At 57.9% G+C, this 57,671-nt stretch carries 50 protein-coding genes (2 of these 50 cut by a window edge); 40 read left to right on the top strand and 10 right to left on the bottom strand.

The genetic code is table 11. From position 1 onward, the window contains the following. A protein-coding gene (locus SPL01S_RS02735; protein WP_063197444.1) for a Tle-like phospholipase domain-containing protein crosses the window boundary here: on the top strand, positions 1–930 show its 3' portion. The gene continues 33 nt to the left of window position 1, outside the view; the window shows 930 of its 963 coding nt (coding positions 34–963); its start codon lies off the left edge, out of view; the stop codon is at positions 928–930. Beyond that, on the top strand, positions 923–1,678 hold the full coding sequence (locus tag SPL01S_RS02730) for an ankyrin repeat domain-containing protein (RefSeq protein ID WP_063197442.1): 756 nt from the start codon (positions 923–925) through the stop codon (positions 1,676–1,678). Before SPL01S_RS02735 ends, SPL01S_RS02730 begins: the two co-directional genes overlap by 8 nt. A gap of 60 nt (positions 1,679–1,738) precedes the next feature. Here SPL01S_RS02730 and srmB read toward each other — a convergent pair whose 3' ends face one another. Further along, positions 1,739–3,064, bottom strand: coding sequence for an ATP-dependent RNA helicase SrmB (srmB, locus tag SPL01S_RS02725; RefSeq protein ID WP_006327386.1), 1,326 nt, complete (start codon positions 3,062–3,064; stop codon positions 1,739–1,741). A gap of 99 nt (positions 3,065–3,163) precedes the next feature. Between srmB and trmN the strand changes: the two genes are divergently transcribed. Next, on the top strand, positions 3,164–3,946 hold the full coding sequence (gene trmN, locus SPL01S_RS02720) for a tRNA(1)(Val) (adenine(37)-N(6))-methyltransferase TrmN (RefSeq protein WP_063197440.1): 783 nt from the start codon (positions 3,164–3,166) through the stop codon (positions 3,944–3,946). Positions 3,947–3,974: 28 nt separating this feature from the next. Here trmN and nadB read toward each other — a convergent pair whose 3' ends face one another. Then, positions 3,975–5,576 (bottom strand): L-aspartate oxidase, encoded by a 1,602-nt coding sequence (gene nadB / locus SPL01S_RS02715; protein ID WP_174270193.1) that lies wholly within the window; start codon positions 5,574–5,576, stop codon positions 3,975–3,977. 214 nt (positions 5,577–5,790) lie between these two features. Here nadB and rpoE point away from each other — a divergent pair, with 214 nt between their 5' ends. Genes rpoE through rseC form a run of 4 tightly spaced genes read left to right on the top strand, consistent with a single transcriptional unit; the run spans position 5,791 to position 8,482 of the window. Next, positions 5,791–6,366: an RNA polymerase sigma factor RpoE gene (gene rpoE / locus SPL01S_RS02710; RefSeq protein ID WP_004929136.1), complete on the top strand. Its 576-nt coding sequence runs from the start codon at positions 5,791–5,793 to the stop codon at positions 6,364–6,366. Between the two features lie 30 nt (positions 6,367–6,396). Then, positions 6,397–7,050, top strand: a complete 654-nt coding sequence (rseA, locus tag SPL01S_RS02705) for an anti-sigma-E factor RseA (protein WP_004953606.1) — start codon at positions 6,397–6,399, stop codon at positions 7,048–7,050. Beyond that, positions 7,050–8,009, top strand: a complete 960-nt coding sequence (rseB, locus tag SPL01S_RS02700; protein ID WP_013814182.1) for a sigma-E factor regulatory protein RseB — start codon at positions 7,050–7,052, stop codon at positions 8,007–8,009. Before rseA ends, rseB begins: the two co-directional genes overlap by 1 nt. Beyond that, positions 8,006–8,482: a SoxR-reducing system protein RseC gene (gene rseC, locus SPL01S_RS02695; RefSeq protein WP_006327382.1), complete on the top strand. Its 477-nt coding sequence runs from the start codon at positions 8,006–8,008 to the stop codon at positions 8,480–8,482. Before rseB ends, rseC begins: the two co-directional genes overlap by 4 nt. Here the strand turns inward: rseC and SPL01S_RS02690 are convergent. Beyond that, entirely contained in the window at positions 8,479–9,318 is an 840-nt protein-coding gene (locus SPL01S_RS02690) for a hypothetical protein (protein ID WP_063197438.1), read from the bottom strand. The two genes, rseC and SPL01S_RS02690, sit on opposite strands and share 4 nt — an antisense overlap. Before the next feature lie 541 nt (positions 9,319–9,859). Here SPL01S_RS02690 and lepA point away from each other — a divergent pair. The 7 genes from lepA (at position 9,860) to acpS (ending at position 16,360) form a co-directional block, all read left to right on the top strand. Continuing rightward, complete coding sequence (gene lepA, locus SPL01S_RS02685) at positions 9,860–11,659, top strand: translation elongation factor 4 (protein WP_006318464.1); 1,800 nt, start codon at positions 9,860–9,862, stop codon at positions 11,657–11,659. Positions 11,660–11,691: 32 nt separating this feature from the next. Then, positions 11,692–12,669 (top strand): signal peptidase I, encoded by a 978-nt coding sequence (gene lepB, locus SPL01S_RS02680; protein ID WP_063197436.1) that lies wholly within the window; start codon positions 11,692–11,694, stop codon positions 12,667–12,669. Positions 12,670–12,851: 182 nt separating this feature from the next. Further along, positions 12,852–13,532: a ribonuclease III gene (gene rnc / locus SPL01S_RS02675; protein WP_004953587.1), complete on the top strand. Its 681-nt coding sequence runs from the start codon at positions 12,852–12,854 to the stop codon at positions 13,530–13,532. Continuing rightward, the gene (gene era / locus SPL01S_RS02670) at positions 13,529–14,437 is read left to right on the top strand and encodes a GTPase Era (RefSeq protein ID WP_004953584.1); all 909 of its coding nucleotides are present in this window, start codon (positions 13,529–13,531) and stop codon (positions 14,435–14,437) included. Before rnc ends, era begins: the two co-directional genes overlap by 4 nt. 7 nt (positions 14,438–14,444) lie before the next feature. Then, complete coding sequence (recO, locus tag SPL01S_RS02665; RefSeq protein WP_004953582.1) at positions 14,445–15,176, top strand: DNA repair protein RecO; 732 nt, start codon at positions 14,445–14,447, stop codon at positions 15,174–15,176. Positions 15,177–15,248: 72 nt separating this feature from the next. Continuing rightward, positions 15,249–15,980: a pyridoxine 5'-phosphate synthase gene (pdxJ, locus tag SPL01S_RS02660; RefSeq protein ID WP_004953580.1), complete on the top strand. Its 732-nt coding sequence runs from the start codon at positions 15,249–15,251 to the stop codon at positions 15,978–15,980. Then, positions 15,980–16,360, top strand: coding sequence for a holo-ACP synthase (acpS, locus tag SPL01S_RS02655; RefSeq protein WP_004953578.1), 381 nt, complete (start codon positions 15,980–15,982; stop codon positions 16,358–16,360). The genes pdxJ and acpS overlap by 1 nt, the downstream gene beginning before the upstream one ends. Positions 16,361–16,575: 215 nt before the next feature. On the opposite strand, the gene SPL01S_RS02650 is transcribed toward acpS, so the two are convergent. Next, positions 16,576–16,836, bottom strand: coding sequence for a YfhL family 4Fe-4S dicluster ferredoxin (locus SPL01S_RS02650; RefSeq protein WP_063197434.1), 261 nt, complete (start codon positions 16,834–16,836; stop codon positions 16,576–16,578). Positions 16,837–16,889: 53 nt separating this feature from the next. Continuing rightward, positions 16,890–17,738 (bottom strand): MurR/RpiR family transcriptional regulator, encoded by an 849-nt coding sequence (locus tag SPL01S_RS02645; RefSeq protein ID WP_063197432.1) that lies wholly within the window; start codon positions 17,736–17,738, stop codon positions 16,890–16,892. 434 nt (positions 17,739–18,172) lie between these two features. Between SPL01S_RS02645 and murQ the strand changes: the two genes are divergently transcribed. The 3 genes from murQ to yfhb are packed head-to-tail and all read left to right on the top strand — an operon-like array spanning position 18,173 to position 21,116. Continuing rightward, a complete protein-coding gene (gene murQ / locus SPL01S_RS02640; RefSeq protein WP_062868308.1) occupies positions 18,173–19,066 on the top strand; it encodes an N-acetylmuramic acid 6-phosphate etherase in 894 nt (297 codons plus the stop codon). A gap of 19 nt (positions 19,067–19,085) precedes the next feature. Then, the gene (locus tag SPL01S_RS02635; protein WP_063197430.1) at positions 19,086–20,456 is read left to right on the top strand and encodes a PTS transporter subunit EIIC; all 1,371 of its coding nucleotides are present in this window, start codon (positions 19,086–19,088) and stop codon (positions 20,454–20,456) included. A 3-nt stretch (positions 20,457–20,459) separates the two neighbouring features. Then, positions 20,460–21,116, top strand: coding sequence for a phosphatidylglycerophosphatase C (gene yfhb, locus SPL01S_RS02630; RefSeq protein WP_063197428.1), 657 nt, complete (start codon positions 20,460–20,462; stop codon positions 21,114–21,116). 84 nt (positions 21,117–21,200) lie between these two features. Here yfhb and SPL01S_RS02625 read toward each other — a convergent pair whose 3' ends face one another. Next, entirely contained in the window at positions 21,201–22,253 is a 1,053-nt protein-coding gene (locus SPL01S_RS02625) for a DUF2157 domain-containing protein (RefSeq protein ID WP_063197426.1), read from the bottom strand. Between the two features lie 183 nt (positions 22,254–22,436). Here SPL01S_RS02625 and tadA point away from each other — a divergent pair, with 183 nt between their 5' ends. Beyond that, a complete protein-coding gene (gene tadA / locus SPL01S_RS02620; RefSeq protein ID WP_063197424.1) occupies positions 22,437–22,943 on the top strand; it encodes a tRNA adenosine(34) deaminase TadA in 507 nt (168 codons plus the stop codon). On the opposite strand, the gene mltF is transcribed toward tadA, so the two are convergent. Beyond that, a complete protein-coding gene (gene mltF / locus SPL01S_RS02615; protein ID WP_063197422.1) occupies positions 22,944–24,404 on the bottom strand; it encodes a membrane-bound lytic murein transglycosylase MltF in 1,461 nt (486 codons plus the stop codon). A 275-nt stretch (positions 24,405–24,679) separates the two neighbouring features. On the opposite strand from mltF, the gene purL reads away from it, so the two are divergent. From purL to SPL01S_RS02540, 15 genes are all read left to right on the top strand, one after another. Continuing rightward, entirely contained in the window at positions 24,680–28,573 is a 3,894-nt protein-coding gene (purL, locus tag SPL01S_RS02610; protein ID WP_174523940.1) for a phosphoribosylformylglycinamidine synthase, read from the top strand. Between the two features lie 899 nt (positions 28,574–29,472). Further along, on the top strand, positions 29,473–30,909 hold the full coding sequence (locus SPL01S_RS02605) for a sensor histidine kinase (RefSeq protein ID WP_013814167.1): 1,437 nt from the start codon (positions 29,473–29,475) through the stop codon (positions 30,907–30,909). A 3-nt stretch (positions 30,910–30,912) separates the two neighbouring features. Next, positions 30,913–31,785, top strand: a complete 873-nt coding sequence (gene qseG, locus SPL01S_RS02600) for a two-component system QseEF-associated lipoprotein QseG (protein ID WP_073972013.1) — start codon at positions 30,913–30,915, stop codon at positions 31,783–31,785. Next, positions 31,782–33,119, top strand: coding sequence for a two-component system response regulator GlrR (gene glrR, locus SPL01S_RS02595; protein WP_004952130.1), 1,338 nt, complete (start codon positions 31,782–31,784; stop codon positions 33,117–33,119). The genes qseG and glrR overlap by 4 nt, the downstream gene beginning before the upstream one ends. A 129-nt stretch (positions 33,120–33,248) precedes the next feature. Beyond that, positions 33,249–34,871 carry an NAD+ synthase gene (locus SPL01S_RS02590; protein WP_004952129.1) on the top strand — a complete coding sequence of 541 codons (1,623 nt, stop codon included), beginning with the start codon at positions 33,249–33,251 and terminating at the stop codon, positions 34,869–34,871. Positions 34,872–34,884: 13 nt separating this feature from the next. Further along, on the top strand, positions 34,885–35,223 hold the full coding sequence (glnB, locus tag SPL01S_RS02585) for a nitrogen regulatory protein P-II (RefSeq protein ID WP_004847623.1): 339 nt from the start codon (positions 34,885–34,887) through the stop codon (positions 35,221–35,223). A gap of 323 nt (positions 35,224–35,546) precedes the next feature. Then, positions 35,547–36,470, top strand: a complete 924-nt coding sequence (locus SPL01S_RS02580) for a LysR substrate-binding domain-containing protein (RefSeq protein ID WP_004952128.1) — start codon at positions 35,547–35,549, stop codon at positions 36,468–36,470. A 115-nt stretch (positions 36,471–36,585) separates the two neighbouring features. Further along, positions 36,586–38,049, top strand: a complete 1,464-nt coding sequence (locus SPL01S_RS02575) for a gamma-aminobutyraldehyde dehydrogenase (RefSeq protein WP_062868302.1) — start codon at positions 36,586–36,588, stop codon at positions 38,047–38,049. Positions 38,050–38,122: 73 nt separating this feature from the next. Continuing rightward, the gene (gene ydcS / locus SPL01S_RS02570) at positions 38,123–39,277 is read left to right on the top strand and encodes a putative ABC transporter substrate-binding protein YdcS (protein WP_062791754.1); all 1,155 of its coding nucleotides are present in this window, start codon (positions 38,123–38,125) and stop codon (positions 39,275–39,277) included. A 54-nt stretch (positions 39,278–39,331) separates the two neighbouring features. Beyond that, positions 39,332–40,360 carry an ABC transporter ATP-binding protein gene (locus SPL01S_RS02565; RefSeq protein ID WP_063197416.1) on the top strand — a complete coding sequence of 343 codons (1,029 nt, stop codon included), beginning with the start codon at positions 39,332–39,334 and terminating at the stop codon, positions 40,358–40,360. 7 nt (positions 40,361–40,367) lie between these two features. Then, positions 40,368–41,306, top strand: a complete 939-nt coding sequence (locus SPL01S_RS02560; protein WP_373282276.1) for an ABC transporter permease — start codon at positions 40,368–40,370, stop codon at positions 41,304–41,306. Beyond that, positions 41,296–42,102 carry an ABC transporter permease gene (locus tag SPL01S_RS02555; RefSeq protein ID WP_006327351.1) on the top strand — a complete coding sequence of 269 codons (807 nt, stop codon included), beginning with the start codon at positions 41,296–41,298 and terminating at the stop codon, positions 42,100–42,102. Before SPL01S_RS02560 ends, SPL01S_RS02555 begins: the two co-directional genes overlap by 11 nt. 35 nt (positions 42,103–42,137) lie before the next feature. Then, a complete protein-coding gene (gene patD / locus SPL01S_RS02550) occupies positions 42,138–43,562 on the top strand; it encodes an aminobutyraldehyde dehydrogenase (protein ID WP_063197414.1) in 1,425 nt (474 codons plus the stop codon). An 87-nt stretch (positions 43,563–43,649) separates the two neighbouring features. Beyond that, a complete protein-coding gene (locus SPL01S_RS02545) occupies positions 43,650–45,560 on the top strand; it encodes an NAD(P)-binding protein (protein WP_063197412.1) in 1,911 nt (636 codons plus the stop codon). After that, complete coding sequence (locus SPL01S_RS02540) at positions 45,557–46,744, top strand: c-type cytochrome (protein ID WP_063197410.1); 1,188 nt, start codon at positions 45,557–45,559, stop codon at positions 46,742–46,744. The genes SPL01S_RS02545 and SPL01S_RS02540 overlap by 4 nt, the downstream gene beginning before the upstream one ends. Positions 46,745–46,785: 41 nt before the next feature. On the opposite strand, the gene hmpA is transcribed toward SPL01S_RS02540, so the two are convergent. Continuing rightward, positions 46,786–47,976, bottom strand: coding sequence for an NO-inducible flavohemoprotein (gene hmpA / locus SPL01S_RS02535; protein WP_063197408.1), 1,191 nt, complete (start codon positions 47,974–47,976; stop codon positions 46,786–46,788). Between the two features lie 374 nt (positions 47,977–48,350). Between hmpA and glyA the strand changes: the two genes are divergently transcribed. Then, positions 48,351–49,604: a serine hydroxymethyltransferase gene (glyA, locus tag SPL01S_RS02530; RefSeq protein WP_062868295.1), complete on the top strand. Its 1,254-nt coding sequence runs from the start codon at positions 48,351–48,353 to the stop codon at positions 49,602–49,604. A 155-nt stretch (positions 49,605–49,759) separates the two neighbouring features. Further along, positions 49,760–50,911: a 3-phenylpropionate MFS transporter gene (locus SPL01S_RS02525; RefSeq protein WP_063197406.1), complete on the top strand. Its 1,152-nt coding sequence runs from the start codon at positions 49,760–49,762 to the stop codon at positions 50,909–50,911. On the opposite strand, the gene csiE is transcribed toward SPL01S_RS02525, so the two are convergent. Beyond that, positions 50,908–52,173, bottom strand: a complete 1,266-nt coding sequence (csiE, locus tag SPL01S_RS02520) for a stationary phase inducible protein CsiE (RefSeq protein WP_063197404.1) — start codon at positions 52,171–52,173, stop codon at positions 50,908–50,910. The two genes, SPL01S_RS02525 and csiE, sit on opposite strands and share 4 nt — an antisense overlap. A gap of 178 nt (positions 52,174–52,351) precedes the next feature. On the opposite strand from csiE, the gene SPL01S_RS02515 reads away from it, so the two are divergent. Both SPL01S_RS02515 and SPL01S_RS02510 read left to right on the top strand, forming a co-directional pair. Continuing rightward, positions 52,352–52,987 (top strand): DUF1007 family protein, encoded by a 636-nt coding sequence (locus tag SPL01S_RS02515; RefSeq protein WP_373282272.1) that lies wholly within the window; start codon positions 52,352–52,354, stop codon positions 52,985–52,987. Further along, positions 52,978–54,000: a nickel/cobalt transporter gene (locus SPL01S_RS02510; protein WP_063197402.1), complete on the top strand. Its 1,023-nt coding sequence runs from the start codon at positions 52,978–52,980 to the stop codon at positions 53,998–54,000. Before SPL01S_RS02515 ends, SPL01S_RS02510 begins: the two co-directional genes overlap by 10 nt. 64 nt (positions 54,001–54,064) lie before the next feature. On the opposite strand, the gene suhB is transcribed toward SPL01S_RS02510, so the two are convergent. Beyond that, positions 54,065–54,868 carry an inositol-1-monophosphatase gene (gene suhB, locus SPL01S_RS02505; RefSeq protein WP_006327340.1) on the bottom strand — a complete coding sequence of 268 codons (804 nt, stop codon included), beginning with the start codon at positions 54,866–54,868 and terminating at the stop codon, positions 54,065–54,067. 119 nt (positions 54,869–54,987) lie between these two features. On the opposite strand from suhB, the gene trmJ reads away from it, so the two are divergent. The 3 genes from trmJ to SPL01S_RS02490 form a co-directional block, all read left to right on the top strand. Continuing rightward, a complete protein-coding gene (gene trmJ / locus SPL01S_RS02500; RefSeq protein ID WP_006327339.1) occupies positions 54,988–55,722 on the top strand; it encodes a tRNA (cytosine(32)/uridine(32)-2'-O)-methyltransferase TrmJ in 735 nt (244 codons plus the stop codon). A gap of 194 nt (positions 55,723–55,916) precedes the next feature. After that, positions 55,917–56,411, top strand: coding sequence for a Fe-S cluster assembly transcriptional regulator IscR (iscR, locus tag SPL01S_RS02495; protein WP_004952096.1), 495 nt, complete (start codon positions 55,917–55,919; stop codon positions 56,409–56,411). A gap of 54 nt (positions 56,412–56,465) precedes the next feature. After that, positions 56,466–57,671, top strand: the 5' portion of a protein-coding gene (locus tag SPL01S_RS02490; protein ID WP_004952093.1) for an IscS subfamily cysteine desulfurase. It continues 9 nt past the right edge of the window; 1,206 of the gene's 1,215 nt are visible here — the first part of the coding sequence; the start codon lies at positions 56,466–56,468; the stop codon falls past the right edge of the window.

The following is a 57,671-nucleotide window of genomic DNA, read 5'->3' as shown; positions in this document are numbered from 1 at the left end:
AACCCTGCGACCATTCAACCCCCTGTAGCGCGTGCGGCACTGCAACCGGTGAGTTCATCGGAGCCCGTCGAATCACCGGCGGCCGGGGCCGCTGCGGCCACGCTTTCACCGAATAACCTGAATACCCGGAACCTGCTGAACGCGCTGGTGAGTGATATGTCGGCTGCCGCGCCGGCCGCCACGCCCCAAGGGGTAACGCGCGGCCAGCAGCCACAACAGGGAGATTATACGCTCGCGTTGCTGGCTAAAGACGTTTACAGCCTGAACGGCCAGGGTGTGGAAGGATTCAACCGCCTGAGCGACAGCGCGCTGCTCGGCGCGGGTATTGATCCCGCCAGCCTGCATGATGCGGCGTCGGGTTTTCAGGCCGGTATTTATAGCGACAACCAACAGTATGTCCTGGCCTTTGCCGGCACCAATGACATGCGCGATTGGCTGAGCAATGTGCGGCAGGCGACCGGTTACGATGATGTGCAGTACAATCAGGCTGTCGCGGTATCTAAAGGCGCCAGGGCGGCGTTTGGCGATGCGCTGGTGATTGCCGGTCATTCTCTCGGCGGCGGGCTGGCGGCAACGGCGGCGCTGGCGACCGGTACTGTGGCGGTCACTTTCAACGCGGCGGGCGTCTCCGACTATACATTAAACCGTATGGGCATCGATCCGACGGCGGCTAAGCAGGATGCGCAAGCCGGCGGTATTCGTCGCTACAGCGAACAATACGACATGCTGACCGGGACGCAGGAATCCACTTCGCTGATCCCGGATGCCATCGGGCATAAAATTACCCTGGCCAATAACGACACCCTGAGCGGCATTGACGACTGGCGACCGAGTAAACATGTGGATCGCAGCTTGACCGCACACGGCATTGATAAGGTCATCAGTTCGATGGTGGAGCAAAAGCCGTGGGAGCTGAAGGCCAATGCCTGAAAGGCGTCGGGTTAGGCAGACGTTGATTATCGTCGTGCTGGCACTGATAGTGGTCGCCGGCTTGCTGATTATGGCTAAGGAACAACAGATGAATCAGTCTATTTCCCCGTTCACCGGGCGCGGCAATCAGGCGCTGGCGCAGGCGGTGATGCGCGGTGATACGCACGGCATAGCCGAACAGGCAACACGGCCGCGTTTGAGTGAGCAGGGCGATCGCCAGGTCACGCTGCTTCAATGGGCGATTCTCTCGCAGCAACCGCAAAGCCTAAGTTCGCTGCTGGGGCTGGGGGCGGATGTCGCCGTGCCGGGGCTGGAGGGGAACAGCGTGCTGCATACCGCCGCAACGGTGCGGGATCCGCAGTATTTGCGGCTGCTGCTGACGCATGGCGTGCCGGTTAACCTGCGCAATGCGGTGACCGACGCGACGCCGCTGTCCGCTGCGGTACTTGCGGGGCGTGAGGAGCAATTACGGTTGTTGCTGGCAGCCGGGGCGGATACCACGTTGAGCGATAGATTGGGGGATGCGCCCTTGCACGCGGCGGCGAAAATCAATGCGCCGCAGTTGGCGTTGATGTTGCTGCAGGCGGGCGCGGACGGCAAAGCCCGCAACCGGCAAGGCCAGACCTTCCAGTTCTATTTCTCACTGACGCCTGCACACCTGCAGAGCGAAGAGATGCGCGATCGTTATCGGCAACTGGATGTCTGGTTAAAGGCCCATCACCAGGCGACGCATTACGCACCGCCGTAATGGGGGCATAAAAAAACGCCTTCAGGTGAGTGAAGGCGTTTTTTATTCACCGCGGCAGCATTACTTCGCGCCGTTGCTCTCAGGCTTGGCCTTTGGCTGGCGGCGTTTGCCCACGTTTTTCGCATCGCGGTGACGTACTTTCACCTTGGCTTTTTCTTTGTTCTTTTCTTTGTCTTCCGCACGTTTGGCCAGCACCTTCTTCGAAGGTTTGCCGTTGCTCTTTTCGCTTGGCACTTTGGTTGACGGACGCAGCTCGTCGATCACCCGCGCTTTCAGCGGTTCGTTCAGGTAACGGCCGACTTTGCCCAACAGCAGGTGATCGTGCGCCTCAACCAGCGAAATCGCGGTACCTTTGCGCCCGGCGCGGCCGGTGCGGCCGATGCGGTGCAGATAGGTGTCCGCAGTACGCGGCATGTCGAAGTTGAACACGTGGGTGATATCCAGGATATCCAGACCACGGGCAGCGACGTCGGTGGCGACCAGCACGTTGACGCGGCCGTCCATCATGCGTTTTACCGCTTCGTTGCGCTTGGCCTGCACCATTTCGCCTTCGAGATAGCAGGTGTTGATGCCTGCCTCGCGCAGCCAGGCCGCCAGCTCGTGCACGCGCTCGCGTTTACGGACGAAGATCACGGACTTCAGCACGTCCGGCTGTTGCAGCAAATGCACCAGAATGGCGGTTTTGTGCTGCACGTCGTCGGCACGGTAGTACCACTGCAGGATCTTTTTGCGTTCGCGGCGTGAAGGATCAGCTTCAATTTCCACCGGCTCTTTCAGAATGCGCTCGGCGAATTCGCGGATGGCATCGCCTTCCAGCGTCGCGGAGAACAGCAGGGTCTGGTTGCGCCAGCGGGTTTCGGCGGAAATGGTTTCGATATCCTGCGCGAAGCCCATGTCCAGCATGCGGTCGGCTTCATCGAGGATCAGCGTTTCTACCGCGCGGCAGTCGAAGTTTTCTTCTTTGATGTATTGCAGCAGACGACCGGTGGTGGCGACCACCACGTCCTGGTTTTCGCTGAAGACTTCCGCGTGGTTCATATAGGCGACGCCGCCGGTGATGGTGGCGATATCCAGCGAAGTATGGGCAGCCAGTTCACGTGCCTGGTCGGCTACCTGCATCGCCAGTTCGCGCGTCGGGGTGAGGATCAGTACGCGCGGTGGGCCGGACTTCTTGCGTGGAAAGTCCAGCAGATGCTGCAATACCGGCAGCAAAAATGCGGCGGTCTTGCCGGTGCCGGTTGGCGCCGAACCCAATACGTCGCGCCCATCCATCGCGGGTGGGATAGCCTCGGCTTGAATGGCGGTCGGGCGTTCGTAGCCTTTATCGCTCAGGGCTTTTATCAGGCGTTCATCGAGATCGAGTTCGGAAAAATTGGTTGCTGTCATGGTCTACCTCTACTTGGGGCGCCGATTATAGACGGGTTGGCCGCGTTCTTCACCTATTTAAGCGGAAAGCAGCTCTTTTCCCACAAATCAGATTGCCTTATGCTACGCCAGTTTTGTATCCAGGTGGCTATTGTGAGCAATCAATCGAAAGCAAATTTTACCCCGCGTCGCGGCGGTTTTACCTTCAAACAATTTTTTGTCGCTCACGATCGTTGTGCAATGAAAGTGGGCACCGACGGCGTGCTGCTCGGCGCCTGGGCACCGCTGGCGCAGGCGCGGCGGGTGCTGGATATCGGCAGCGGCAGCGGGCTTATTGCGCTGATGCTGGCGCAAAGATCGGCCGATAATGTACTGATCGATGCGGTGGAGTTGGACGAGGCCGCCGCCGAACAAGCGCGTGACAACGTGCTGGCATCCCCGTGGCCGCAGCGCATTCGGGTGCATGCGCAGGATATTCACCATTTTGCCCGGCATCATGCGGGTGAGTATGACCTGATCGTCAGCAACCCGCCGTATTTCGAGCCGGCGGTCGCCTGCCGCGATCAGGCGCGCCACAATGCGCGCTATACCGAAACCCTGACTCACGATGCCTTGCTGGCAAGCGCTGAGCGGCTGATCGCCGAGCGGGGCGCTTTTTGCGTGGTGCTGCCGCATGATATTGGTGAGGCATTTGAAAGTAACGCGCACCGGCGTGGTTGGCATACTGCACAGCGATTGAACGTCAGCGACCGTGCCGATACGCCGCTGCACCGGGTGTTGTTGGTGCTGACGCGTCAGCCGGTCGAAGAAAAAACGGAGCAGAGCCTGGCGATTAAACAGGCCGACGGCAGTTACACCGATGATTTCCGCCGCCTGATTACCGATTTTTATCTTTTTTACTGAAACCGCCAGGGCGCCCCGGCGGTGTCAATCATGGCTGCAGTATGGTCGGCAGCGCTTCCGGCAACATATCCGGATAGTCCAGCGTATAGTGCAGCCCGCGGCTTTCTTTGCGTTCCATGGCGCTGCGAACGATCAGTTCCGCTACCTGCACCAGGTTACGCAGCTCCAGCAGATTGTTGGAAATACGGAAGTTGGCGTAGTACTCATCGATTTCAGCTTGCAGCGTATTGATGCGGCGCAGCGCGCGTTCCAACCGTTTAGTGGTGCGCACGATCCCGACATAGTCCCACATGAATAGCCGCAGCTCATGCCAGTTGTGCTGAATCACCACCCGCTCGTCCGCATCGTCTACACGGCTTTCATCCCACTGCGGCAACTGTTTGGCCAGCTTGATAAACGGCAGGCGTAGTTTGATGTCCTCTGCCGCCGACCAGCCGTAGACCAGGCATTCCAGCAGCGAGTTGGATGCCATGCGGTTGGCGCCATGCAGGCCGGTGTAACTGACTTCGCCAATGGCGTAAAGCCCGTCCAGATCGGTACGGCCGTGCTGATCGACCATGACGCCGCCGCAGGTGTAATGCGCGGCGGGCACGATAGGGATCGGTTGTTTTGTCAGATCGAAGCCCAGCGTCAGCAATTTCTCATGGATCATCGGGAAGTGCTGGGTAATGAATTCAGCCGGTTTATGGCTGATATCCAGATACATGCAGTCCGCACCCAGGCGTTTCATTTCGTGGTCGATGGCGCGCGCTACAATATCGCGCGGCGCCAGTTCGCCCCGCGGGTCAAAATCGGGCATAAAGCGGCTGCCGTCCGGCCGTTTCAGATAGGCGCCTTCGCCACGCAGCGCTTCGGTCAGCAGGAAATTGCGCGCCTGCGGGTGGAACAGGCAGGTCGGGTGGAACTGGTTAAATTCAAGGTTGGCGACCCGACAGCCGGCGCGCCAGGCCATGGCTATACCATCCCCGGACGAGATGTCCGGGTTGGTGGTGTACTGATACACCTTGGCTGCCCCGCCGGTGGCCAGCACTACCGTTTTGGCGCGGTAGGTTTCCACCTGCTCGAGCTCGCGGTTCCAGACATAGGCGCCGACCACGCGGCGGGTGCCCGGCAGGCCGATTTTGTTCGAAGTGATCAGATCGACCGCGTTACGGCGCTCCATCACGCAAATATTAGGGTGGGTGCTTGCTTTCCCTACCAGGGTGGTCTCTACTTCTTTACCTGTAGCATCGGCGGCATGCAGAATACGGCGGTGGCTGTGCCCCCCCTCACGCGTCAGGTGGTAATGTTCCTCGCCCTGAGCATTGACTTCGGTGTCGAACAATACGCCCTGATCGATAAGCCATTGCACGCAGTGGCGCGCATTGCCGGCGATAAACTCAACGGCGTCCTTGTCACACAGGCCAGCTCCGGCAATCAAAGTGTCATCAACGTGTGAGGCAATACTGTCCGTCTCATCGAAAACCGCGGCGATCCCGCCTTGGGCATAAAATGTGGCGCCTTCGTTGAGCGGCCCCTTGCTGAGTACGGTAACCTTGCAATGCTGCGCGAGGCGCAGCGCCAGTGACAAACCCGCAGCACCGCTGCCGACGATCAAGACATCGCTAACATGTTCAGATGATGGTTGCATAACGTATGATGTGTGCAGAAGAAGAGTGAAATTCATGTTAGCCTAATTGTCCGGGCAAAAGCCACGGATTGGATGACATCAACAGAAAAAACAATGGCGATACGGAACTTCGTGTTCCGTATGAACTCCAAGCGAGTGCTTGCTCAGGAAAAGAATGTATGGCTGGCAGTACAATTTTACGCGTGGAGACGGATTTGGGGAGAATTTACCTCGGATGAGCGAGCAGTTAACGGATCAAGTTCTGGTTGAGCGGGTCCAAAAAGGCGATCAGAAATCGTTTAACTTACTGGTAGTGCGTTACCAGCATAAGGTTGCGAGCCTGGTTTCCCGATATGTACCGCAGGGCGATGTGCCCGATGTGGTGCAGGAGTCGTTCATTAAAGCCTATCGCGCACTGGAATCGTTCCGTGGGGATAGCGCTTTCTATACCTGGTTGTATCGAATTGCCGTGAACACGGCAAAGAATTATCTGGTTGCTCAGGGGCGTCGTCCGCCGTCCAGCGATGTGGATGCCAACGACGCTGAAAATTACGAAAGTGCGGGAGCACTGAAAGAAATTTCGAACCCTGAGAACTTAATGTTGTCAGAAGAGCTGAGACAGATAGTTTTCCGTACCATTGAGTCTCTCCCCGAGGATCTTCGCATGGCGATTACCCTCCGGGAGCTGGATGGTCTAAGCTACGAAGAGATAGCTGCCATCATGGATTGCCCGGTAGGAACCGTACGCTCGCGTATTTTCCGCGCCAGGGAGGCTATCGATAATAAAGTTCAACCGCTGATTCAACGTTAGCAATGGCGGACACAGGAAGGGTACTTAGGCATGCAGAAAGAAAAGCTTTCCGCTCTGATGGATGGAGAATCGCTCGACACTGAGCTGCTGAGCTCATTGTCAAATGACAGAGCGCTTCAACAAACCTGGCAGAGCTATCACCTGATACGCGACACACTACGGGGTGATATCGGACAAGTAATGCATCTCGATATCGCAGATCGTGTTGCTGCTGCACTTGAGAAAGAACCTGCACGTCTGGTTCCTTCCGCAGTGCCGGAGTCTCAGCCGCAACCGCACACCTGGCAGAAAATGCCGTTCTGGGACAAAGTGCGCCCCTGGGCCAGCCAGATCACTCAGATTGGCATGGCCGCCTGTGTTTCGCTGGCGGTGATTGTAGGCGTACAGCAATATAATCAACCGGCAGCGCAGCCTGGCGCAGCTGAATCACCGGCGTTCAACACCCTGCCGATCATGGGACAGGCGTCACCGGTTAGCCTCGGCGTACCGGCAGACAGTTTCTCCACCGGAAGCGGGCAACAGCAGCAGGTGCAGGAACAGCGCAAACGTATTAACGCCATGCTGCAGGATTATGAATTGCAACGTCGTTTGCATTCCGATCAGCTGCAGCTTGAGCAAAGCAACCCACAACAGGCTGCCGTTCAGGTTCCCGGAACCCAGTCTTTAGGAATGCAACAGCAGTAATGAAGCAACTTTGGTTCTCCGTCTGTCTATTGACGGGCAGCCTGCTCTACTCAAGCATCGCCCCGGCGCAGCCCACTGCTTCCGGGGCGTTGTTACAACAGATGAGCAGTGCCAGCCGTTCACTCAATTACGAACTCGCCTATATCAGCATCAGCAAGCAGGGGATTGAGTCGCTGCGTTACCGCCATGCGGTAATCGACAAGCAGCCACTGGGTCAACTTTTGCATATGGATGGGCCGCGCCGCGAAGTATTGCAGCGCGGTGAGGGCATCAGCTATTTTGAGCCAGGTCTGGAGCCCTTTACGCTGTCTGGCGATCATATCGTCGATGCGTTGCCGGCTATCGTCTACGCCGATTTTGACCGCCTGGCGAAATATTACGATTTCATCTCTGTCGGCAGCACCCGAATCTCCGATCGCCCCTGCGAGGTGATCCGTGTGGTTGCGCGTGATGGTTCGCGCTACAGCTATATCGTCTGGATGGATGTGGATACCAAGCTGCCGCTGCGGGTGGATTTACTCGATCGTGATGGCGAAACGCTGGAGCAATATCGGGTGATTTCGTTTGTGGTGGGGCCGGAAGTGCAAGGCGTGATGCAGGGGCTGATCAAGGCTAATCTACCGCCTTTGCTGTCGCTTCCTGCGGTAGACAACGTCAAACTGGGCTGGAGCACCGGCTGGTTGCCGGCCGGCGTGGATGAAGTGGCGCGTAATCGCCGTAAATTGCCGAACGTGACCGAACCTGTCGAGACGCGGCTATACAGCGATGGTCTGTTCAGTTTCTCGGTCAACGTCAGCCCGGCGGGCAGCGGTGCCGGTCAACAGTATTATCGCCAAGGGCGGCGTACTATTCAGACTGAAGTGCGTAACGGCAACGAGATCACCATCGTTGGCGAACTGCCGCCCGCGACGGCCAAGCGTATCGCTGACAGTATTTCCTTCAAGGTGTCACCACAATGATGAAAGAGTGGGCCACGGTGGTTTCGTGGCAACAGGGCGTGGCGCTGCTGCGCTGCGAACCCAAAGCCGGCTGCGGCAGTTGCAATGCCCGTTCGGGCTGTGGCGCGCGCGCGTTGAACGAACTGGTGCCGGAAACCGAACATCAGTTGCAGGTGCGTATCGAGCAGCCGCTTGAGCCGGGCCAGCGGGTTGAAGTGGGTATCGCCGAGGGCAGCCTGCTGCGTTCGGCTATGCTGGTCTATCTGACGCCTTTGCTGGGCATGATGCTAGGGGGGAGCCTGCTGCAATACTGGCTGGGCACCGATGCCTCCGCGGCGCTCGGCGCGCTGCTTGGCGGCGGCGCGGCCTTTATGTTGGCGCGTAGCCTGGCGCACCGCCTCGGCGAGCAGGCGAATTACCAACCCATAGTTCTGCAAATTGGTTTGCCGCCTGGGGCCATGCGCCTGCAGACGGACACTGAACCCCTGCGCTAAAACTGCTGCCGCGTCATCGCCGTATTATGATAGGCGGGGATGCGGTTGTAGATCATATGCTCCAGCAGCGCCATAAACAGATCGGCGCTCAGCAGCGAAAAATACCCGACCGTAAACAGCGCTTTGCCCTGATTATCCAGCAGGCGGATGATGCCGCGCTGCGTGTTATTCTCCAGCGTTCGGATCTGCTCAATTGGAATACTCCCCTGCGGCGTGATCAGCGCCGTAGCGCTCAGCCGCAGCGTTTGGGGCGTTTGCTTCTTGCGTTTGCCTGGCAGTAAATGGTTCAGCCAGAGGGCACTGCAACTCAGATAGCTAAACGATAGCACTTCCCCCTGATAAAGCGCATTCAGCGCCTGTGCTCCACGCAGCTGGATTTGTTGGCTGATAATGACATCGGCCAGCCGCCAGGAATGAGACAGATTGCTGAACACTGTGCACCAGGGTTGTTCGGCAGAAGTACGAAATGCCATCACGTTGCACAGTCCGCCAAACAAGCGCCCACCGCGAAAACGATAAATATCGCCAATTTTTTCAAAGGGGATAAACCGTTCTTTGTGGTTATGGTCATTAATCACCCGAACGCCGTGCTCATACAGACGATAAATCAGCGTTGGCCGCAGATAGTGGCGCAGCGCCAACAGACTGCCGCCGAGTAAAATAGTGGCTGCGCCGGTTTGCAGCAAGGTCAGTACCGCATTTTCATCCATGTTGCTCAGCAGCGGCAGCAACAGCAGCACCGCACCGACAGTTAACAGCAGCGCTGCCGCTGCCAGAATGCCCCAATTGACCTTGGAAAAATCGTGCCGGCTCAGCATTTGCCCTTTATCGATCATTACGCACCTTCCAATCAACGTACAGAGATATGCTGGTGAACTCCGGTGGGCATGCCGATGTAGTGCCCTGAATAATATTTTGTCGCGGAGTTCTGTCCCATTTCTATAGGAGGCTCCGAAGGGCGTATATGGGTATTTTCCGAAAGCCGGAGGGGAGGAATGCAATTCTAAGATGTTGATCCCAATATTATTTATTCCAGATTTAGGAAGGGGTTTATTGCGTTATCGGCGGTTATGTATTAGCGCCGAAGATGAAGGTATGCGCAGCACATGATTTCCGTTGATTCGGTGGTGCAGGCAGTGGTTTTTCATTCATCGGCTTTTGTTAACATCTTCTTTCACAACCTGGAGCGCCGTGTAACACTAAAGTGCGCATAATAGAATGCCTTCACTGCACCGATCGCTAGGTTTTCAGTGTTGTGGCATGTAGAATGCTGCGATTCAGGCGGAAGACGGCCGAACCCATTCACTGTCGCTTTAGGTCCATACGGGTTTCTATAGGCGAGTAATTCAGAAATACCAAGGCAGAAAAACTTTTATAATGAAGCATATACGAAATTTCTCCATTATTGCCCATATTGACCACGGTAAGTCGACGCTGTCCGACCGTATTATCCAAATTTGCGGTGGCTTGAGCGAACGCGAAATGGCTGCGCAGGTGCTTGATTCTATGGATCTTGAGCGCGAACGTGGCATTACCATCAAAGCGCAGAGCGTAACGCTGGACTACAAGGCGACAGACGGTCAAACCTATCAACTCAACTTTATCGACACCCCAGGGCACGTTGACTTCTCCTACGAAGTTTCTCGTTCGCTGGCTGCCTGCGAAGGCGCGCTGCTGGTGGTGGATGCCGGGCAGGGCGTAGAAGCTCAGACGCTGGCCAACTGTTACACCGCGCTGGATATGGATCTGGAAGTGGTGCCGGTACTGAACAAAATTGACCTGCCGGCCGCCGATCCCGATCGCGCCGCGCAGGAAATTGAAGACATCGTTGGCATCGACGCCACCGATGCGGTGCGCTGCTCGGCCAAAACCGGCGTCGGCGTGCCGGAAGTTCTCGAACGCCTGGTACGCGACATCCCACCGCCGGAAGGCGATCCTGAAGCGCCGTTGCAGGCCTTGATCATCGACTCCTGGTTCGACAACTATCTGGGCGTAGTTTCCCTGGTGCGTGTCAAGAACGGCACGATGCGTAAGGGCGACAAGATCAAGGTGATGAGCACCGGCCAGACTTATAACGCCGATCGCCTCGGGATCTTTACCCCGAAACGCGTCGATCGCGACGTGCTGAACTGCGGTGAAGTAGGCTGGCTGGTTTGCGCCATTAAAGACATCTTGGGCGCGCCGGTGGGCGATACCCTGACGCTGGCTCGTCAACCGGCAGACAAAGCGCTGCCAGGTTTCAAAAAAGTGAAGCCGCAGGTTTACGCAGGCCTGTTCCCGATCAGCTCGGACGATTATGAAGCCTTCCGCGACGCCTTGGGCAAACTGAGCCTGAATGACGCATCCCTGTTCTACGAGCCAGAGAGCTCCACCGCGCTGGGCTTCGGCTTCCGTTGTGGTTTCCTCGGCCTGCTGCACATGGAGATCATCCAGGAGCGTCTGGAGCGTGAATACGATCTGGAGCTGATTACCACCGCCCCAACGGTAGTTTATGAAGTTGAAACCACCGGCAAAGAAACCATTTACGTCGACAGCCCATCCAAGCTGCCGCCGCTGAACAATATCATGGAGCTGCGCGAGCCGATCGCCGAGTGTCACATGCTGATGCCGCAGGAATTCCTGGGCAACGTAATCACGCTGTGTATCGAAAAACGCGGTGTACAGACCAACATGGTCTACCACGGCAACCAGGTCGCGCTGACCTACGAAATCCCGATGGCGGAAGTGGTGCTCGACTTCTTCGACCGTTTGAAATCCACCTCTCGCGGTTACGCGTCACTGGATTACAACTTCAAACGCTTCCAGACGTCTGACATGGTGCGTGTCGACGTGCTGATCAACAACGAGCGCGTGGATGCGCTGGCGTTGATCACCCACCGCGACAACTCGCAGTACCGTGGTCGTGAGCTGGTGGAGAAGATGAAAGAGCTTATTCCGCGTCAGCAATTCGATATCGCCATTCAGGCCGCGATCGGCACCCATATCATCGCGCGTGCCACGGTGAAGCAGCTGCGTAAAAACGTTCTGGCTAAATGCTATGGCGGTGACGTCAGCCGTAAGAAGAAGCTGTTGCAGAAACAGAAGGACGGTAAGAAACGCATGAAGCAGGTCGGTAACGTTGAGTTGCCGCAAGAAGCGTTCCTGGCCATTCTGCACGTGGGCAAAGACAGCAAGTAACCGCGATAAGGTCGCGTAATTAGGGAGTTTGCATGGCGAATATGTTTGCCTTGATCCTGGCCATAGCCACATTGGTTACCGGGATCATATGGGCTTTTGAGCGCTTCAAATGGGCGCCGGCCCGCCGGCAGAAGATTGCGGCGGTGAATGCACAGGCTACGGGCGCCGTAGACGATAAAACGCTGGCGAAAGTGGCGAAGCAGCCAGGTTGGATCGAAACCGGCGCGTCGGTTTTCCCGGTATTGCTGCTGGTGTTTGTGGTGCGTTCGTTTATTTACGAACCTTTTCAGATCCCATCAGGTTCAATGATGCCGACGTTGTTGATTGGCGATTTTATTCTGGTGGAGAAATATGCCTATGGCATTAAAGATCCGATTACCCAGACCACGCTAATTGAAACCGGTCATCCGAAGCGCGGCGATATTGCGGTATTTAAATATCCGCTGGATCCGAAGTTGGATTATATCAAGCGCGTTGTAGGTCTGCCGGGTGACCGAGTGACTTACGATCCGGTTAATAAACGCGTGACCGTTCAGCCATCCTGTAATAACGGCCAGTCTTGCGATACCGCACTGGCGGTGACATACAACGATGCGCAACCAAGCGATTTTGTACAGATGTTCAGCCGCAGCGGCATGGGCGAAGCCAGCAACGGTTTCTACCAGATCCCATTGAGCGATAACGTGCCGCAGGGCGGTATTCGCCTGCGCGAGCGCCAGGAAACGCTGGGCACTGTCTCTCACCATATTCTGACCGTGCCGGGCACGCAGGATCAGGTGGGCGCTTACTACCAGCAGCCGGGTAACCAACTGGCGGAATGGGTTGTGCCGGCGGGGCATTACTTCATGATGGGTGATAACCGCGACAACAGCGCCGACAGCCGTTATTGGGGCTTCGTACCGGAGAAAAACCTGGTGGGTAAAGCCACGGCTATCTGGATGAGTTTTGAAAAGCAGGAAGGTGAATGGCCAACCGGCGTAAGGTTTAGCCGTATTGGTGGAATTCATTAACCGCGCGCTTATAAACGCAGCATTATATTTCCACTCGTTGTAGAATACCTCCTCGAGCGATAAAAAGTTGGCTCCCTGTTGGGAGCCACTGCAAACGAAACAGCTTTGGATTGGCTTTCGGCGAAGCAGGCCTGTTCCGTATGCTGCAAGTTTTTGACGCATTCTTGATCTATTGGTAACTCATGAACCCCATCGTAATAAACAGGCTGCAGCGGAAGCTGGGCTACACTTTTCAACAGCAGGAGCTCTTACTGCAAGCGTTGACTCACCGTAGCGCCAGCAGTAAACACAATGAACGTCTTGAGTTTCTGGGTGACTCTATTCTTAGTTTTGTCATCGCCAATGCGCTCTACCATCGTTTTCCTCGCGTAGACGAGGGCGATATGAGCCGCATGCGTGCCACGCTGGTGCGCGGCAATACGCTGGCAGAGATGGCGCGCGAGTTCGACCTGGGTGAATGTCTGCGCCTCGGGCCGGGTGAGTTGAAAAGTGGTGGATTCCGCCGCGAATCAATCCTGGCGGATACGGTGGAGGCATTAATTGGCGGCGTGTTCCTGGATAGCGATATCCAAAACGTCGAACGACTGATTTTGGACTGGTATCGTAGCCGGTTGGACGAAATCAGCCCCGGTGATAAGCAGAAAGACCCGAAAACCCGCTTGCAGGAGTTTTTACAAGGTCGTCATCTGCCGTTGCCTTCTTATCTGGTGGTGCAGGTTCGCGGTGAGGCGCACGATCAGGAGTTTACTATCCACTGCCAGGTGAGTGGTTTGAGCGAACCTGTAGTGGGTACCGGCTCAAGCCGCCGTAAAGCCGAACAGGCAGCAGCGGAACAAGCGTTGAAAAAGCTGGAGCTTGAATGAGCGAAGAAAAACAATACTGTGGTTTTATTGCGATAGTCGGTCGTCCCAACGTGGGCAAATCCACGTTGCTCAACCAACTGCTGGGGCAAAAGGTCTCCATCACCTCGCGTAAACCGCAGACGACCCGTCACCGCATTATGGGTATCGACACCGATGGCGCCTATCAGGCTATCTACGTCGACACCCCGGGTCTGCATATCGAAGAAAAACGCGCCATCAACCGTTTGATGAACCGCGCGGCCAGCAGCTCAATCGGCGACGTAGAGCTGGTGATCTTCGTGGTAGAAGGCACTAACTGGACTGCCGACGATGAAATGGTGGTCAACAAGCTGCGCAGTCTGAAATGCCCGGTCCTGCTGGCGATCAACAAGGTCGACAACGTTACCGACAAATCCAAGCTGTTGCCGCACATTGCGTTCTTGAGCCAGCAGATGAATTTCCTCGACGTGGTACCGATTTCTGCCGAAAAAGGCATGAATGTGGACACTATCGCCGCTATCGCGCGCAAACTGCTGCCGGAAGCGGAACACCACTTCCCGGACGATTACATCACCGACCGCTCCCAGCGCTTTATGGCGTCGGAAATCATCCGTGAAAAGCTGATGCGTTTCCTGGGTGAAGAGCTGCCTTACTCGGTTACGGTCGAGATCGAACAGTTTGTGCCGAACGAGCGCGGTGGTTACAACGTGCACGGGTTGATTCTGGTTGAGCGCGAAGGCCAGAAGAAAATGGTCATCGGCAACAAAGGCTCGAAGATCAAAACGATCGGTATCGAAGCTCGCCACGACATGGAACAGATGTTTGAAACCAAAGTGCATCTGGAACTGTGGGTGAAAGTGAAATCGGGCTGGGCGGACGACGAACGTGCGCTACGTAGCCTGGGCTATACCGACGACCTGAAGTAACTTCTCCATGGACGGCTGGGAGCGCGCTTTCGTCCTGCATGGGCGACCGTACAGTGAAACCAGCCTGATGCTGGACATGTTCACGGAAGGTCATGGGCGGGTGCGCTTGCTGGCAAAAGGCGCGCGCAGCCGCCGCTCCAATCTAAAGGGTTGTCTGCAACCCTTTACTCCCCTGTTAGTGCGCTGGGGCGGCCGTGGCGAAGTGAAAACGCTGCGTAACGCCGAAGCGGTTTCTCTCGGTTTACCCCTTAGCGGCATGATGCTGTACAGCGGCCTGTACGTGAACGAACTGCTGTCGCGGGTGCTGGAGCAAGAAGCCAACTACTCGGTATTATTCTTCGATTACCTGCAATGTTTGCAGGCGCTGGCGGCGGAAGACATTTCCCCGGAGCAGGCGCTGCGCCAGTTCGAATTGGCATTGCTGAATCACCTGGGCTATGGCCTTGATTTCCTGCACTGCGCCGGCAGCGGCCAGCCGGTGGACGATGGCATGACCTACCGTTACCGCGAGGAAAAAGGCTTTATCGCCAGCCTGGTGGTGGACCATTACAGCTTTACCGGCCGCGAGCTGCGTGCGTTGGCAGAGCGTCAGTTCCCCGATGCGCAAACCTTGCGTGCCGCCAAACGCTTCACCCGCATGGCGCTGAAACCCTACCTGGGCGGCAAACCGCTGAAGAGCCGCGAACTGTTTCGTCAGTTCGTCCGCAAGCAGCCGGATACGCCGGTCGACGACGCCTGACCTTTTCCCCTTTTGCGGCTCTGCGCCCGCGTGTAAACTGCTGGCACTGAAAATCGTTTTTAGAGGGTTGTCATGGCTGATTTGCTGCTGGGCGTTAATATCGATCACATCGCCACGTTACGTAACGCGCGCGGAACCCAATATCCGGATCCGGTTCAGGCGGCATTTATCGCCGAACAGGCGGGGGCTGACGGGATTACCGTGCACCTGCGTGAAGACCGCCGCCACATCACCGATCGCGACGTGCGTATTCTGCGTCAAACCATCCAGACGCGCATGAATCTTGAAATGGCCGTGACCGACGAAATGTTGGATATCGCCATTGAATTGAAGCCGCAGTTTTGTTGTCTGGTACCGGAAAAGCGCGAAGAAGTCACCACCGAAGGTGGGCTGGACGTTGCAGGGCAACAGGACAAAATGGCCGTGGCGGTGGAGCGCCTGGCACAGGCCGGCATTCTGGTGTCGTTGTTTATCGACCCGGATCATCGCCAGATTGATGCGGCGGTGGCGGTTGGCGCTCCCTATATTGAAATCCATACCGGCGCCTATGCCGAAGCCACAGGCGAGCTGGCGGTGAAGGCCGAGCTGCATCGTATTGCGGTCGCGGCTACCTATGCCGCCGGCAAGGGCCTGAAGGTCAATGCCGGTCATGGCCTGACTTACCATAATGTTCAACCGATAGCTGCGTTGCCGGAGATGTATGAACTGAATATCGGGCACGCCATTATCGGCCAGGCAGTAATGAGTGGGTTGCCGGCAGCGGTTGCCGACATGAAATTGCTGATGCGGGAAGCACGTCGCTAATGGCAGTGCTGGGGCTGGGTACCGACATCGTTGAGATGGCGCGCATCGAAGCCGTGGTGGAGCGCAGCGGCGATCGCCTGGCACGCCGTGTGCTGAGCGCGGCCGAGTGGGAGGTGTATCAGCAGCATCAGCAGCCGGTACGTTTTCTCGCCAAGCGCTTCGCGGTGAAAGAAGCGGCTGCCAAGGCTTTCGGTACCGGCATCCGCAACGGGCTGGCATTTAATCAGTTTGAAGTGTTCAATGACGGTCTCGGCAAGCCGAACATTCGCCTGCATGCTCGCGCAGCCGAGCTGGCGCAGGAGATGGGCATTACCGCCATCCACGTTTCGCTGGCGGATGAACGCCGTTATGCCTGCGCCACGGTAATTATCGAAGGGTAACGCGGTATCGGCCGTAAAACAAAAGGGCGCCTGTTGGCGCCCTGAGGTTGATGACAAAGTTGTCTTTGAGTCCGAGATACCCGGGCCTAGCGCACCGAGGGGCGCTCCGACGGCCAAGGCCGTTACGACCCCTTCGGCACGCTCTCCCTAATAACGGGCTTTGTCAGCCGTCTGAGGGGGGCCTGTTGGCGCCCTTGTCGATCGGAAGGTGGCGGTTACAGCCGATCGGCGTGATGCAGCATCACAAACTTGTCCCACAGCTGTTCGTTACTTTCACGGTGCTGCGGGTTAACCACAATGGTGTTATCGATCGGGCATACCTGCTGACAGGTTGGGATATCGTAATGGCCAACGCACTCGGTGCAGCGATCGGTGTCGATCTGGTAGATATCCTCCCCCATCGAAATGGCCTGATTCGGGCATTCCGGCTCGCACATATCGCAGTTGATGCATTTGCGTGTGATTAGCAGGGCCATGGTTTATCTCTCATCATTAATAGGGGTATTTTGCGCAGCGCGGATTATAACGTCTAAACCAGTTTTTTCACTAACTGTTCGCTGTGTTTGATACGGTCGCGGGCATGATCGAGATCGTGCTGAATCAAGGCCATGAACAGCAGGTCCGTGAGGGCGAACTGGGCGGTGCTGGAAGAAATAGCGGCGCTGCGGGTATTGGGTTCCTCTGCGATGGTATACAGGCAGTGATCGGCGCGTTGCTGCAGCCCGTTCGGCGAGAAACTGGTCAGCGCCAGCACCTTGGCCCCGGCCAGGCGGGCTTCCTCCGCCGCCAGGTTGATTTCCCGCCGTTCCCCGCTGAATGAGATCGCCAGCAGCAAATCCCGCTTGTCCAGTGCCTGTACTGCCGCCAGTTGGATGTGCATATCCGGCTCAGCTATCGCCATCACGCCAATTTTCAGCAGCTTGTAGGAGAAATCCTTGGCGACCAACCCGGAAGCACCGATCCCCACCAAAATGATCCTTCGCGCCTGGCGCAGCATATCCAACGCCTGATGCAGACGCTCTTCGCTATTGATATCCAGCGTGGCGCGCAACGCGGATTGCTTTTCCACCAACAGCTTTTCGCCGACCGTTTTCAGCGCATCGCTGCTGAGGATCCGGTTATGCACGGTGACCGCCGGCTCGGCCTGCGGCTGGGCCAGGGTTTCGCTCAGCGCCAGCTTCAATGCAGGAAAGCCTTTGTAGCCCATCTTCTGCGCAAATTTCACCACGCTCGACTGACTGACTCCAGCCAACTGTGCCAGCTTTTGCGAGCTGAGATGGCGTGCTTGCTGAGCATTATGCAGCAGGAAATCCGCCAGTTTGCGGTCGTTTTGAGCCAGCGTCGGATACATCTGACGAATGCGAAGAAGGGTACTCATAAGGTTGTGTCCCATAATTGATCGTGGCACCGTCGCAGACCCAAAAGTCCGTAATCAAGGCGGAGGGTGCAAAGCATAGCGGACCTATGTTTAAGCCCGACAACACAGAGTGCGGGCTTTTGGGGCGCGACCCGAAGGGCTGAGGCCATTTGAATGCGCACCTGTGTTACGAGCCGCTTATTTGGCCCACCAAACCTCACGACTCGTTCCTGGTTGCGCACTCACATGACCGCCAGCGGTGCTCACGTGCAACTATGGGGCACAACCCGTATTTCCCTGGAAACCAGCGGGTATTCTGCCACGCCGGTGGCGAAAACGCGCAGTGAAAATTTTTTGTGAGCTCGTCTTTAAAATAGCAAATAGTGCTCGCTTTAATGAATAAAATATTCAAATAATGTTTTTATGTTTGGAATTAAAAATTCAAAGGTAAACAAATGAACCTAGGCGCATTGGTATCTGAAACCCGTAACCCAGCCACCATGGGGCTGGATGAAATGTCGACGCTGGAGATGGTGAGCTGCTTTAACCGGGAAGACCGCAAGGTGCCGGAAGCGATTGAAAAAGTGCTCCCGGCCATCGCGGAGGCGGTGGATCTGGCGGCGGCGGCGTTGAAGGCCGGCGGCCGGTTGATTTATCTGGGGGCGGGTACCAGCGGCCGTCTTGGCGTGCTTGACGCCTCCGAATGCCCGCCCACCTTCGGCGTGCCGCATGGCAGGGTTGTTGGGCTGATAGCCGGTGGCCCGGGCGCGCTGCTGAAGGCGGTAGAAGGCGCAGAAGATGATGCAGCCCTGGGAGAGGCCGATTTGCAAGCGCTGACGCTGACGGCCACCGACATGGTGGTGGGGCTGGCGGCATCCGGGCGTACGCCTTATGTGATCGGTGCCTTGCGCTACGCGCGTCAGTTGGGGTGCCCGACGGCGGCGATTTCCTGTAATCCGGATTCACCCATCGCCCACGAAGCGCAGGTGGCGATTTCACCGGTAGTGGGACCGGAGGCGTTGACCGGCTCGACGCGCATGAAATCCGGCACCGCGCAAAAACTGGTGCTGAACATGCTGTCGACCGGCGCGATGGTCAAACTGGGCAAGGTATATCAGAACCTGATGGTGGACGTGAAAGCCACCAACGTAAAACTGGTGGATCGCGCCTGCCGCATCGTCGTGGAAGCCACCGGCGCCGAACGCAACCAGGCTGAGGCGGCTCTGACGCAGACCGGTTTTGAAGTCAAACCGGCGATTCTGATGATTCTGGCCGGTATTGGCGCTGAAGAAGCGCAGCGTCGCTTGCAGCAGCACGACGGCTATTTGCGTGCGGCATTGACGCGTTAAACCAAACTTGGGGCGGGCGATGGACAAGACAACGGCACTGGCAACACAGATACTGGCGGGGATTGGCGGCGAGGAGAATATCCTCAGGCTGGAGAACTGTATGACGCGGGTTCGTGTCGAAGTCCGCGACGAACTGCGCCTGGATTTACCGGCGCTCAAGCAGTTGCCGGGCGTTAAGGGCTATATCAAGCAGGGCGATCAGCATCAGTTTATTGTCGGTCCGGGCGCCGCCGCCAAGGTAGTGGACGCCATGCGTTCGCTGTTCAATGGTGCTGCTCCCACCGTGCTGGCGGGCGGTGATGATATCGCTCGTACCAAGGCGCAGGCCAAGCAGAAATACGCAGCCCCGATGAGTGGCGCACTGAAAAAACTGGCCGATGTCTTTATCCCGCTGATACCGGCGTTCATTGCCTCGGGCCTGATTACCGGCATCATCAACCTGCTGAAGCGGCCCGACATCGCCGGCGAGCTGGCGGTTAACTACCCCAACGTGCTCGGGTTGCTGGCGATTTTCGGTAGCGCGGTGTTCGCCATCATGAACATTTTGGTGGGAGTCAACGCCGCCCGGGTGTTTGGCGGTTCGCAGGCGATGGGCGGCGTGATGGCCGGCATTCTCTCCAGCCCGGCGCTGGCGCAGATTACGCTGTTCGGCGAGGCGTTGCAGCCGGGGCGCGGCGGGGTGATTGCGGTGCTGCTGGTGGTGGCGCTGATGTGTTGGGTGGAAAAACGTCTGCGCAACCTGCTGCCGGAGTCGATCGAGCTTATCCTCAATCCGCTGTTGACCACGTTGGTGACCGCGTCGCTGGCGATTATGATTTTGCAACCGCTCGGCGGCTACATCTCGGACGCCATCGCCCACGGTGCCAATCTGGCGATCGACAAGGGCGGGTTGCTGGTGGGCGCGGTACTGTCCGGGTTGTTCCTGCCGCTGGTGCTGTCCGGTCTGCATCAGGGATTGGTGCCGATACATGTCGAGCTGGTGCAGGCGCACGGCTCCAACCCGCTGCTGCCGATCCTGGCGATGGCGGGAGTGGGGCAAGTGGGGGCTGCATTGGCGGTATTAATGAAAACCCGCAACGCGCGCCTGAAAAAGGTGATCAAAGGGGCGCTGCCGGTCGGTATTCTCGGCATTGGCGAACCGCTGATTTTCGGTGTGACTTTGCCGCTGGGTAAGCCTTTTATTGCCGCCTGCCTCGGCGGCGCGGTGGGGGGCGCGCTGATCAGCTACTGGAAAGTGGCGACGGTGATTACCTTCGGTATTTCAGGTTTGCCTTTGGCGCTGACCATTGTCTCGGGTAAGGTGATGTTGTATCTGGCCGGTATGGTGATTACGATTGTGGCTGGATTTATTTTCACCTGGATAATGGGATTCAACGATCCTGAGGAGTAACGTTTGAGCGAGAAACAGAACCAGGAGGCCGTGGAAGGCCGCCGCGTGGTGTTCTTTGATCTGGACGGTACGCTGCATCAGGAAGACATGTTTGGCAGTTTCTTGCGTTTCTTGCTGCGTCACCTGCCGCTTAATCTGCTGTTGGTGGTGCCGCTGTTGCCGGTGGTCGGGCTGGCGATGTTGATAATGGGGCGCGCTGCGCGTTGGCCGATGAGCGTCTTGCTGTGGTCGATCACCTTTGGCCGTTCGGAGACCAGGTTAAAGGCGCTGGAACAGCAGTTCGTCAGCTATTTCCGCAATAAGGTGACGGCGTTTCCGGTGGTGCAAATGCGTCTGCGTCAGTACCTCGATGTGCACGATGCGCAGGTGTGGCTGATCACCGGTTCTCCGGAACGGCTGGTGGAGCAGGTTTATCGGGACTCCGCTTTCCTGTCGCGGGTGCGCCTGGTCGGCAGCCGCATTGTGCGCAGTTACGGCGGCTGGGTGTTGACTATGCGCTGTCTTGGCGTCCAGAAAGTGATGCAACTGGAGCAGCGTCTCGGCGCGCCGCTCAGGTTGTACAGCGGTTACAGTGACAGCAAGCAGGACAACCCGCTGCTGTATTTCTGCGAGCACCGTTGGCGGGTCAGCAAGCTGGGTGAGTTGCAGCAGTTGGAGTAAGCAAAGGGGCGGATTTCCGCCCTTTGCCGTTTATAGTCCCTCGGCTTTTCGAATTGCAGCGTGAAGGACGGTAGCCATAACGCCTTAATCATCGGTCAGATCGTGCGGCTTGCGCCCCAACTGCCATATTTTCTCCGCATAGTGCCCCAGCGCCCACAGGCTCAGACCGAGCACCACAAAGAAAATTGCCTTGGGCATGCTGTCCCAGAAAAACTCGAAGAAGCGGGTATAAAGGTTGATGCACAGGAAGGTCAGACCGAATCCGCGCAGCATGGCGTCATCACGTTTCAGCCCCAGCCAGATGACCACTGCGGCGGCGATGCCGAACAGCAGGCTCCAGTGGAACAGTTCGATCTGGCGCACGCTATACCAGCTGTCAAGATCGCCGTAATTGCCGAAGATCGACAGCAGCCACAGGGCGATAAACAAATACAGCAGCCCCATCGCCAGCGAAACCCGCTCCAGCCCACGCCGTGCAAGCAGCGGTTGCAGCAGCAATGCTGCGGCGATCAGGGCTGCGCCGAAGGCGATAAAGCGAATCGGGAAGCTCATGCCCAGCCAGTAAGCGCCCCAGCCGGACAGGTAACCGGTTTCGGCGCCGAAGGCGTTGCCGAGCGACAGCAGGGCAAACCACCACACCAGCCCGGAGCGGCTGAACCAGCCAATCAGGCCGTAAAGCAGAGCGGCGAACATCAGCAGCAATGAAACCCGGCCACTGCCGTTGTCCAGCCAGACGCCCATTTGCCACAGAGCGCAGGCGGTGAAGAGCACGGCAATGAACAGCGCGGCCTCATTACCGTAGCGTTTTTCCGGATGACGGCGACGACGGCGCAAGGCCCAGGTATAGGCCAGCGCGGCCAGTATGCCGGCCATCGCCATGCGAACCGGCGCATCGAAGCGGAACAAGCCGCTCAGCCAGTCCAACAGATCGCTGTCGGCGAACAGGCTGGTGATGGCAATGACCAGCGAGGCCAGTGCGGCGAGAAAGGCATAACGCGCCAGCCGCCGCCAGTCGAAAGGCTGGACTTCCACATGCTGCAACAACTGTTCTTGCTGTTGCACCGTCAGCGCGCCTTCGCCGACCCAGCCGTTCAGGGCTTTGCGTACCACGGCAGCGTTCTTCTTGCTGAATTTCATGTTTCTTATCCCTGATAACATCGCTATTCGTTCAGTATATACCCGTTGCATTTCAAGCCGCAGCGTTCGGCTCCGCACTCGGCCGGCAGGGGCGAATATATTCACCCCGGTTAACGCGGGCGCAGCATGCAGCGCACCTACTGTGTATAATGCCCGCCGCAAAAGCGCACGAGGAATTATGCGATGACTGAATATAACGATGAATACTGGATGCGCCAGGCGTTGCTGCTTGCCCAGCGTGCTCAGGAAGAAGGCGAGGTGCCGGTGGGTGCGCTGCTGGTGCTGGACAATCGGGTGATTGGCGAAGGCTGGAACCGGCCGATTGGCCGTCACGATCCTACCGCGCATGCGGAGATCATGGCGCTGCGGCAGGGCGGAGCGGTGTTACAGAACTATCGCCTGTTGAATGCCACGTTGTATGTCACCCTGGAGCCGTGCGTGATGTGCGCCGGCGCAATGGTTCACAGCCGCATTCGTCGGCTGGTGTACGGCGCGGCCGATGTGAAAACCGGTGCGGCAGGGTCGTTGGTGGATATTTTGCGCCATCCCGGCATGAACCATCAGGTGGAGATCGCTTCAGGCGTGCTGGCGGACGAATGCGCCGCGACGCTGAGCAACTTTTTCCGCCTGCGCCGCGAGCAGAAAAAAGCGCTTAAGCTGGCGCAACGTGCGGCGGATAAGCCGGAGTAATTAGTGGTTAAGCGCCAGTTCCGGTATAACGACCGGATAGCCTTCCCCCAGCGCCGCCTGTTCGGCCGCTTCCTGCGCCGCCTTCCTCTCTTTTTCTTGCAGATAGCCGACCAGGCTGACCTGATAGCGGCGAATGTTTTCCACGTAGTTATAAGCTTCGCGTCCGCGCGCATAGCCGTAGGTCAACTGCGGGTAATAACGTTTTTGGCTGAGCATCGGCAGGCGTTGTTTGACGTCCACCCAGCTGTCCGGGTTGCCTTTTTGCATTTTGGTCAGCTTGCGGGCGTCGAGCATATGGCCCCAGCCCATGTTGTACGCCGCCAGCGAGAACCAGATGCGTTCGTCTTCCGGCACGCTGTCGGGCACCTTGGCCATTAACCTCTGCAGGTAAAGTGCGCCGCCCTGAATGCTTTCCTCGGGATCCAGACGATCGTTGACCCCCAGGCCGTCGGCGGTGGCCCGCGTCAGCATCATCAGGCCGCGCACGCCGGTGGGCGAGGTTGCCTGCGGGTTCCAGTGCGATTCCTGATAGGCGATGGCCGCCAGCAATTTCCAGTCGATCTCATTGGCGTATTTTTCAAACAGCGAGCGGAAGGTCGGCAGCACCGAGTCGATGGCTGACAGAAAGGTTCGGGTATCGACGTAATCGAAACTGCCGACGTGGCCGAGATACTTCTCTTCCAGCCGCGCCAGTGTGCCGTCGTCCACCATCTGGCTATAGAAATCCAGCATCGCCGCATACAGGCTGTCGTCGTTGCCGCGCTTCAGATACCAGGTGACCGGCTCTTCATCGGTGACGTCGAACGCAACCGCCAGTTGCGGGTGGATGCGCTGCAGCAGGGCGATAGTCACAGAGTCGCCCAGGGTATAGTCCAGTTTGCCGTCGGCCACCTGTTCCAGCAGCTCTTTTGAGGTCAAATCGCTGGAGGCTTCCCAACTGAGGTCCGGGAATTTACTTTGCTTAAGCTGTTTCAGCGTGCTGACGTGCGCGGAACCGGAGGCGACCGCCAGCTTGCCTTTAATATCGGCAAAGGTTTTTGGCCGTGGGGTGCCCAGGCGATAGACCAACTGTTGGGATACGGAATAATAGGCCGGGCCGGTGCGAGCGCGGCTGAGGCGATCCTGGTTGTAGATCAGGCCGGCGGCCAGCAGGTCGGTGTCGTCATCGTCCAGATCGTCAAACAGGTCATTGATATTGTTATGCGGGATGACCACCAGCTTCACGCCCAGGTAATTGGCGAAGCGTTTCGCCAGCTCGTAGTCGAGCCCACCCGGCCCCTGCTTGGTGGTGAAATAGGTTAGCGGCGTGTTCAGCGTACTGATACGCAGCTCGCCACGGGATTTGATCTCTTCGAGCTGCCCACCCTGGCCGCCGCGCCAGGCAATATTGGGCCACAGGGCGAGCGCCAGAAGCAAGGTAACAACACCGATGAGAATGTAGTTTATTTTTAGGCGTTTCAAATAGTTATCCAGTGGTGGTACGGGTGCGCCGGTGACCGAGGGTCAGTCTTTTCTTATGGTTAAATCACCAGTGCGGGAGCATTTTGCGCAACAAAACGCCAGCGTGCAACTTTATTGACACGTTATGACAATTCGAGGGGGCGAACAGCTTTTATCAATAATAGCTGCGCAAACGGTTTCGTCGGCGGCGTAGATTCTCTATAATGGCGCGCGTTTTCCCCTGTTGCGCCCAAAGAAGTGCTGAAGTCAGTTGCTTCGAAGACGAGAGAACTTTGATTATGGAAATACTGCGTGGTTCGCCCGCTTTGTCGGCTTTTCGTATTACCAAACTGCTGTCCCGCTGTCAGGACGCTCAACTTCCGGTCAGTGATATCTACGCCGAATACGTCCACTTTGCCGATGTTAACGCACCGCTAAGTGCCGAAGAACATGGCAAGCTCACGCGCCTGCTCAAGTACGGCCCCTCTCTCGCCGAACATGCCCCTGAAGGCCGCCTGCTGTTGGTGACGCCGCGTCCGGGTACCATTTCCCCCTGGTCTTCCAAAGCCAGCGATATCGCCCACAACTGCGGTTTGAAGCAAGTGGTGCGGCTGGAGCGCGGCCTGGCGTTTTACGTCAAGGCGCCGACGCTGACCGAAGCGCAGTGGCAACAGCTTGCCGCGTTGCTGCACGATCGCATGATGGAAACGGTATTCAGCGAACTGCAGCAGGCAGAACAGCTTTTTGCTCAACATCAGCCGGCGCCGTACCAGGCGGTGGACGTGCTGGGCGAAGGTCGCAGCGCGCTGGAACAGGCCAACCTCAAGCTGGGGCTGGCGCTGGCGCAGGATGAAATCGACTATCTGCTGAATGCCTTTACCGGTCTGGGGCGCAACCCGACGGATATCGAACTCTATATGTTCGCGCAGGCCAACTCCGAGCACTGCCGCCACAAGATTTTCAACGCCGACTGGATCATCGACGGCGAACAGCAACCTAAGTCGCTGTTCAAAATGATCAAAAACACCTTCGAGCAGACGCCGGATTACGTACTGTCTGCTTATAAAGACAACGCGGCGGTTATGGAAGGCTCCCAGGTTGGCCGTTTCTTTGCTGCGCCGGAAAACGGCCAGTATGACTACCATCAGGAAGACGCGCATATCCTGATGAAGGTGGAAACCCATAACCACCCGACGGCGATCTCCCCATGGCCGGGTGCCGCTACCGGTTCCGGTGGCGAGATCCGCGACGAAGGCGCCACCGGTCGCGGGGCCAAGCCCAAGGCGGGTCTGGTGGGCTTCTCGGTTTCCAACCTGCGTATTCCTGGTTTCGAACAGCCGTGGGAGCAGGACTTCGGCAAACCGGATCGCATCGTGACCGCACTGGATATCATGACCGACGGCCCATTGGGCGGCGCGGCGTTCAACAACGAATTCGGTCGTCCTGCGCTGGTAGGCTACTTCCGTACTTATGAAGAGCAGGTCAACAGCCACAACGGCGTCGAACTGCGCGGCTACCACAAGCCCATCATGTTGGCGGGCGGTATCGGCAACATCCGCGCCGATCACGTGCAGAAGGGTGAAATCACCGTGGGCGCCAAGTTGGTGGTGCTCGGCGGCCCGGCGATGAATATCGGCCTGGGCGGCGGTGCGGCTTCTTCCATGGCGTCCGGTCAGTCCGATGCCGATCTGGATTTCGCCTCGGTGCAGCGCGACAACCCGGAAATGGAACGTCGCTGTCAGGAAGTGATCGACCGCTGCTGGCAGTTGGGCGAACAAAACCCGATTCTGTTTATCCACGACGTAGGTGCCGGCGGCCTGTCTAACGCCATGCCGGAACTGGTCAGCGACGGTGGCCGCGGAGGCCGTTTCGAACTGCGCGACATCCTTAACGACGAGCCGGGCATGAGCCCGCTGGAAGTGTGGTGCAACGAATCGCAGGAACGCTATGTGATGGCGATTGCGCCGGCGCAGATGGCGCAGTTTGACGAAATTTGCCGCCGTGAGCGCGCACCTTATGCGGTGATCGGCGAAGCCACCGAAGAACTGCATTTGACGCTGAACGACAACCATTTCGACAATCAACCGATCGATATGCCGCTGGACGTGCTGCTGGGCAAAACGCCGAAAATGACGCGTGACGTGACCAGTCTGCAGGCCAAAGGCGAGCCGATCCAACGTGCGAACATCACCCTGGAGGATGCGGTAAAACGCGTTCTGCATTTGCCGGCGGTGGCAGAGAAAACCTTCCTGATCACTATCGGCGACCGCACCGTAACCGGCATGGTAGCCCGTGACCAGATGGTTGGCCCGTGGCAGATCCCGGTAGCCGACTGCGCGGTGACCACCGCCAGCCTGGACAGTTACTACGGTGAAGCGATGTCGATCGGCGAACGTGCGCCGGTTGCCTTGCTGGACTTCGCCGCCTCCGGCCGCCTGGCGGTAGGGGAAGCGCTGACCAACCTGGCCGCGACCGAAATCGGTTCGCTCAAGCGCGTGAAGCTTTCCGCTAACTGGATGGCGGCAGCCGGTCACCCGGGTGAAGACGCCGGCCTGTATGCCGCGGTGAAAGCGGTGGGCGAAGAGCTTTGCCCGGCGCTGGGTATCACCATTCCGGTGGGCAAAGACTCGATGTCGATGAAAACCCGCTGGCAGGAAGGCGAAGAGCAGCGCGAAATGACGTCGCCGCTGTCGCTGGTGATCACCGGGTTTGCCCGCGTGGAAGACGTTCGCCACACCGTGACGCCGCAACTGCGTACCGATAAGGGCGAGAGTGCGCTGTTGCTGATCGACCTGGGCAACGGTCATAACGCATTGGGCGCTACCGCACTGGCGCAGGTTTACCGCCAACTGGGCGACAAGCCGGCCGACGTGCGCAATGTAGAACAGCTGGCAGGCTTCTTCAACGCCATGCAGCAACTGGTGGCCGATCGTGCGCTGCTGGCATACCACGACCGTTCCGACGGCGGCCTGCTGGTCACGCTGGCGGAAATGGCGTTTGCCGGCCACTGCGGCGTGAACGTGGATATCAAAGGGCTGGGCGACGATGCGCTGGCAGCGCTGTTCAACGAAGAGCTGGGCGCGGTGATTCAGGTCACGGCCGACCGGCTGGAAGCGGTGCAACAGGTCTTTGCTCAACACGGCCTGACGGACAATGTGCATCACATCGGCAGCGTGCAGGCCGGCGATCGCTTTGTCATTACTCAGGGCGACAAAGCGCTGTACAGCCAAAGCCGCGCGACCTTGCGCACCTGGTGGGCGGAAACCACCTGGCAGATGCAACGCCTGCGCGATAACCCGGAATGCGCCGATCAGGAGCACCAGGCCAAGCAGGACGACCGCGACCCGGGCCTGAACGTCAAGCTGACCTTTGCGCCGGAAGAAGACATTGCCGCGCCTTACATCGCCAAGGGCGCACGCCCTAAAGTGGCGGTGCTGCGCGAGCAGGGCGTCAACTCCCACGTTGAGATGGCGGCAGCCTTCCACCGCGCCGGCTTCGATGCGGTAGACGTTCATATGAGCGATCTGCTGGAAGGGCGTCGCGATCTGCAAGACTTCCATACGTTGGTTGCCTGTGGCGGTTTCTCATACGGCGACGTACTGGGTGCCGGCGAAGGCTGGGCGAAGTCGATTCTGTTCAACGACCGCGTTCGTGACGAATTCGAATCCTTCTTCCACCGTCCGCAAACCCTGGCATTGGGTGTGTGCAACGGTTGCCAGATGATGTCGAACTTGCGCGATCTGATCCCGGGTGCTGAACACTGGCCACGTTTCGTACGCAACCTGTCGGATCGTTTTGAAGCGCGTTTCAGCCTGGTGGAAGTGGCGGCCAGCCCGTCGCTGTTCATGCAGGGCATGACCGGTTCACGCATGCCGATCGCCGTATCCCACGGTGAAGGGCACGTTGAAGTGCGTGATGCAGCGCATCTGGCGGCGTTGGAAAGCAGTGGTCTGGTGGCATTGCGCTTTGTGGACAATGCCGGTCAGGTAACGGAAACCTATCCAGCTAACCCTAACGGTTCTCCAAACGGCATCACCGCAGTGACCAGCAGCAACGGCCGTGCGACGGTGATGATGCCGCACCCGGAACGTGTATTCCGTACCGTGAGCAACTCATGGCATCCGGAAGAGTGGGGCGAAGACAGCCCGTGGATGCGCATGTTCCGCAACGCCCGCAAGCAATTGGGCTAAGCGGTTACCACGCGGTAATGAAAGGGGCGCAAGAGATTGCGTCCCTTTTTACTTATTGCGCCGGTGCCTGTTTGCCGTTGTCTGCATTTTGCGACAGAGAACCTTTTTCGTGTCTCTAAAAAGAGACACTTAACTCATTGATTTATAATGGTGAAAAATTAATTGGCTTAAGTTGTCGGTTTTTGGCGACAGGGTGATGATTTTTTAATCGACCCATAGCAGGTTAATTTGAGCTTATAGGCTGAATTTTTATTTATTTATCAATATATTCAATGTGTTAATAAATATGTTGAAAAGTTGGCATGTAAAGTGCATTATTATCTCCAGTTGCTCATTCAACTTTTTATGACGGCCCCGTATTTAGACGGAAGTTTGCCTCATAAGCCTCCGAATGATGCCAAAGAAATGGTGCCTATCGTCCAACCAAACCGATAACAGACGCGCAAGCGGCTTTATCAAGCATCGGGCGACACGTGGAGTGAGGCACCGCCTGTATCCAACTGTGATGAGTGTTCATCAATCCCGGATACTTATGGATGCTATTCGTCCTGTTCGATGCCAGCCTTGTGCTACATCACCTTGGGGACGAGATTCAAGGGCATCCGCACTTTCTTGCGATGGGGCAGTCCTGCCCCAGCGTCAAATACCCCTCATACTTGAAGCTGCATCTGTGTTGACTGCACTTGTGCGCACCAGTCACTTACTTGAGTAAGCTCCTAGGGACTTACAAGCTTGTCGCCTTGATGCAACTCCAATTATTTTGGGTATATACGATAGGTCCAAACGCAAACTCCCTACCTACGGCACGCTTCCCTATATTTTCCTGACGCTTCGCCGAACGCCGGGCTTTCCTCTCACCGGTGACTCGGTTAGCATCGAAGCAGATGAGAGACAATGAGATGATTTCGTTGAAAAGATGGCGTTTATTCCCCCGCTCGCTGCGTCAGCTGGTCCTGATGGCGTTTCTGCTGGTGCTGCTGCCGCTGTTGGTGCTGGCTTATCAGGCTTATCAAAGCCTGGATCATCTCAGCGCGCAGGCGGCGGATATCAACCGTACCACGCTGGTGGATGCGCGGCGCAGCGAGGCGATGACCAGCGTGGCGCTGGAGATGGAGCGCAGCTACCGTCAGTATTGCGTGCTGGTCGATCCCACCCTGGAGCGGCTGTACCAAAATCAACGTAAGCAGTATTCGCAGATGCTGGACGCCCATGCGCCTATCCTGCCGGATGAACGCTATTATCAAACGTTGCGCAGCCTGCTGACCCAGCTCGCTGCGATTAAATGCCAGAGCAGCGGGCCGGACAAACAGGCATCGACGCTGCTGGAGTCATTTTCGCGTTCCAACGCCGAGATGGTGCAAGCTACGCGCGCTGTAGTGTTCTCGCGCGGCCAGCAGTTGCAGCAGGCGATTGCCGAACGCGGCCAGTTTTTCGGCTGGCAGGCGCTGATGCTGTTTCTGGTCAGCGTGTTGCTGGTGGTGCTCTTCACCCGCATGATTATCGGCCCGGTGAAAGCGGTGGAGCGCATGATCAACCGTCTGGGGGAGGGGCGAGCGCTGGGCAGTACCGAGTCGTTTAAAGGCCCACGTGAGCTGCGTTCGTTGGCGCAACGCATCATCTGGTTGAGTGAACGCCTGGCGTGGCTGGAGTCGCAGCGGCATGAGTTCCTGCGCCATATCTCGCATGAATTGAAAACGCCGTTGGCCAGCATGCGCGAGGGGACGGAACTGTTGGCAGACGAAGTGGCCGGCCCGCTGACCTCCGATCAGAAAGAAGTCGTGACTATTCTCGATAACAGCAGCCGCCACCTGCAACTGCTGATAGAGCAGTTGCTGGATTACAACCGTAAACTGGCCGATGGCCCGGCGGAGCATGAGAATGTTGAGCTGCGCGATATGGTCGAGTTGGTGGTCGCCGCGCACAGTTTGCCGGCCAGGGCGAAAATGATCCGCACCGAGATCACATTGGATGCGGAAATCTGCTGGGCAGAGCCTACGCTTTTAATGCGCGTGCTGGATAATCTCTACTCCAATGCGGTGCACTACGGCAAGGAATCCGGTAACATTTGGATTCGCAGCCGTCAGGTTGGGCAACGGGTGCAGATTGATGTCGCCAACAGCGGCACGCCCATCCCCGAGGCCGAACAAACCATGATTTTTGAGCCTTTTTTCCAGGGTAGCCACCAGCGAAAAGGGGCGGTAAAAGGAAGCGGTCTGGGGTTGAGCATCGCTCAGGATTGTATCCGCCGGATGCGCGGTGAATTGCAGCTGGTCGAAGTCGCCGGCGCAGACGTCTGCTTCCGCATTGAATTGCCATTAACCGCCGAGAATGAATAAATAATGTACACATGGTCTAAACGCCTTCGTCTATTGCAGACCGAACGTTCACCGCGTGCCACGCAGAGCGCGCCACTCGGCAAGCGTCGTCTTTCCTTTTTAGGCAGCGTTCTTTGCATGCCGTTTTTGCTGGCAGGATGCGTCGATCGTGCGGTCAGCAGCGGCCTGAGTCAGCAGCAGCAAGAAGCGATCCCGGACACCAAAGTGGTGGATTACCGCATCGCAGCCTGCGATCCCCTCTGGCAGCTCGACGACAAAGACGCGTTGAATAATTCACTTTACTGGCTGCGCGCGATGGATTGCGCCGATCGCGTAGGATCGACCCAGGCGCGCTCGCTGGCGAAAACCCTGCCTGGCGACAGCTGGGACGGTATTTTCAAGCAAAGTATTCTGCTGGGCAGCGCCGAGCCGACGTCGGGCGAACGCCGCCAGATGATCGATCGTCTGAACAGTTACCGCCTGGCGTTCCCAAGCTCCTTGCGCCCGTTGCTGCAACTGTGGCGTCAGCAGCAGGTTCTGCAGATCACCTTGTTCGACGAAAAGGCGCGCTATCAGCACCTGCAGGAAAGCTCGGACAGCCAGATAGATGCGCTGCGCCAGAGCCAGATCCGCTTGCAGGCCCAATTACAGGATACTTCGCGCAAACTGGAGAATCTGACCGATATCGAACGTCAGCTCTCCTCGCGCAAGCAGTTACAGGGCGAAATCCCGGATAACGGCGCGACACAGCAAAAAACCGACGCCGCAGATAAAAATGCCGCGTCGGCCAAGGCCGCAGAGCCGGAAGCCGAACCGGAAAAGGGCACCGCCCTGCCGGTGGATCCGGAAGATACCTACGCGCCGCCCCCCGCTAACAAGGAGTCTCACGCGCGATGACAGCACGCAAACCGGCCAATCTGTTATTGGTTGACGACGATCCCAGCTTGCTCAAGCTGCTGGGTATGCGCCTGACCAGCGAAGGTTTTCATGTCACCACCGCCGAAAGCGGCCAGGAAGCGCTGCGCCTGTTGGGGCGCGAACAGATTGATCTGGTGATCAGCGATCTGCGGATGGACGAAATGGACGGCATGGCGCTGTTTGCCGAAATTCAAAAGCACCAGCCTGGCATGCCGGTCATCATCCTCACCGCCCATGGTTCGATCCCGGATGCGGTAGCCGCCACCCAGCAGGGCGTGTTCAGCTTCCTCACCAAACCGGTGGATCGCGATGCGCTGTACAAGGCCATAGATGAAGCGCTGTCGCTTTCGCTGCCGGCCGGTGACGACAGCTGGCGCGAAGATATCGTCACCCGCAGCCCGATTATGCTGCGCCTGCTGGAGCAGGCGAAAATGGTGGCGCAGTCCGACGTCAGCGTGCTGATCAATGGCCACAGCGGCACCGGTAAAGAAGTGCTGGCCCAGGCGATCCACGGTGCCAGCCCGCGCGGCAAAAAGGCGTTTATCGCCATTAACTGCGGCGCCTTGCCGGAACAACTGCTGGAGTCTGAACTGTTCGGTCACGCCAAAGGGGCGTTTACCGGTGCGGTCAGCAGCCGTGAAGGGCTGTTCCAGGCGGCGGCGGGCGGCACGCTGTTCCTCGATGAGATCGGCGATATGCCGCTGTCGTTGCAGGTTAAACTGCTGCGCGTGCTGCAGGAGCGCAAGGTGCGCCCGCTGGGCAGCAACCGCGATCTGGACATCGACGTGCGCATTATTTCCGCCACCCACCGTGACCTGCAAAAGGCGATGGCGAAAAACGAGTTCCGCGAAGATCTCTACTACCGCCTGAACGTGGTGAACCTGAAGATCCCTGCGCTGAATGAACGGGCTGAAGATATTCCGCTGTTGGCCAACCATCTGCTGCGTGAATCCGCCAAGCGTCACAAGCCGTTTGTCCGCAGCTTCTCTTCCGACGCCATGAAGCGCCTGATGACCGCCACCTGGCCGGGCAACGTGCGCCAACTGGTGAACGTGATCGAGCAGTGCGTGGCGCTGACGTCTGCGCCGGTGATCAGCGAAGCGCTGGTGGAGCAGGCGCTGGAAGGGGAAAATACTGCGTTGCCGACCTTCGTCGAGGCGCGCAATCAGTTTGAATTGCACTATCTGCGCAAGCTGTTGCAGATCACCAAGGGTAACGTAACCCAGGCCGCACGCATGGCGGGCCGCAACCGTACCGAGTTTTATAAATTGCTGTCGCGCCACGAGCTGGACGCCAACGATTTTAAAGAATGATATTTTCCGCCATGGCCTGCGCGCGCAGGTTCTCAACAAACGTGGCGGAATGATTTACACTCCGTTCTCTTTGTCGTGGCATGACCGGGCGTAGAGAACCATGGAACGTATTAAGCAGGATCCTAAACAATGAGCAGATCACTTTCCATCGCATTGGCCCAGCTGAATTTGCTGGTCGGTGACATTGAAGGCAACACCGAACGCATGTTGCAAACCGTGCAAGAGCAGCAGAAGGCGGGAGCCGATCTGGTCATGTTCACCGAGCTGGCGCTGTCCGGTTACCCGCCGGAAGACCTGCTGTATCGCGACGATTTCTACCAACGTTGTGACGCGCAACTTCATCGCCTGCAGCAGGCGTCCACCGATGTGGCGATCCTGGTTGGCCACCCGTGGCGCGAAGGTGACAAACTGTATAACGCGTTGTCGCTGTTCTCCGAAGGGCAACTGTTGGCGCGCTATTTCAAGCAACAGCTGCCGAACTACGGCGTCTTCGATGAGAAACGCTACTTCCACGCCGGCAACGAAACCTGCGTGGTGAACCTGAAAGGCTATCGTCTGGGCCTGCTGATTTGCGAAGACCTGTGGTTCCCGGAACCGGTCGATGCCGCCAAGGCCGCCGGCGCCGAAATGATTTTGTCGATCAACGCCTCGCCGTACAATCGCGAGAAGCCGTATATCCGCAAGACGCTGATGGCCGGCCATTGCCAGCGCACCCATCTGCCGCTGGTGTATCTGAACCAGATCGGCGGGCAGGATGAATTGATTTTTGACGGTTGCTCGAAGGTGTTCGACGCGGCCGGCAACATGACCCACCGCCTGGCGGCGTTTGCCGAGCAGGTGACGCTGTTGAGGTTCAACGAACTGGACGTGGTGCCGATGACCGCACCGGCCGCCGAGTTGCCGCAGCTGGCGCAGGTTTATGAAGCGCTGGTGCTGGCGGTGCGCGATTACGTGACCAAAAACGGCTTCAAGGGCGCGGTGTTGGGGCTGTCCGGCGGTATCGACTCGGCGCTGACCCTGGCGATTGCCGTTGATGCCTTGGGCAAAGACAAGGTGCAGGCGCTGATGATGCCGTTCCGCTACACCGCGGATATCAGCATCGCCGACGCCAAGGAAGAAGCTGAAATTCTCGGCGTCGAGTTCGATATCGTCTCCATCGAACCGATGTTCGACGCCTTTATGGGCCAGCTGACGCCGATGTTTGCCGGTACCGAACGCGACACCACCGAAGAAAACCTGCAGGCGCGCTGCCGCGGCGTGGTGCTGATGGCATTGTCCAACAAGCGCCGCAGCATCGTGCTGACCACCGGTAACAAAAGCGAGATGGCCGTAGGCTACGCCACGCTGTATGGTGATATGGCCGGTGGCTTTGACGTACTGAAAGACGTGCCGAAAACGCTGGTGTTCAAACTGTCCGAATACCGCAATACCGTCTCTTATGTGATCCCGCAGCGCGTTATCGATCGTCCGCCGTCCGCCGAGCTGGCGCCGGATCAGGTCGATCAGGACAGCCTGCCGCCGTACGACATTCTGGATGCGATTCTGGAAGGTTACGTCGAACGCGATAAGTCGGTTGCCGATCTGGTGGCTGAAGGCTTCGACGAGGCGATCGTGCGCAAGGTTATCCGCCTGGTGGATATCAACGAATACAAGCGGCGTCAGGCCGCCGTCGGGCCGCGTATTACCGCCCGCAATTTCGGCAAAGACCGCCGTTACCCAATCACATCCGGCTTTGGCCGCAAAAATTGGTAATTAAGGAAAGAAGATGAAAAAAATTGACGCGATTATCAAGCCGTTCAAACTGGATGACGTCCGCGAGGCCTTGGCCGAAGTCGGCATTACCGGTATGACCGTGACCGAAGTGAAAGGCTTTGGCCGCCAGAAAGGCCACACCGAGCTGTACCGTGGCGCGGAGTACATGGTCGATTTTCTACCGAAGGTGAAAATTGAGATTGTCGTGGCCGACGATATCGTCGACACCTGCGTGGAAACCATCATGCAGACCGCGCAAACCGGTAAAATCGGCGACGGTAAAATCTTCGTCTTCGACGTGGCGCGCGTGGTGCGTATTCGTACCGGCGAACAGGACGAAGAAGCGATTTAATGTGATCCTCTACCGAGCACCGCCGGCTTGAGCCTGGCCGGTGCTCGGCTTCTTACCCCCCGCTAAAAACGTCCCAAGGCTTTATCTCTCAGTCATTTCCGCCATAAGCATTCTAAAAAAGCGAAGGCTATCGCGTTTTTGATAGTTTTTTCGATCGCTTTCCTCACGGGATCTACACTCAACTCAACTATCTTGATTAAGGCGATCCCCATGAATGTCAAGTTGCGGCCAGGCGGCAAGGGCGTGCATCCCCAGGATCATTCTCGCGTAAGTGGTTGTAAGCGCACGCAGACAACAACGCAGCGGCTTGAAAGGTGATGGGGATGATGACGCTGCGCCAAATCCGCCACTTTATCGCCGTGGCGGAAACCGGTTCGATCTCCGCCGCCGCTCAGGCGGTGTTCGTTTCACAGTCGTCGCTGACGCTGGCCATCCAGCAATTGGAAACCGACATTGGCGTGCGGCTGTTTGATCGCCACGCCAAGGGCATGAACCTGACGCATCAGGGTCATCAGTTCCTGCGCCAGTCTTACCTGATCCTCGCCACGGTGGATAACGCCAAGCGCAGCCTGCAACTCGGCACCGAAAGCCTGACCGGCAAACTGACCATTGGCGTCACCAGCCTGGTGGCGGGCTACTTTTTGGTGGAACTGCTGAAGCGGTTTAAATCGGCCTATCCCAACGTCACCATTCAGGTGATAGAAGATGAACGTCCCTATATTGAGCATCTTCTGGTGAGCGGGGAGATCGATATCGGTGTGCTGATCTTGTCGAATATCGAAGACCGCGATGCGCTGCAAACCGAAGTGCTGATGCATTCGCCGTATCGCCTGTGGTTGCCACCGCTGCACCCGTTGCTGGAGCACGAAAGCATCAGCCTGGCAGACGTGGCAAAGCAACCGCTGATCCAGCTTAACGCCGACGAAATGGACGTGCATGCGCGGCGCATCTGGGCGCGCGCCGGGCTGAAGCCGGAGATCGCCATGAAAACCGCTTCGACCGAAGCGGTGCGCAGCCTGGTGGCGGCGGGGATGGGGGTTTCCATCCAGCCGGACATGGCGTACCGCGCCTGGTCTCTGGAAGGCAATATGATTGAGGCGCGCAAGCTGGCGGATCTGCTGGAGCCGCTGGATATCGGCCTGGCGTGGCGGCGGGGCAGCGCGCGGCCGGAACTGGTCACGCCGTTTCTCACCATCGCGCGTGAGAATGGCAATATGCATGCCGCCGGCCTGAAGCATTCGATTTAATCGAACGCGGCCTTCAGTATTTAGAATTTGTTGGCTGCCTGATGCTCGCATAGTCTGATTAAAACTAACTTATTCACATTTTGTTAACGTTTTCGTCACTCAGGGGCAGCAGGCAATGGCAGATGTGCATTTCCTTACAGGCTTGACCTGTCAGCAATTTATTAACGGTGAGTCGGTCGAAGGCGAAGGCCAGCAAGAGTGCATCGTTAATCCCGCCAATGGCGAAACGCTGGTTTCGATTACCGAGGCCTCATCGGCGCAGGTCGGCAGCGCGGTCAAGGCTGCACAACAGGCTTTTGGTCAATGGTCGCGTACCACCCCGGCTTACCGAGCTTCTATTTTGTTACGCATCGCCGATGCCATCGAGCGGCAGGCCGAGTATTTGGCCGGGTTGGAAGCGCTTAACTGCGGCAAGCCGCTGCACCAGGCACGCAGTGACGATCTCCCGGCAGCCATCGACGTTTTCCGCTTTTTTGCCGGCGCAGTACGTACCCAGCAGGGGCAGCTAGCCGGCGAATATATCGAAGGGCACACCTCAATGATCCGCCGCGATCCGATCGGCGTGGTGGCCTCTATTGCGCCGTGGAATTATCCGCTGATGATGGCGGCATGGAAAATCGCCCCGGCGCTGGCCGCGGGCAACACCGTGGTATTCAAACCTTCCGAACATACCCCGTTGAGCATTTTGGCGCTGGTGCCTGCATTGCAGGAGATCCTGCCGCCGGGGGTGTTGAACGTTCTGTACGGCGGCGGGGAGGGCGTCGGCAGCCATTTGGTCGGCCACCCGCAGGTTCGGTTGGTATCGGTGACCGGCGACATCGTGACCGGGCAAAAAATTCTGCAGGCGGCGGCGAAAAGCGTCAAGCGCACGCATCTGGAACTGGGCGGTAAAGCGCCGGTGATTGTCTGTGACGATGCCGATCTCGACGAGGTGGTCAGCAGCATCCGCACTTACGGCTATTACAACGCCGGCCAGGACTGCACCGCCGCCTGTCGTATCTACGCGCAGGCGGGGATTTACCCGAAGCTGGTGGACGCGTTGGGTGAAGCTGTCGCCAGCCTGCGCTTTGCCCGCAAGCGCGATGAAGACAACGAAATCGGCCCGCTGATCAGCAGCCGTCAGCGCGATCGCGTCGCCAGTTTTGTCGAGCGGGCGCTTAGCCAGCCGCATATCGAATTGATCACCGGTGCCGCCGCGCACTCCGGCCCGGGGTTTTACTACCAGCCAACGCTGCTGGCCGGCTGCCTGCAAAGCGATGAGATCGTTCAGCGCGAAGTGTTTGGCCCGGTCGTAAGCGTAACCCGCTTTGACCATCTGGAACAGGCGGTCAACTGGGCCAACGATTCCGAATACGGGCTGGCCTCATCGGTATGGACGCAGAATATCGACAAGGCGCTGCATATCGCAGCCCATCTGCAATACGGCAGCACCTGGATCAACACCCATTTCACCCTGGCGAGCGAGATGCCGCACGGCGGCCTGAAGCGTTCCGGCTACGGTAAGGATCTTTCCAGCGACTCGCTGCAGGATTACAGCGTTGTAAGACACGTAATGGCGAAATTCAAAGCCAGCTTCTAGCGGTTTCATAAAGCAAAAAACCGCGGCAGCCGTTCCCTGCCGCACACAGATACGCAACACAGGGGTAATTACGATGGGAAAAACTACCGCAGTCACCACCACGCTCTCCGCGCTCTGTATCACCGTGCTTTGCGGCTTGGCCCAGGCGGCCGAGTTGCCGCAGGCGCTCGGTAAAGGCGAAGGACGGCTGGATATCATCGCCTGGCCCGGTTACATCGAGCGCGGCCAGTCCGACAAAAACTATGACTGGGTCACCCAGTTTGAGAAACAAACCAGCTGCGCGGTGAATGTGAAAACCGCCGCAACCTCCGATGAAATGGTCAGCCTGATGGCCAAGGGCGGTTACGATCTGGTCACCGCGTCCGGCGACGCCTCACTGCGATTGATCCTCGGCAAGCGGGTACAACCGATCAATACCGCGCTGATCCCCAACTGGAAAAGCATCGACCCACGCCTGCTGAACGGCGCCTGGTACACCGTGGACGGCAAAACTTACGGCACGCCGTATCAGTGGGGGCCAAACCTGCTGATGTACAACACCAAAACCTTCCCGACGCCGCCGGACAGCTGGGGCGTAGTGTTCCAGCAACAGAATCTGCCGGACGGCAAAACCAATCAGGGCCGGGTGCAAGCTTATGACGGACCGATTTATATCGCCGATGCGGCGCTGTTCCTGAAGGCCACTCAGCCACAACTCGGCATCAGCGATCCGTATCAGCTTAATGAAGAGCAGTATCAGGCGGCGTTGAAGCTGTTGCGCACTCAACACGCGTTGATCCACCGCTACTGGCACGATACTTCGGTACAGATGAGCGATTTCAAAAATGAAGGCGTGGTCGCTTCCAGCGCCTGGCCGTATCAGGCCAACGCCCTGAAAGGCGAGGGCCAGCCGATCGCCACGGTCTTCCCTAAAGAAGGGGTTACCGGCTGGGCGGATACCACCATGCTGCATGCCGACGCCAAACACCCGAATTGCGCCTATCAGTGGATGAACTGGTCGCTGGAGCCGAAGGTGCAGGGCGACGTGGCCGCCTGGTTCGGTTCAGTCCCTGCTTCTCCGGCAGGCTGCAAGGCCAGCGCGCTGCTGGGCGAGAAGGGCTGTGAAACCAACGGATTTAATCAGTTCGACAAGATCGCCTTCTGGAAAACGCCGCAGGCGCAGGGGGGCAAGTTCGTGCCGTACAGCCGCTGGACGCAGGACTATATCGCCATCATGGGTGGCCGCTAACGAACAGGGGCGCAGTTCGCTGCGCCCAAACAGCATCAGTGTGGAGCGTACATCATGACCATTGCCGTGCAATTTATCGATGTTTCGCGGACCTTCGGCGATGTTCGTGCCGTAGACCGAGTGTCTATCGAGATCCAGGACGGAGAATTTTTCTCCATGCTCGGGCCTTCCGGCTCGGGGAAAACCACCTGCCTGCGGCTGATCGCCGGTTTTGAGCAACTGAGCGCCGGCTCGATCCGCATACACGGGCAAGAGGCCGCCAACCTGCCGCCCTATCAGCGTGACGTGAATACCGTGTTCCAGGATTACGCGCTGTTCCCACACATGTCGGTGCTGGAAAACGTCGCTTACGGGTTGATGGTCAAAGGTGTCGCCAAACGCGAACGGCTGGCGCGTGCGCAGGAGGCGCTGGACAGCGTGGCGTTGGGGTTTGTGGCCGAACGCAAACCGGCGCACCTTTCGGGTGGCCAGCGGCAGCGCGTTGCGTTGGCCCGGGCCTTGGTCAACCGGCCACGGGTGCTGTTGCTGGATGAACCGCTCGGCGCGCTGGATCTCAAACTGCGTGAGCAGATGCAGGGCGAACTGAAAAAACTGCAGCGCCAGTTGGGCATCACCTTTATTTTCGTCACCCACGATCAAAGCGAAGCGCTGTCGATGTCCGATCGCGTGGCGGTGTTCAACAATGGCCGCATCGAGCAGGTCGATGCGCCGCGCGAACTGTATATGCGGCCGAAGACACCGTTCGTCGCCGAGTTTGTCGGCACCTCCAACGTGGTACGCAGCGAACTGGCGCAGCGGTTGCTTGGCCAGACCGCCACCTTCTCGATTCGCCCGGAGCATATCCGCCTGGCGGATCAGGCCGGTGCGGCACCGGATGAAATCCAGGTGCAGGGCAGGGTGCAGGAGATCCATTATCAGGGCGCGGCAACGCGTTATGAAATCGCGCTGAGCAGCGGCGAAAAACTGCTGGTCAGCCAGGCAAATCCCCAGTGGCATGCCGGTGGGCAGCAGCGTTTGATCGGGCAGCCGGTCACCGCCTGCTGGTCGCGTGAGGCGATGGTGCCGCTGCTGGAGGAGAGGTGAGATGGATATGAGCATCGACTTTCCCGCGCCGCGCCGCGGTACTCTGCGCGCTCTGTCGACCTGGTTCTATCGCCGCCCGACGCTGTATCTGTTGCTGCTGTTGGTGCCGCCGCTGTTGTGGTTTGGCGCGGTGTATCTCGGTTCGCTGTTGACGCTGCTGTGGCAAGGGTTTTACACCTTCGACGACTTCACCATGACGGTGACGCCGGATCTGACCTTCGATAACCTGCGGGCGCTGTTCAACCCGGCCAACTACGACATCATCCTGCGCACCCTGACGATGGCGGTGCTGGTGTCGCTGGCCAGCGCGGTGCTGGCGTTCCCGATTGCCTATTATATGGCGCGCTACACCAGCGGCCGCGTCAAAGCGTTCTTCTACATTGCGGTGATGATGCCGATGTGGGCCAGTTATATCGTCAAGGCCTATGCCTGGACGCTGCTGTTGGCTAAAGACGGCGTAGCCCAGTGGTTCCTGCAACACCTCGGGTTGGAACCGGTACTGGCGGCAATCCTGAGCGTGCCGGGCGTAGGGGGCAACACCCTGTCGACCTCCGGGCTGGGGCGTTTTCTGGTGTTCGTGTATATCTGGTTACCGTTCATGATTTTGCCGATCCAGGCCGCGCTGGAGCGTTTGCCGCCTTCGCTGTTGCACGCCTCGGCGGATCTGGGCGCGCGCCCGGCGCAGACTTTCCGTTACGTAATCCTGCCGCTGGCGGTGCCGGGCATTGCTGCCGGGTCGATATTCACTTTCTCGCTGACGCTGGGGGACTTCATCGTGCCGCAGCTGGTGGGGCCGCCGGGTTACTTTATCGGCAGCATGGTGTACGCCCAACAGGGGGCGATCGGGAATATGCCGATGGCGGCGGCCTTTACCCTGGTGCCGATCGTACTGATCGCGATTTATCTTTCCATTGTGAAACGTCTGGGGGCCTTCGATGCACTCTGAACGCGCGCCGTTAGGGCTGAAGCTGGCCGCCTGGGGCGGTTTGATCTTCCTGCATTTCCCGCTGGCGATTATCGCCATCTATGCCTTCAACACCGAGGATGCTGCGTTCAGCTTCCCGCCAAAGGGGTTTACGCTGCATTGGTTCAGCGTGGCCGCCGGCAGGCAGGATATCCTCGATGCGATGCTGCTTTCGGCGCAAATAGCCGCGCTGGCGACCGCCGTGGCGCTGGTGCTGGGCACCCTGGCGGCCGCGGCGCTGTACCGGCGTGATTTCTTCGGCAAGGACAGCATTTCGCTGCTGCTGTTGTTGCCGATCGCACTGCCGGGCATCGTCACCGGTCTGGCGTTGCTGGCGGCGTTCAAGGCGCTGAATATCGAGCCGGGGGTGCTGACCATCGTCATCGGTCATGCCACCTTCTGCGTGGTGATCGTGTTCAATAACGTGATTGCCCGTTTCCGCCGCACCTCTTACAGCCTGATAGAGGCGTCCATGGATCTGGGCGCCGACGGTTGGCAAACCTTCCGTTACGTGATTTTACCCAACCTGGGGTCGGCACTGCTGGCCGGCGGCATGCTGGCGTTCGCGCTGTCGTTTGACGAAATCATTGTCACCACCTTCACCGCCGGGCATGAGCGCACGTTGCCGCTGTGGTTGCTAAACCAGCTTGGCCGCCCGCGCGACGTGCCGATCACCAACGTGGTGGCGTTATCCGTGATGTTGCTGACCATGATCCCGATTTTGGGGGCCTATTACCTGACTAAAGGCGGCGAAAGCGTCGCCGGCAGCGGCAAATAATTTCCTAACCAGACATCTTACAAAAGGATAACCCTATGCAAAGCCAACTGCTGATTAACGGTCAACTGGTTACCGGCCAGGGGACGTCGCTGCCGGTGTATAACCCGGCGACCGGAGAGGTGATCTTGCAGGTAGCGCAAGCCAGCCTGGAGCAGGTGGATCAGGCGGTGCTGGCGGCCGACGCCGCCTTTGCCGAATGGGGGCAGACCACGCCGAAAGAGCGTGCCGACTGCCTGCTGAAGCTGGCGAGTCTGATCGATAGCCACGCGGAAACCCTTGCCCGGCTGGAATCGCTCAACTGTGGCAAACCTTATCACTGCGTGCTGAACGACGAACTGCCGGCAGTGGCCGACGTATTCCGCTTCTTCGCCGGTGCCAGCCGCTGCCTGAGCGGGCTGGCGGCCGGCGAGTATCTGGCCGGGCACACCTCGATGATCCGCCGCGATCCCCTGGGCGTGGTGGCCTCGATTGCCCCCTGGAACTACCCGCTGATGATGGCGGCGTGGAAGTTGGCCCCGGCGCTGGCGGCGGGCAATTGCGTGGTGATTAAACCGTCGGAACAGACTCCTCTGACCACCTTTAAGCTGGCCGAACTGGCCGCCGGGCTGTTCCCGCCGGGCGTGCTTAACGTGCTGTTCGGCCAAGGGGTCGGTGTCGGCGATCGGCTGACCGGCCATGACAAGGTACGAATGGTGTCGCTCACCGGTTCGATTGCTACCGGGGAACACATTATCGCGCATACCGCTCCGGGCATTAAGCGCACCCATATGGAGCTGGGGGGCAAGGCGCCGGTGCTGGTGTTTGATGATGCCGACCTGCAACAGGTGGTAGAAGGCATCCGCAGCTTTGGTTTTTACAACGCCGGTCAGGACTGCACCGCCGCCTGCCGCATTTATGCCCAGAAAGGCATTTACCCCGAACTGGTGAAGCGGCTGGGCGAGGCGGTCGCCAGCCTGAAAATAGGGCCGCCGGAGGACGAAAGCAGCGAGCTTGGCCCGCTAATCACCGCCCAGCATCTGGAGCGGGTGGCAGGGTTTGTCGAGCGGGCGAAGGCGCTGCCGCATGTGCAGGTGGTGACCGGCGGTGAGCGGGTTAACGGCCCCGGCTACTATTTCCAGCCGACGCTGCTGGCCGGTACGCGGCAGGAAGATGAAATCGTGCAGCGGGAGGTGTTCGGCCCGGTAGTCACTATCACCGAGTTTGACGATGAGGCGCAGGTGCTGGCCTGGGCCAATGAGTCCAACTACGGGTTGGCATCGTCGTTGTGGACCCGTGACGTGGGCCGTGCGCATCGGTTGAGCGCCCGCCTGCAATACGGCTGCACCTGGGTGAATACCCATTTCATGCTGGTGAGCGAAATGCCGCACGGCGGCCAGAAGCTGTCGGGCTACGGCAAGGATATGTCGATGTACGGGCTGGAGGACTACACCGCGATCCGGCATGTGATGTTCAAACATTGATTTTACTGTATTTATCCGCAAAATAGCGCGCCTTCAGACCGGCTTCGACCGGTCTGACTGATAATAAGAATTGAAAGGAAGCCAATTATGGGTATCACCCGACGCGATTTTCTCAACGGGGTGGCGATCACCATCGCCGCCGGGCTGACGCCGCTGCAAATTCTGCGCGCGTCACCGCAAACCGCCAATCAAACCCTGTACTATCCGCCGACGCTGACCGGGTTGCGCGGTAACCATCCGGGCTCGTTCGAGCACGCGCACCAACTGGGGCGCGACGGCAAGGCATTCGATTTCGGCAGCGTACCCGCCACGGAAGAGTTTGACCTGATCGTGGTCGGTGCGGGCATCAGTGGGTTGGCCGCTGCCTGCTTCTGGCAGCAAATGAAGGGCGCACAGCAGCGTATTTTGCTGATCGACAACCACGATGATTTTGGCGGCCACGCCAAGCGCAATGAATTCAGCAGCGAAAACGGCACTATTCTCGGCTATGGCGGCAGTGAGTCGCTGCAATCACCACGCTCGAACTTCAGCCCGGTGGCGATGGGGCTGCTGCAAAAACTCGGCGTCAGCATCGACAACCTGGAAAAGGCGTTCGATAAAACCTTCTACCCGGATCTGAACCTGAGCCGCGGCGTCTATTTCGATCGTAAAAACTTCGGCGTCGACAAAGTGGTGAATGGCGATCCGGGGCGGATGGTGGCGGATGATATTCCGCATGATCGGCTTAATGGCCGCTCCTACGAAGCCTTTATCGGCGATTTCCCGCTGCCGGAAAGCGACCGACAGGCGTTGATCGCGCTGCACACGGTGGACAAGGATTATCTGCCGGACCTGACTCAGGAACAAAAGAGTGAATGGCTCGACAAGCACAGTTATAGCCAGTTCCTGCGTGAAAAGGTCGGTCTGAGCGAAATGGCTATCCGTTATTTCCAGCAGACTACCAGCGATTTCCAGGCGGTGGGCATTGACGCCACTTCGTGCAGCGATGCGCGCATCTGCGATCTGCCCGGCCTGAACGGCATGAACCTGCCGCCGCTGGATGAGGAGTCGCAGGCGGATCTCGACGATCCTTACGTGTTCCACTTCCCGGATGGCAACGCCACGCTGGCGCGCCTGATGGTGCGTCATCTGATCCCGGCAGTGGCGCCGGGCGGCAAGGACATGAACGACATCGTGCTGGCGAAGTTCGACTACGGCCGGCTCGATCGGCCGGAATCGCCGGTAAAACTGCGCCTGAACAGCACCGGCTTGCACGCGGCGAATGTCGGCGACAAGGTTGAAGTGACCTATATGACCGGCGAGAAAATGACTAAGGTACGCGCCGGGCAGGTGGTGATGGCCGGTTACAACATGATGATCCCGTATCTGGTGCCGGAAATGTCGCATGAGCAGCAAGAGGCGCTGAAGCAGAACGTCAAGTCGCCGCTGGTGTACAGCAAAGTGGTGATCCGTAACTGGCAGCCGTTTATCAAGCTGGGCGTGCACGAGGTGTATTCGCCGACCGCGCCTTATTGCCGCGTGAAGCTGGATTATCCGGTGAGCATGGGCGGTTATGAACATCCTCGTGACCCGAATCAGCCGATTGGCCTGCATATGGTGTACGTGCCGACGCTGGCGGGCAGCGGGCTAAGCCCTCGCGAACAGTCGCGCAAAGGCCGCGCCTTGCTGCTGGGCACGCCGTTCGAGGTGCATGAGCAGATGATCCGCGAACAGTTGCAGGGCATGCTGGGTTCCGCCGGTTTCGACCATCAGCGCGATATTCAGGCGATCACCGTTAACCGCTGGTCGCACGGCTATTCCTACTTCCTCAATGGGCTGTTTGATGATGAAGAGGAGGCGAAAAAAATCATTGAGACGGCGCGTAAGCCGATAGGCAAGATTGTCATAGCCAACTCGGATTCGGACTGGAGCCCGTACGCCAACTCGGCAATCGATCAGGCATGGCGCGCGGTCAATGAACTGGCCTTCGGCCAGGCGGCCGTCAAGGAGGGAGCATGAGTTTACGTTCATGGTATCTGCTGACCTTGCTGGCGGCGGGCGGTTCGGCTCAGGCGATGTCGGCCGGGGAATACGTGGCCAAGGCCGGTGACTGCACCGCCTGCCATACCGCGCCGGGCGGCGCTTTGCTGGCCGGCGGCATGAAGTTCCCGACGCCGCTGGGCGCTATTTACGCCACCAATATCACGCCGGATAAGCAGCACGGCATCGGCGCTTATTCTTTTGACGAGTTTGACCGTGCCATGCGCCAGGGCATCGCCAAAGATGGCCATCGCCTGTATCCGGCGATGCCCTATACCTCTTACGCCAAGATGAATGCGGCGGATATGCGCGCGCTGTACGATTATCTGATGCAGGAAGTGCCGGCGCAGAACGCCGCCAACCGCGCCGGCGATATCCGTTGGCCGTTGTCGATGCGTTGGCCGCTGGCGGTTTGGAATCAGCTGTTCCATGACGATGCCCAATATCGGCCGGACAGCGGGCAGAGCGCCGAGTGGAACCGCGGCGCTTATCTGGTGCAGGGCGCGGGCCACTGCGGCAGTTGCCATACGCCGCGCGGCTGGGCAATGCAGGAAAAGGGGCTGGACAGCAAGGAACCGGCCTTCCTGAGCGGGGCCGAGCTGGACGGTTGGCACGCGTCTAACCTGCGCGGTATGTCGCAGGAAGAGGTGGCGGCACTGTTGAAAACCGGCCGCAGCCGACATGCTGCGGTGGCCGGGCCGATGAGCGAGGTGGTCACCCACAGTACGCAGTATCTTACCGATGGCGACCTGAACGCCATTGCCACTTATCTGCACAGCCTGGCGGCGGAAAAACCTCCGGCCGAGAAAGCCGTTGCCCCGGTGGCCGGCAGTCAACAGGCCGGGCAGCGCACCTATGCAATGTACTGTTCAACCTGCCACGGCAATAAAGGCGAGGGCAGTGACAACACCATTCCGGCATTGGCGGGCAACGCGACGGTGACGGCGGACAATCCGCTGACGGCGCTGCGAGTCTTGTTGGAAGGGGCGCAAACGCCGATCACTCAACAGGCTACCGCGATCGCCATGCCTGGTTACGGCTGGGCATTGAATGACCGGCAGGCAGCCGATCTGATGAGTTACTTACGCGGAAGTTGGGGCAATCAGGCTGGGGCGGTAACGGCGCAGCAGGTGCAGGAGGCGCGTAAGCTGGCGGAGAAATAACGGCGGGGCGCGGTGCTGTTCACAGACCGCGCCCCGTTTGATTACAGTACCTTATGCGGGCCGAAGCATTCGTAATGGATACGTTCGGCGTTCACGCCCATTTCCAGCAGTTGTTTGCCGACATGCTGCATAAACGGCACCGGGCCGCAGAAGTAGTAATGCATCTGTGGATCGTCGAGCGTTTCGCGCAGTGCGCTGAGGTCCATCAACCCGCGGCTCTGATAATCGCGGCCTTCCACGTCGTCGGAGCCCGGCTCGCGGTACCAGACGTGACTGCTCAGGTTTGGCATGCGGCCGGCGATATCCGCCACTTCATCTGCGAAGGCGTGAACGCTGCCGTTTTCCGCCGCGTGCAACCAGTGCACGTTCGCCTGATGTTGGCTGTCGTGCAGGGCATTGAGCATACCGAGCATGGGCGTTTGGCCTACGCCGGCGGAGATCAGGGCTACCGGGGTGGTTGGCTGCACGTCAAGGAAGAAATCCCCGTGCGGCGGCGCCAGATAAAGTACATCGCCCTCTTTGGCCTGCTGATGCAGGAAATTCGAGACCTTACCTTGATCTTCACGCTTCACCGCGATGCGGTAGTATTCGCCGTTAGGCGTAGTGGTCAGTGAGTATTGGCGGATTTCCTGATTTTCCATGCTGTCGTGATTGATATAGACCGCCAGATATTGCCCCGGCTTGAAGTCACCCACGCGGCCACCGTCCACCGGCGCCAGCACGAAGCTGCAAATCACGTCGCTTTGCGGCTGCTTTTTGACAATGCGGAAAGCGCGCCGTTCGCGCCAGCCGCCATTCGCGTCTTCACTTTCCTGATAAATCTGGCCTTCACGCTGGATGAATACGTTCGCCAATACGCCGTAGGCCTTGCCCCAGGCATCCAGCACTTCCTGGCCTGGGCTGAACATTTCGTCCAGCGTCGCCAACAGGTGGCCGCCGACAATTTGATACTGCTCTGGCTGGATATTCAGGCTGGTGTGCTTTTGGGCAATACGCTCTACCGCCGGCAGCAACGCCGCCAGATTTTCGATATTGGCGGCATAGGCGCAGATCGCATCGAACAACGCCTGGCGTTGATCGCCGTTGCGCTGGTTATTCATGTTGAAAACATCTTTCAACTCAGGATTGTGTTCGAACATGCGATCGTAGAAATGAGCGGTCAGTTTAGGCCCGGTCGCAGCCAGCAGGGGGATTGTGGATTTTACGGTGGCGATGGTTTGGCTATCCAGCATGGTAGCGCTCCTTTGGCTTCAATTATTGGTATATTTATAAAGTTGCATATTAAATGCATCTTTATGTTTGCGCAAATACTAGCGATTTCCGCCGGGGCTGTAAATACCCTTATTTTTGTTGCGGCGTTGTTAAGCGTCGATCTCGCTCACAGAACATGAAAAAACCGCACCCTCAGTATGAGTAAAAGTCCGTTGCCGAATGGCGTGATATATAGGATCAAAGCCTTGCAGCGCGTCATGCCAATCGTTTGCGTAAAAACCTCTGTCAAGACCTATCCTCGGTAGGGGAAAACAGTTTACACTGTTGCCCAGAACCCAACCGGGTAGTTATTTGGTGATTTTTTAGTTAGCCGATTTAAGTCAGGAGATGCCGGATGTTAAAGCGTGAAATGAACATTGCTGATTATGATGCCGAACTGTGGCGTGCAATGGAGCAAGAAGTCGTGCGTCAGGAAGAGCACATTGAACTGATTGCGTCTGAGAACTACACCAGCCCGCGCGTAATGCAGGCTCAGGGTTCCCAGTTGACCAACAAATACGCTGAAGGCTATCCGGGCAAGCGTTATTACGGCGGCTGCGAATATGTGGATATCGTTGAGCAACTGGCCATCGACCGTGCTAAAGAGCTGTTTGGCGCAGATTACGCCAACGTTCAGCCGCACTCCGGCTCCCAGGCTAACTTCGCCGTCTACACCGCGCTGCTGCAGCCGGGCGACACCATTCTGGGCATGAACCTGGCGCACGGTGGCCACCTGACCCACGGTTCGCCGGTCAACCTGTCCGGCAAGCTGTACAACGTGGTGCCTTACGGCATCAACGAAAAAGGCGAAATCGACTACGACGATCTGGCCAAGCAAGCGCAGACCCACAAACCAAAAATGATCATCGGCGGCTTCTCGGCCTTCTCCGGTCTGGTTGACTGGGCAAAAATGCGTGAAATCGCCGACAGCATCGGCGCTTACCTGTTCGTTGATATGGCGCACGTTGCGGGCCTGATCGCCGCCGGCGTTTATCCGAACCCGGTTCCGCACGCGCACATCGTTACCACCACCACCCACAAAACCCTGGCGGGCCCGCGTGGCGGCCTGATCCTGGCGAAGGGCGGTGATGAAGATCTGTACAAGAAACTGAACTCAGCCGTATTCCCTGGCGGCCAGGGCGGCCCGCTGATGCACGTGATCGCCGGTAAAGCGGTGGCGCTGAAAGAAGCGATGGAACCTGAGTTCAAGGTTTACCAGCAGCAAGTTGCCGATAACGCCAAAGCGATGGTGAAGGTGTTCCTGGAGCGCGGCTACAAAGTGGTTTCCGGCGGTACTCATAACCACCTGTTCCTGCTGGACCTGGTTGACAAAAACCTGACCGGTAAAGAAGCTGACGCCGCCCTGGGCCGCGCCAACATCACCGTGAACAAAAACAGCGTGCCAAACGATCCTAAGAGCCCGTTCGTTACCTCTGGCATTCGTATCGGTACGCCGGCTGTGACCCGCCGCGGCTTCAAAACCGCTGAAGTGACTGAGTTGGCCGGTTGGATCTGCGACGTGCTGGACAACATCAACGATGAAGCCACCATCGAACGTACCAAGAAAAAAGTGCTGGATATCTGCGCCCGCCTGCCGGTCTACGCATAATTCTGCTTTCTCTTTAAAAACCCGCTTCGGCGGGTTTTTTTATGCCTGTTACCGGCAAATTGTGAACTGCTTGGCACTCTATCCCCTTGATCGTGGATGAATGTTGCTCGTGAGTGTGAGCTCTGTCAAAGTATCGCCTACACACCGGAGGGATCATGGTTCTGCAATCAACGCGTTGGCTCGCTCTCAGTTATTTCACCTACTTCTTTTCTTATGGCATCTTCTTACCGTTTTGGGGCGTTTGGCTGAAAGGAGAAGGCATAGCGCCTGAAACCATAGGTCTGTTGCTCGGTGCCGGTTTGGTTGCGCGTTTCCTCGGCAGTTTGCTGATTGCTCCCCGGGTTAAAGATCCTTCCCATCTGGTGACGGTACTTCGCCTGCTGGCGTTGCTGACGTTGGCCTTCGCCGTCGGGTTTTGCTTCGGCAACGGCTGGGGTTGGCTGATGCTGGTGATTGCCGGCTTCAACCTGTTCTTCTCGCCGTTGGTACCGCTGACCGACGCGTTGGCCGCCACCTGGCAAAAACAAATCACCCTGGACTACGGTCGAGTCAGGCTGTGGGGTTCGCTGGCGTTCGTGATCGGTTCTGCGCTGACTGGGCAAATGGTGTCGGTTTGGGGCCATAACGCCATTCTTTATAGCCTGATCGCCAGTGTGCTGGCGATGCTGCTGGGCATGATGCTGAAACCGAGCGTGATGCCGCAGGGGGAGACGCGTACCCAAAGCGGGCCAGACCGCTCACTGCGCGAAATGCTCAAGGAAGGGCCGGTCTGGCGTTTCCTGTTGTGCGTCACGTTGTTGCAGGGTGCGCATGCCGGCTATTACAGCTTTGGTTCTATCTACTGGCAGGAAGCCGGCTACTCGGCTTCGACGATTGGTTATCTGTGGTCGCTGGGCGTGGTGGCGGAAGTCATCATTTTCGCCAGCAGCAATGTCCTGTTCCGCCGCTGGAATGCGCGCAATCTGCTGTTGCTTTCCGCCTGCTGCGGGGTGCTGCGTTGGAGCCTGATGGCTTACAGCACCGAACTGGGCTGGCTGCTGGTGATCCAGATCCTGCATTGCGGCACCTTTACCGTTTGCCATCTGGCGGCGATGCGTTTTATCGCTGCACGCAAAGGGCCAGAGGTGATCCGGTTGCAGGCGATTTACTCGGCGCTGGCGATGGGGGGCGGCATTGCGATTATGACGGTGATTGCCGGCTTCCTGTTTGAACATCTGCAGGGCGGGGTATTCTGGGTGATGGCGGCGGTGGCGTTGCCGGCGTTGTTTATTCGCCCGCCGGCCGTTGCGGTCAGCGACAACCGTTAAGTCGTTTCCAGCAGCGCGCGGATGGCTTTGCGCTGCTGGCGTTCTAACGGCAATTCGGTATAAATCAGCGGCGGTTGCGGTTCACTGTGTACCGCCGCATAAGGGCTGATCACCAGCGTGATACCCTGCGGCGCACCGGAGCGCAGGTAATCGCGCAGCGGCAGATACTTGATATTTAATGGCAACAGCGTTAATTCGCGGATCTGATATTCCACTTCCTCTTCCAACTGCGGGTTGTCCAGCGTCAATAACAACACCTGTTTTTCCTGCAGCGCATTACCCTGCATCAGCCAGGCGCCGAAACTGATGGCAACCAACCCCGCTTCCTCGCTGGAAAAACGAATTTCATATTCCTGTTCGAGGGGCGCCAGCGCTTCTTTGGTGGTGCGCATCAGGCGCGGATACATGCGTAACACTTCCTCGAGCAGCATATTGTCAATGCCGATGTCAAAACGACAGCGCTCGACCGCAGGCGCCAGATGGGCGAACAGCTGGCTGATCAAATCTTCTTTACTGCTGAAGGTCATGCCGGAAATCTGCTGGAAGCGCTCGACCATATTTTCAATCGATCTCATTAAGCGCAGATCTTCCTCCGAGTCGTTGCTGTGGTAGCTGTGGTTTTTCAGCATGGTGAACATCAGTACCAGAAAATCGCTTTCGCTGGTCTCGGGTTGCAGGGCGAAAAGCTGATTCAGCGATTGATGAAGCAAGCTGGCCGCCTGATGCTCTGGTTTCTGATGCAGCCAGGCGCGCTGGGTGGCGGTGAATAGCGGGTGTCGCTGGCGCTGGGTTTCCCAGGCGCAGTAACACAGATAATACTGTAGAAATTGGCGATCGCGCTGATCGAGGGGCCGGTTGAGCAGCGGTTCACAACTGCTGATGTAACTTTCCAACTGCGGCAACGGATCGGCGTTTACCGCCAACGCCTGGTGTAGCCAGGGGGCAAAATGCTGGTCGATAAACTCCGGGCTGCAGCGCAGGGCTCTGCGCAACCAGTGGAGCAGGCAGAGGCGTTGGTTGAGCGCGCTTCCCTTGAGCCGATAGCCTTCGTCGGAATTGCCGACGAGCTCCAGATGGTGGAAACGCTGGATTTCACTGGCAACCTCGGCTATATCTTGCCGGGCAGTAGGGTGGTCGACGCCGTTGATTTGGCTGATAGTCTCCAGTTGTACTGCGGGCACCGGCGCATACAGCATCAGTAACAGATGGCAGCGCCGTTGTTGACCGGAGAGCTCAGGCACAGGAGCAGTGTCCAGGCTCATTTCACCTTCTGGCAGGTAACGTTTAAATTATGAATAAGCATAGCAAAAGGCTGTGCTGCGGCGCGGCTGCGGCGCCCGGTTTTATTTCGGCTTACCACTTTCGTCACAATTATTGTGCCGATTAACGGCGGTTGAAGGTTGGTTGATGTTACTTTATAACAATAATGAGTATCGTTTGATGATGAAGTTACGTTTTATTGTGGCCGGTTTTTTCGCGTTATTCAGCGCCGGCGTCGTCGCACACCCGCACAGCTTTATTGATATGAACACCACCTTCGTGGCGAAAGATCAAAAGTTGGTCGGCTTGAAAATGGTTTGGGTAATGGATGAAATCACCTCGGCGGATCTGCTGTACGATGCGCAGAACGCGAAAAGCGACTCGGAAGTGTGGAAAAAACTGGCGGCGGAAGTGATGGCCAACGTGCTTGGTCAGCACTATTTCACCGACGTGTATCGCGACGGCAAGCCGGTGAAATACCTGAATCTGCCGACCGAATACCATTTGTCGCGCCAGGGGCACCAGGCGGTGCTGGAGTTTGTGCTGCCGCTGGCCGAGCCGCAGCCGTTGGCAGGCAAGCCGTTTGAAATCTCCACCTACGATCCCACCTATTTTGTCGATATGACTTACAAAGACCAAACGGCGCTGCATCTGCCGCCGGAAATGGCGCCGCAGTGCAAGTTCAGCCTGATGACGCCGAAGCCGGATTCCTCCTTGCAGGCTTACGCATTGTCCCTCGATAAGAACGATGCACCCAGCGAAGATATGGCGCTGGGGCAACAGTTCGCGCAGCGGGTCACTTTGCAATGTCAATAAACCTTAGCCAGAGCGCCGCGCGCAAGCGGCACTGGGCCTTCAGCCTGTGGCCGCTGCTGCTGTTTGCGCTGTTGCTGGCGTTGGCCGCTCAAGTGGCTTGGCACTATTGGCCGCAGCTGCTGATGCAAAGCGTGGTGTGGCAGAAGGGGCTGCATCAACAATTGGCCGGTCTGTTGCAGCAGGTAAAAGCCGCCCCCCAGCAGGCCGGGCTGGCGTTGATGCTGTTTAGCCTGAGCTATGGCGTGCTGCATGCACTTGGCCCCGGTCACGGCAAGGTGGTGATCGCCACCTATCTGGCCACCCACCCGGCGCGGCTGAAAAGCAGCCTGAAACTGACCTTTGCCGCCTCGCTGGTTCAAGGGCTGGTGGCTATCGCGTTGGTGACGCTGATGCTGGTGGTGCTGCAATTATCCTCCCGCCAACTGCATCAGAGCAGTTTCTGGCTGGAGAAGGGCAGTTTTATTTTGGTCATGCTGCTTGGCGTGCTGCTGAGCTGGCGGGCGCTGAAACGCCTGTATTACGCGGTGAAAGCGCTACGTCCGTCACCGGCGCTGCGCATCAATAGCCTGCAACCGCTGCCGACTCATCATGTTCACAGCGAACACTGCGGTTGCGGGCACCGCCATTTGCCGAGCGACAGCGAATTGCAGGCGGGCAGTGACTGGCGCACGCAAACCGCCATCGTGCTGGCGATGGGCATGCGCCCCTGCTCGGGGGCGATACTGGTGCTGCTGTTTTCCAAGGTGATTGGCGTATTCGCCTGGGGTGTGGTTTCGGCGTTGGCGATGGCGCTTGGCACGTCGCTGACCATTTCATTGTTGGCCTTGCTGGTGCATTACAGCCGCCGGTTGGCGGTGCGCCTCAGCCGTTCGCGCGCGCCGGCCGCCTGGAGCGCCGTTGCCTGGGGATCGTTGGCATTGGCCGGTGGCTTGATTCTGTTGTTCGCCGGATTGCTGTTGTATGCCAGCGCTCAGCCGGAGTTCGGTGGTGGTATCCGGCCTTTCTCCCGCTGACCGACATAAAAAAAGCGCTGCAATAAATTGCAGCGCTTTTTCTTTATTCATTCACTTCGCGATATTAACGCTTCAGCGCTTCGCTCAGTTCTTCACGCATGGTAGAAAGCATGGCTTTCACTACGCGCGGGTTGCCTGCAACCACGTTGCCGGAGCTGAAGTGGTTATGGCCGCCAACAAAGTCGGTCACCAGGCCGCCAGATTCGCGCACCAGCAGTTCGCCGGCAGCAAAGTCCCACGGCTTCAGGCCAATCTCGAAGAAACCGTCAACGCGGCCGGCGGCCACATAGGCCAGGTCCAGCGCGGCGGAGCCGGTGCGACGGAAGTCTGCACACTGAGTGAACAGTTTGCCAACCACGTTGATGTAAGGGGTTGCGTGCTGTTTAACCTTGAACGGGAAGCCGGTTGCCAGGATGGTGCCATCCAGATCTTTGGCATTGGTGCCGCGCAGGCGGTAGCCGTTGAGCTGTGCGCCTTGGCCGCGGGTAGCGGTAAAGAGTTCGTTGCGCATTGGATCGTAAACCACAGCCACTTCTGTACGGCCTTTGATGCGTACGGCGATGGAAACGGAGAAGTGTGGGAAACGTTTAATGAAGTTTGAGGTGCCATCCAGTGGATCGATCACCCATTGTACATCCTGATCTTCGCCGACCAGCTCACCGCGTTCTTCGGTAATAATAGTGTGTTGCGGATAAGACTTGCGGATCACGTCGATGATCAGATGCTCTGCATCGCGATCGACGTTAGTGAAAAAGTCATTGGTCCCTTTCTGGGTCGCTTCTACAGCGTCCGGGGTTTCGTAGTTTTTGGCAATCAGGTTACCGGCCTTGCGCGCAGCGCGCACGGCGATAGTCAGCATCGGATGCATGGGTATCTTCCAACTAGGATGTTAAAGAACAGGAAACGGCGCGAAGTATAGCAGCTGTTCGGCAAAATGCCTACGGCTGTGTTAAGATGCTGTGATTTTCCGCTACGCTCAGAGTTTGTATGCTGCACAACATCCGCATTGTTCTGGTAGAAACCTCCCATACCGGTAACATGGGCTCGACCGCTCGAGCCATGAAAACCATGGGGTTAACCAACCTTTATCTGGTTAATCCGCTGATAAAACCCGATTCGCAGGCGATTGCCCTGGCCGCAGGCGCCAGCGACGTGATCGGCAACGCCACTATCGTCGACACCCTTGATGACGCTATCGCCGGCTGTAGCCTGGTGGTCGGCACCAGCGCGCGTTCACGCACTTTGCCGTGGCCGATGCTGGAACCGCGCGAATGCGGCGTACGCGCCGTGCACGAAGGCGAGCATGCGCCGGTTGCGCTGGTGTTCGGTCGCGAACGCGTTGGCCTGACCAACGATGAGCTGCAAAAGTGCCATTATCACGTCGCCATTCCCGCCAACCCGGATTACAGCTCGCTGAACCTGGCGATGGCGGTGCAGATCCTGGCTTATGAAGTGCGCGTGGCTTACCTCGATCGCCAGCAAGTGGGGGCGCCGCAGTTGGAAGAAACGCCTTATCCTCTGGTGGACGATCTCGAACGTTTCTATCAGCACCTGGAACAAACGCTGCAGCACAGCGGCTTTATCCGCCCGGCACATCCGGGGCAGGTAATGAGCAGATTGCGCCGTTTATTCACCCGAGCGCGGCCGGAAGCTCAGGAGCTGAATATCTTGCGTGGCATGCTGACGTCGATAGAGAAACAGGATAAACATCAAGGTAATTAATTTGATGTGGCGTAACGGCCGGTAATAATAGTATTAGTTATCCAATGGTTATAACATGTATTTTATATGCATTTGATATAGCTCAGGACAAAATGTGCTAATACTTGAGTAAATTACTAGGTTAAATAGTTGACTGATTTACTCGGGAATGTCAGAATTTCGGCCATGTTTCACCAACAGGTAACCATTTAGCTATGAGACTGACATCCAAAGGCCGTTATGCCGTAACCGCTATGCTTGACGTGGCATTGCACTCCCAGGAAGGGCCCGTTCCTCTGGCGGATATTTCTGAGCGCCAAGGGATTTCGCTCTCTTATCTGGAACAATTATTCTCCCGTCTGCGTAAAAATGGCCTGGTGGCCAGCGTGCGTGGGCCGGGCGGTGGTTATCTGCTGGGGAAAGAGGCAAGTGAGATCGCCGTTGGCGCTGTCATCACTGCCGTCGATGAATCGGTAGATGCAACCCGTTGCCAGGGTAAAGAAGGCTGTCAGGGTGGCGATCGCTGTCTGACTCATACCCTGTGGCGCGATCTGAGCGAGCGCATCAGCGGGTTCCTGAACAACATTACGCTGGCAGAACTGGTGAACAACCAGGAAGTGCTGGTGGTGGCGGACCGTCAGAACAACGATACCCGTCGCACGGCCAACGGTCGTCCGCAAGAAACTATCAACGTTAATCTGCGCGCATAAGCAGCTGGCGATATTTTTTTAGTTTTTGGAAGTGATGTACGGAGCACAAGAGCAATGAAATTACCGATTTATCTCGATTACTCAGCAACGACGCCGGTTGACCCGCGCGTTGCCGAGAAAATGATGCAGTTTTTGACCCTGGACGGGACTTTCGGTAACCCGGCTTCCCGTTCCCACCGCTTTGGGTGGCAGGCGGAAGAGGCGGTAGATATCGCCCGTAACCAAATTGCTGAACTGGTTGGCGCTGACCCGCGTGAAATCGTGTTCACTTCCGGAGCGACCGAATCCGACAATCTGGCGATTAAAGGTGCGGCCAATTTCTATCAAAAGAAAGGCAAGCACATCATCACCAGCAAAACCGAACACAAAGCCGTGCTGGACACCTGTCGTCAGCTCGAGCGTGAAGGGTTTGAAGTGACCTACCTGGCGCCGCAGAGCAACGGAATTATCAGTCTGCAGGATCTCGAAGCCGCCATGCGTGAAGACACCATTCTGGTATCGATCATGCACGTGAACAATGAAATCGGCGTGGTGCAGGATATCGAAGCTATCGGCGAAATGTGCCGTGCGCGCGGTATCATTTACCACGTTGACGCTACCCAGAGCGTGGGCAAACTGCCTATCGACCTGAGCAAGCTGAAAGTCGATCTGATGTCGTTCTCCGGCCACAAAATCTATGGCCCGAAAGGCATTGGTGCGCTGTACGTGCGTCGTAAACCGCGTATTCGCATCGAAGCCCAGGTCCACGGCGGCGGTCACGAGCGCGGTATGCGTTCCGGCACCCTGCCAGTGCACCAGATCGCCGGTATGGGCGAAGCCTACCGTATCGCCAAAGAAGAAATGGCGACGGAAATGGCGCGCCTGCGTACGCTGCGCGATCGTTTGTGGAACGGCGTGAAAGATATGGAAGAAGTGTATCTGAACGGCGATCTGGAACACGGCGTTCCGAACATCCTCAACGTCAGCTTCAACTACGTTGAGGGCGAATCGCTGATCATGGCGCTGAAAGACCTGGCCGTCTCTTCAGGTTCCGCCTGTACCTCCGCTAGCCTTGAACCCTCCTACGTGCTGCGCGCGCTGGGGATGACCGACGAGTTGGCGCATAGCTCGATCCGTTTCTCTCTGGGGCGTTTTACCACGGAAGAAGAGATCGATTACACCATTCAATTGGTGCGTAAATCCATCGGCCGCCTGCGCGACCTGTCTCCGCTGTGGGACATGTTCAAACAGGGCGTGGATATCAACAGCATCGAATGGGCA

Origin of the sequence: Serratia plymuthica NBRC 102599 (assembly GCF_001590925.1) — a bacterium.
Lineage (GTDB): Bacteria > Pseudomonadota > Gammaproteobacteria > Enterobacterales > Enterobacteriaceae > Serratia > Serratia plymuthica.
This window is presented reverse-complemented; position numbering and strand designations above follow the sequence as displayed.

Bases quoted from the DNA above. Each gene is read 5' to 3' on its own strand.
- SPL01S_RS02730 (WP_063197442.1), top strand. From the start codon at position 923: ATGCCTGAAAGGCGTCGGGTTAGGCAGACGTTGATTATCGTCGTGCTG.
- srmB (WP_006327386.1), bottom strand. From the start codon at position 3,064: ATGACAGCAACCAATTTTTCCGAACTCGATCTCGATGAACGCCTGATA.
- trmN (WP_063197440.1), top strand. From the start codon at position 3,164: ATGCTACGCCAGTTTTGTATCCAGGTGGCTATTGTGAGCAATCAATCG.
- nadB (WP_174270193.1), bottom strand. From the start codon at position 5,576: ATGCAACCATCATCTGAACATGTTAGCGATGTCTTGATCGTCGGCAGC.
- rpoE (WP_004929136.1), top strand. From the start codon at position 5,791: ATGAGCGAGCAGTTAACGGATCAAGTTCTGGTTGAGCGGGTCCAAAAA.
- rseA (WP_004953606.1), top strand. From the start codon at position 6,397: ATGCAGAAAGAAAAGCTTTCCGCTCTGATGGATGGAGAATCGCTCGAC.
- rseB (WP_013814182.1), top strand. From the start codon at position 7,050: ATGAAGCAACTTTGGTTCTCCGTCTGTCTATTGACGGGCAGCCTGCTC.
- rseC (WP_006327382.1), top strand. From the start codon at position 8,006: ATGATGAAAGAGTGGGCCACGGTGGTTTCGTGGCAACAGGGCGTGGCG.
- SPL01S_RS02690 (WP_063197438.1), bottom strand. From the start codon at position 9,318: ATGATCGATAAAGGGCAAATGCTGAGCCGGCACGATTTTTCCAAGGTC.
- lepA (WP_006318464.1), top strand. From the start codon at position 9,860: ATGAAGCATATACGAAATTTCTCCATTATTGCCCATATTGACCACGGT.
- lepB (WP_063197436.1), top strand. From the start codon at position 11,692: ATGGCGAATATGTTTGCCTTGATCCTGGCCATAGCCACATTGGTTACC.
- rnc (WP_004953587.1), top strand. From the start codon at position 12,852: ATGAACCCCATCGTAATAAACAGGCTGCAGCGGAAGCTGGGCTACACT.
- era (WP_004953584.1), top strand. From the start codon at position 13,529: ATGAGCGAAGAAAAACAATACTGTGGTTTTATTGCGATAGTCGGTCGT.
- recO (WP_004953582.1), top strand. From the start codon at position 14,445: ATGGACGGCTGGGAGCGCGCTTTCGTCCTGCATGGGCGACCGTACAGT.
- pdxJ (WP_004953580.1), top strand. From the start codon at position 15,249: ATGGCTGATTTGCTGCTGGGCGTTAATATCGATCACATCGCCACGTTA.
- acpS (WP_004953578.1), top strand. From the start codon at position 15,980: ATGGCAGTGCTGGGGCTGGGTACCGACATCGTTGAGATGGCGCGCATC.
- SPL01S_RS02650 (WP_063197434.1), bottom strand. From the start codon at position 16,836: ATGGCCCTGCTAATCACACGCAAATGCATCAACTGCGATATGTGCGAG.
- SPL01S_RS02645 (WP_063197432.1), bottom strand. From the start codon at position 17,738: ATGAGTACCCTTCTTCGCATTCGTCAGATGTATCCGACGCTGGCTCAA.
- murQ (WP_062868308.1), top strand. From the start codon at position 18,173: ATGAACCTAGGCGCATTGGTATCTGAAACCCGTAACCCAGCCACCATG.
- SPL01S_RS02635 (WP_063197430.1), top strand. From the start codon at position 19,086: ATGGACAAGACAACGGCACTGGCAACACAGATACTGGCGGGGATTGGC.
- SPL01S_RS02625 (WP_063197426.1), bottom strand. From the start codon at position 22,253: ATGAAATTCAGCAAGAAGAACGCTGCCGTGGTACGCAAAGCCCTGAAC.
- tadA (WP_063197424.1), top strand. From the start codon at position 22,437: ATGACTGAATATAACGATGAATACTGGATGCGCCAGGCGTTGCTGCTT.
- SPL01S_RS02605 (WP_013814167.1), top strand. From the start codon at position 29,473: ATGATTTCGTTGAAAAGATGGCGTTTATTCCCCCGCTCGCTGCGTCAG.
- qseG (WP_073972013.1), top strand. From the start codon at position 30,913: ATGTACACATGGTCTAAACGCCTTCGTCTATTGCAGACCGAACGTTCA.
- glrR (WP_004952130.1), top strand. From the start codon at position 31,782: ATGACAGCACGCAAACCGGCCAATCTGTTATTGGTTGACGACGATCCC.
- SPL01S_RS02590 (WP_004952129.1), top strand. From the start codon at position 33,249: ATGAGCAGATCACTTTCCATCGCATTGGCCCAGCTGAATTTGCTGGTC.
- glnB (WP_004847623.1), top strand. From the start codon at position 34,885: ATGAAAAAAATTGACGCGATTATCAAGCCGTTCAAACTGGATGACGTC.
- SPL01S_RS02580 (WP_004952128.1), top strand. From the start codon at position 35,547: ATGATGACGCTGCGCCAAATCCGCCACTTTATCGCCGTGGCGGAAACC.
- SPL01S_RS02575 (WP_062868302.1), top strand. From the start codon at position 36,586: ATGGCAGATGTGCATTTCCTTACAGGCTTGACCTGTCAGCAATTTATT.
- ydcS (WP_062791754.1), top strand. From the start codon at position 38,123: ATGGGAAAAACTACCGCAGTCACCACCACGCTCTCCGCGCTCTGTATC.
- SPL01S_RS02565 (WP_063197416.1), top strand. From the start codon at position 39,332: ATGACCATTGCCGTGCAATTTATCGATGTTTCGCGGACCTTCGGCGAT.
- SPL01S_RS02560 (WP_373282276.1), top strand. From the start codon at position 40,368: ATGAGCATCGACTTTCCCGCGCCGCGCCGCGGTACTCTGCGCGCTCTG.
- SPL01S_RS02555 (WP_006327351.1), top strand. From the start codon at position 41,296: ATGCACTCTGAACGCGCGCCGTTAGGGCTGAAGCTGGCCGCCTGGGGC.
- patD (WP_063197414.1), top strand. From the start codon at position 42,138: ATGCAAAGCCAACTGCTGATTAACGGTCAACTGGTTACCGGCCAGGGG.
- SPL01S_RS02545 (WP_063197412.1), top strand. From the start codon at position 43,650: ATGGGTATCACCCGACGCGATTTTCTCAACGGGGTGGCGATCACCATC.
- SPL01S_RS02540 (WP_063197410.1), top strand. From the start codon at position 45,557: ATGAGTTTACGTTCATGGTATCTGCTGACCTTGCTGGCGGCGGGCGGT.
- hmpA (WP_063197408.1), bottom strand. From the start codon at position 47,976: ATGCTGGATAGCCAAACCATCGCCACCGTAAAATCCACAATCCCCCTG.
- glyA (WP_062868295.1), top strand. From the start codon at position 48,351: ATGTTAAAGCGTGAAATGAACATTGCTGATTATGATGCCGAACTGTGG.
- SPL01S_RS02525 (WP_063197406.1), top strand. From the start codon at position 49,760: ATGGTTCTGCAATCAACGCGTTGGCTCGCTCTCAGTTATTTCACCTAC.
- csiE (WP_063197404.1), bottom strand. From the start codon at position 52,173: ATGAGCCTGGACACTGCTCCTGTGCCTGAGCTCTCCGGTCAACAACGG.
- SPL01S_RS02515 (WP_373282272.1), top strand. From the start codon at position 52,352: ATGATGAAGTTACGTTTTATTGTGGCCGGTTTTTTCGCGTTATTCAGC.
- SPL01S_RS02510 (WP_063197402.1), top strand. From the start codon at position 52,978: ATGTCAATAAACCTTAGCCAGAGCGCCGCGCGCAAGCGGCACTGGGCC.
- suhB (WP_006327340.1), bottom strand. From the start codon at position 54,868: ATGCATCCGATGCTGACTATCGCCGTGCGCGCTGCGCGCAAGGCCGGT.
- trmJ (WP_006327339.1), top strand. From the start codon at position 54,988: ATGCTGCACAACATCCGCATTGTTCTGGTAGAAACCTCCCATACCGGT.
- iscR (WP_004952096.1), top strand. From the start codon at position 55,917: ATGAGACTGACATCCAAAGGCCGTTATGCCGTAACCGCTATGCTTGAC.